The following is a 57,046-nucleotide window of genomic DNA, read 5'->3' on the forward strand; positions in this document are numbered from 1 at the left end:
CTCTCGATGACCAAACCTTCCTTTCATTACTGTGTGAGACTTGATACTTTCGCTTTATGTGAATCCGGAGATCCACCCGCGTCGCGCATCAAGCGCCCACACTTATCGGCTGTTAGTTTTTAAAGATCATTCGTGAAGAAGCTCTGCTTTCTTCGCGTCCGTCATCAAACGGGAGGCGAATTATGCGATGCAGCCCGCAGCCCGTCAACCCCTCATCTGCAATTATTTTCAAAAAGTTGGAAAACGGAACGAGCAGTACTTTTTCCGCGTACCCGCAAATAGTTAGGTATCCAACACAATTTTCCCGCCTGCCCCGACTACGAACACACGAAAGAACTGCCGCCGCCGTCTCGCACCAATTAAAGCTCTCTCGCCGGCCGCCGTTAAACTGGATATCCCGCCACTCAAACGATCGCTGCTCAATGGACGAATCAGCAGACCAGCAAGTCCCGAATCCCGCGCCAGCAGCGCCTTCGTCGGTCCTCAGCGCCGACGCGGTACCGGTAGGCACACCGCTCGAATGGCCGATCGTCGATGCAGACGGCTCGCTGCTTTTTGCAAGCGGCACAGTTCTCGCAACTGCCGACGAAAAAGCCTTTCTCTTCAAGCACTTCGAGCCCCGCCGCGGCGACCTGGCGGACGCGGCAGCACAGCCAGCAGCCGTAGCGGATACGCATGCCGAACCGCAAACACCGCTGACGCTCGCCGACATGCACGTCGAAATCGGTGCATTGGTTGGCGTACGCTTGCAAATGGGCAGCGGCGCGCCAATGCATCCATGCCGCATCATCGGTTTTGCGCCGAATCATTCGCTGTTCATCACTCCGCCGCTTCAGCAGGGGCGCATGCTTGCGCTCGGCCTCGGTGAAAACATCGACATCGTCGCGATTGCAAGTCAGGCGGTGTTCCGATTCGTATGCACCGTCGAAGCCGTCTGCCGCTCTCCGTTCGATTACGTGGTGCTGTCGCGCCCCGGCCCCATCCGGCGTCTGCGCGAACGCAAGTCGATACGCGTTCAAACGCATTTCGCGGTGCGCTTCGGCATCGGCGAAACCGGGGACACGTACGACGGTCTCGGCGTAGCGAAGAGCCTCAGCGCGCTTGGCATGTCGCTGATGGCGCCGTGGACCCTGGGTGCCGTCGGCGACCGGTTGCGCGTGGCTTTCCGGCTCGGATCGGCGGAGATGGACACAGAGATACAGACCACGGCCGTGATCCGAAACCTGCAGAAAAGCACTGGCGCCGATAGTTCTTCGGTACATGGACTCGAATTCGATCAACTCGAACCGGCCCAGCAGATAGCGTTGAAGGTCTTTGTGTTCGATCGTCAGGACGACGTGCAGCAGTGGTCGCACGGCTTCAAATGAACCCGCGGCAAGCAGTGCGCGAAGCGCGCTTGCCTATCAACCAATCAGTTCTTCCGGCGTGACGCGGCATGCGCCCCATGCGCTCGCCATCCGCTCGCAGCGGCCGAGCCGTATCGCGCCACGCTCGAAGTCGACGAATACGACTTCGTCTGCATCCAGGGGACGCGTCGCTTGATCAGTCGTGCGGCCGTCGGTCAGAACCCAAAGCCAGCGCTGTTGCGCCGGGTTGCGGCGCGCGCTGCGCCCGAGCAACTGCGTTGCCTGTCGAATGCCCGCTGCGAACGGCGTCCCGCCGCCACCGCCGACGGGCTCAAGCCAACGCTCGTTCCACCAGCGCGGCACTGCGGGGCCAAAGCGCAGGTCTGCGCCGGCGCCGCCGAAGCAGATCAGCGCAGCCTCGGCGCGCATTGCACTCGCGCGATCGAACAGCGCAATCAGCAGACCTTTCGCGAGTGCGAGGCGCTGACCGGCCAGCATCGAACCGGAGCAGTCGAGCACGAAGCAGTGCAGCACACCGCCGGGGGGCGTCTCGCGCACGAAACGCAGATCTTCGGCACGCAGCGCGGGTTGCCCGCGCTCTTCCCGCTGCTCTTTCGCTCGTCGCTGTCCACTCGCAGCAAACGTCTGCGGCCATGCGATACGGCGCGTTGGCTCGCCACGCGGATCTGCACGCACATTGCTGTGCGTCTGCGCCCGTCGCCGCCATCGGAAACCGCTGCGCGAGTCAGCGGCGGCGCCCTTCCGATGGCTCAGCGTTTTTTTACGTTAAGCGGTATGACGCCTTTGACGTGCGTCGTCGCGGATGGCTGCGGCGGCAGATAACCCCAATCGCCATCGCCGGCCTCGACATCGGAAGATGAGGGCGTAGTCGAACTGTGCGCCAAATCGCGTGACATTGCTTCGCCGCCAGTCGCATCGTTAGCGGTCGATGTGTCCCGCTGACGCCGCCTGTGCACGAGCACCGCTTCGGCGACGCTATCCACATGCTGCGACGTTACAGCGTCGCTCCGCTCCAGCGCCGCGAGCGCTCGCGCGGCGCGGAGCATCACCAGGTCGGCGCGCAAGCCGTCTACTGCGGCGTCGATACATAACGCGCTGACATGCGCATGCACGGCGTCGTCGAAAGAAAGCTGCGCGAGCTTGTTGCGTGCTGCACGGATCCGCTCGACGTAATCCGCCTGCTCACGAGCGTAACCGGCACGAAAGGCTACCGGATCGAGATCGTATGCGAGCCGCGCCTTCACGATCTCTTCACGCACGCGCGGCTCGAAACAGTTCTGCAACTCGACCATCAAGCCGAAGCGGTCGATCAATTGCGGCCGCAACTCGCCCTCTTCGGGATTCATGGTGCCGATCAGCACGAAGCTCGCCTCGTGACTATGCGATACGCCGTCGCGTTCCACGGTGTTTACACCGCTCGCTGCGACGTCGAGCAACGCGTCGACGAGCGCATCGGGCAACAGATTCACCTCATCCACATACAGCACGCCGCGATGCGCCTTGGCTAGCAGCCCCGGCGAAAAGCGCACGGAGCCGTCGCGCAGTACGGTTTCGATATCGAGCGTGCCGATCAGACGATCCTCGCTCGCGCCCAGCGGCAGATTAACCAGTTGCCCTTCGGGCAACAGCTCGGCGAGCGCGCGCGCGGCTGTCGATTTAGCCGTGCCTCGCGGCCCGCTCACCAGCACGCCACCCAGCCCCGGATCGATCGCGGCGAGCAACAGCGCTTGCTGCAACGGCGCCTGACCGATCAATGCGGAGAAAGGAAACGCCGGCCTTTGCGCGGGGTTTTGCGCAGGATTCGGCCGCGCATCTTGCGTGGCTGCATTCATGATTGCATTCCTTCAATCTGCTGTTCGCTCGCGAGCAGATGCTGTTCGACCTGCGCGCGATAGTCGCCGGGCGCCTGCCACAGACCGCGCTGCATCGCTTCCAGCAGGCGCTCGCAAATCGAATGTAACGCATGCGGATTGTGCCGTTGCAAGAACTCGCGCGTATCCGCATCGTTCAGATAAGCATCGGTGACGAGCGCATATTGATGGTCCGCGACCACACGCGCGGTCGCATCATAGCCATAGAGGTAATCGACCGTTGCTGCAATTTCAGAAGCGCCTTTATAACCATGGCGCTTTACACCGTCGATCCATTTCGGGTTGACCACGCGCGAGCGCACTACGCGCGCGATCTCCTCGTGAAGCGTGCGAACGCGCGGCGCGGCGGGGTTGCTATGGTCGGCGTGATAAACGCTCGGCTGATTGCCTGCAAGATGGCGTACGGCCGCGACCATACCGCCCTGAAACTGATAGTAGTCGTTCGAATCGAGCAGATCGTGTTCGCGGTTGTCCTGATTCTGCAATACGACATCCATCGCGGCGAGGCGTGTGCCGAATGCGTGACGCGCTTCTTCGCCGGCGCTTTTCTGCGTGTACGCATAACCGCCCCAAGCCTGATATGCATTCGCGAGATCGGCGTCGGTCTGCCATTGCTGCGAGTCGATCATGTCCTGCAAACCGGCGCCGTAAGCGCCCGGACGCGCACTGAATACGCGCCAGCCGGCGCGCTTGCGTGCCTCGGCCGCGTCCATGCCGTGTGCGATCAACGCATCGCGTTCCCGCAGCACACGCTCGCGAATCGGGTTCAGTTCTGCTGGTTCGTCCAGTTCGGCGACGGCTTGCACCGCAGCATCGAACAGATGCATAACGTTCGCGAACGCGTCGCGGAAAAAACCGGACACACGTAGCGTGACGTCGATGCGCGGCCGGTCGAACGCTTCGATCGGCATGATTTCGAAGTCAGTCACGCGATGGCTGCCCGGCGCCCACTTCGGTCGCACTCCAAGTAATGCGAGCGCTTGCGCAATGTCGTCGCCGCCCGTGCGCATTGTCGCGGTGCCCCACACGGACAGACCGATCGCACGCGGGTAATCGCCGTGTTCCTGCAAATGCCGCTCGATCAACTGCTGCGCCGACTTCAGCCCGAGCGACCAGGCCGCTTGCGTTGGGACCGCACGCGTGTCGACCGAATAGAAGTTTCGGCCGGTCGGCAGTACATCGGGTCTGCCACGCGATGGCGAACCGCTCGGACCCGGCGGCACGAATCGCCCTTCGAGACCGCGCCTGAGATGCGTCATCTCCTGCGTACCGCATGCGTCGAGCCGCGGCAGCACGTCGTTGCGCAAGCGCTCGATCACGCGTCCTGCCTGCGGCAGCGGCGCCTTCGCCAATGGGTTCGCCGTATCTGTATTCGTGTGCGCTTGCGGCTCGCATAGGCTTCGCAGCATTTCCGCTGCGAACAGTTCCAGACGCTCGCGCGTATCGCCGCAATGCCGCCAGGGCGCATCGCTGACCTGTTGCAGAATGACAGGACGCGGGCCTGTCCAGGCCGCGGACCAATCCACCGATAGCGGGTCGAAAAAGTGATCGATCTGCAGATCGCGCGCCAACGCATCGATCAACCCTGCGTTGCCACCTTGCCCATCGCCGACGGGAAAACGCGCTAACGCAAGCAGCGTATCGCGTCGTTGCACTGCTTGCGGCGATTGGCCGAACGTGTGCAAACCATCGCGAATCTGCGCTTCTTTCAATTCACACAGCCACGCATCGACGCGCGTGAGCAACACATCTTCGTCGTCTTCACCCTTCGGCTCGGACAGGCTTAATTCTTCATGCAGCTTATGTTCGACGATAGTCGCGAGAATCGTGCGCCGTAACAGCTTCGAGCGGCGCGGGTCGACCATCAACGCTTCATAGTATTCGTCGACCTGGCGCTCGAGGTCCTGCAACGGACCGTAACTTTCGGCGCGCGTGAGCGGCGGCATCAGATGATCGACGATCACGGCTTGCGCGCGGCGCTTGGCCTGACTGCCCTCGCCCGGATCGTTGACAATGAACGGATATAGATGCGGCATGGGCCCGAGAATCAGATCTGGCCAGCAGGTATCGCTCAACGCAACACTCTTGCCGGGCAGCCATTCGAGGTTGCCATGCTTGCCGACATGCACGACCGCGTCGATGCCGAACTGATGACGCAGCCAGAAATAGAACGCGAGATACGCATGCGGCGGCACGAGTTCGGCGTCGTGATAGCTCGCGTAATCGCCCTGCTCGCGCGAGCGCGACGGCTGAATGCCGACGAATACGTGGCCGCAACGCCAACCCGCAATCATGAAACGGCCGCGCCGCACGCTCGGGTCGTGCTCCGGCGGACCCCAACGCGCATTCAGCGCATTGCGCGCTTCGGCGGGCAGCGCGTTGAAATGGGTGAGGTAATCGGCCACCGCAAAGCTTTGCAAAGCGGGCCGCAGATCGCGCACCACCGGATCGTTCGTCACGCCCTCGGTCAGCTTCTGCAATAGCGCGTCGCCGTTATCGGGCACGGCTGCCACGCGATAACCTTCGTCGCGCAACATCGACAGAATGCCGACCACCGACGCCGGCGTATCCAGTCCGACGCCATTCCCAATGCGACCCTCGCTCATCGGATAGTTGGCGAGAATCAGCGCGAGTTTCTTGTCCGCGTTGTCGAGCGAGCGCAGGCGGCACCAGCGGCGGCTCAACTCGGCGATAAAGTCGACGCGTTCGCGATCGGGCTGATAACGCACCACGTCGACTTCCGTATGCGGACAGCGATACGCAAGTCCCTTGAAACTGATCGCGCGCGTGATGATGCGCCCATCCACTTCGGGCAGCGCGATATGCATGGCGATGTCGCGCGAATTCAGGCCCTGATTGTCCTTGAGCCAGTCCTCGCGGTTGCCGCCGCTCAGAATCACCTGAAGCACAGGCGCGTCGCCGGCGAGCGCGAGCGGTTCGGGATCATCGATCGCGGACGCGGCGAACGCAGTCGTGTTGAGTACGAGCGCCGCGTTATGTTGCGAGCACAACGACTGTACGACTTCGCGACTCACCGCGTCTTTCAACGACGTAATCGCGATTGGCAGTGGGTTCACGCCGTGTGCTTCGAGCGCTTCGATCAGCGCGTCGAACACCGCTGTGTTGGCCGCCTGAAGATGCGCCTTGTAGAACAGTATCGCCGCGACGGGCGCATCGTGCCGCCAGCGCGCTTGCCAGTCGGCGATTGTCGGCGTGTCGCGTTGTGGATGGTAAAGCGACGCGGCCGGCAACGCACGGGGCGGCGCAGGCTCGTGTCCCCAACCGAGCGCGCGATACGCGATGCAGCGCAGAAACGCCTCCGCATTCTGGGGACCGCCTTCCCGCAAATAACGCCACAACTGATGGCACAGATCCGTGTCCGCGGTGCTGCGCGCAAGCAGATTGGGATCTTCCTGCAGATCGCCCGAAAACATCGCGAGCGTTTGCTGTTTGCGCTCCGCTAGCGCGACGACCTGTTCGATACCGTACGGCCAATACGCTTCGCCGCCAAGATGATCGACTACGACGACGCGCGCGTGTTGCAGCACATCTTCGACGTAGAAATCGACCGACGCCGGTTGCCGCAGATACGTCACGTTCGCGAGCCGCACGCTCGGAAAACCATCGCCGAGACGAGGAAACACGCTTGCCAGCAGCGACAACGTGGTGTCCGCAGAACTGAGCACGACGATATCCGCAGGCCGCTGATCGATACGGATCACGCCTTGCGTATCGTCGACGAAACCGCCCGGCGTGGTGCGCAGAAGATGCATGTGCGCTTACGCCTGCTGCGCTGCGACGCCCGGCACCTGAGCGTTCGACACGCCCAGCGCCGCGTCGAACGCGCGCTGCAGCGCGGCTTGATCGAGGTCTTCACCGATCAGCACGAAGCGGCTTTCGCCCGCCTCGCCAGGTTGCCAGCGCCGGTCGAAATAGCTGTCGAAGCGCCGGCCCACGCCCTGAATCACGAGACGCATTGCTGCGCCCGGCAATGCCGCGAAACCCTTTACACGGTAGATCGTGTTGCTCTGGACAAGCGTTTGCAGTGCGGCGATTACCGCGTCACGCGACAGCACGTTTGCATGCACCACTACCGAATCGAATTCATCGTGGTGATGGTCCGCATCGTCTGCCGAACCGTGATGGTCGTGGCGCAAGTGAATCGTTTCTTCCGATGCGGCTTCGAGCCCGAACAACGTGTGTAGATCGAGCTGCCCCATCTGCGCGCGCACGACCTTCACTTGCGGCGGAATCTCCTCGCGGATCACGGCTTCGACCGCATTCTGACGAGCCTCATCGAGCAGATCTGTTTTGTTCAGAATCACCAGATCGGCTGAAGCCAACTGATCTTCGAACAATTCGTGCAGCGGCGATTCATGATCCAGATTCGGATCGGCTTTGCGCTGCGCATCGACAGCGAGCGGATTTTCCGCGAACTGGCCGCTCGCGGCAGCGGGACCGTCGACCACGGTAATCACCGCATCGACGGTGAAACTGTTTTTGATCTGCGGCCAGTTGAACGCCTGTACGAGAGGCTTCGGCAACGCGAGACCCGAGGTTTCGATCAGCACATGGTCGATCTGCTCACGGCGCTCGACGAGCTTTTCCATTACCGGAAAGAACTCCTCCTGCACCGTGCAGCAGAGGCAACCGTTCGCGAGTTCATACAATTGCCCTTCCGTTTCGACACCGTTCTCGTCGCAACCGATGCCGCAACCCTTCAGGATTTCGCCGTCGATACCGAGTTCGCCGAACTCGTTGACGATCACCGCGATGCGCTTGCCGCTCGCGTACTGAAGAATGTGCCGCAACAGAGTGGTTTTGCCGCTGCCGAGAAAGCCCGTGACGATGGTGACGGGGATCTTGCGCATTTGAGTTTGCATCGTGAGGTCCATCCCAGAGGTTGCAGGCGCCGGCCGGCGTAGTCCGCACGCATGAGGTCCAGCGCGTGCCTCGGGCATGAACGACGGCCTTGCTACAACAGGAAAAACGCAGAAAACGGGTGTGAGGGCATGAGCGCAGCGCCGCATCCCCGCGACGTTCGCCCTTCGTGTTCCGGCCGGTATCCGGGCTGGCGAAAGCGCCGCTTCCCCTTCCCGGACGAGTGATTTCTCGCCCAGTGGTGATATGCCCACGCGGCCTTGCGCGTGGACATCGAAGCCGGCACTGCGACGCCACGCGAACCGCCGTGACGCCACTTTTCGCTTACCGTTGCGGGGGCAGCACAGGTTGACCCAAACCGTGACAGGCGGGCGCCCTGTTTCCCGTTTAACTGCATGCGCACGAGCGCGCACACGAGCACCAGAAGTGCGTGCGAGTTTAGGCCGACCGTCTGGCGCCGTCAAGGAAACGCGGGCCCGGCGCGCTTATCGCACGGGCTTCTCGTGTGCTATCGTATGCGCGCGTTTGGTGCCCGCACATGCATTCGCGTGTGCAGTTAAACGGGAAACAGGCAGCGCTCCCGCGCTCAACCTGTGCTGTCCCCGCAACGGTAAGCGACCTGCGGTGCAATGTTCATGCTGCACCGCGCATGCGTTTTCGATGCCACTGTCCGATACATTCGAATGAATGCGGGCGGGAAGGCAAAGCGCGTGAGGCCGCCAGCCCGGATACCGGCCAGATGCGGAGGCGACCGTGCGTTTCTCGACGTCACGCCGCCGGCAGCCGGAATCCGCGAGGGACGGATGTGAAGGCGCTGAAGCACGATCTGGCAACCGGGTTCGCACCCGCGCGTGCCGTCGTCGTGCGTGAAGACACCGCTTGAATGACTTCGATCTCCAATCACCTGGGCCCGTTCGCGTGCCGCACTGCATGGCGTACGCCGGCGGGGCGCGCAACGTCGTTGCCGTGCACGGCTAGCGAGGCGCGATGACACGCGCGTGGCTGATCGGCGCAGGGCCCGGCGACGTCGAACTGATGACGTTGAAGGCAACGCGCGCCCTCGGACAAGCCGACGTGATACTCGTCGACGATCTCGTGAATCGCGACGTGCTGCAATTCGCTCGCGCTGACGCCTCCATTGTTTACGTCGGCAAACGCGGCGGTCATCCGTCGACGCCGCAAGAAGGCATCGTCGCGCAAATGCTCGATCATCTGCATGCTGGGCGCAGCGTCGCGCGACTCAAGGGCGGCGATCCGTTCGTATTCGGCAGAGGCGGCGAAGAGCAGCAGGCGCTGCATGCGGCCGGAATCGAGGTGGAGATCGTCAGCGGGATCACAGCCGGAATCGCGGCGCCCGCAGCTATCGGCATTCCGGTTACACACCGCGATCATGCGCAAGGCGTGATCTTCGTGACCGGCCACGGTGCGGGCAGCAGCGAGCCGGATTGGGGCGCGCTCGCCGCCACCCACATGACGCTCGTCATCTACATGGGCATGCGGCGGCTGAACGATATCGTCGGCGCATTGCTCGCAGCCGGCATGCGCGCCGACACGCCGTGTGCGGCGATCGAATCGGCCACGCGTCCGGAGCAACGCCATGCGCTTTCGAGGCTTGGCGAATTCGCCGATGCGGTCGCGCGCGCGGGACTCGGCTCGCCTGCGATCGTGGTGATAGGCGGCGTGGCGTCGCTCGCGCTCGCGCGTGCCGCCGCGGCAAGCTCATCAGATGCGGCATCTTCGCCGGACGCGAAATGAAAACGCTTAGCGTGGGCATCGGTTGCCGCCTGCACACATCGGCGGACGAGATCGAAACGGCGGTGCGCGCCGCGCTCGGTTCGCACACGTTCGAACAGATTGCAACGGTAGCCTCTATTGAAACGAAAGCCGACGAGCCGGGCCTGCTGGAGTTCTGCGCGCGTCACGGGTTCACGCTGCAAGTGTTCACCCGCGAGCAGATTCTCCCGATTGGCGTTCACGAACCGTCGGCTGCCGCGCGCGAGCATCTCGGCGTGGACGGCGTATGCGAACCGTGCGCGTTGCTTGGCGTGGCCGCCGGTTCCACCGCACATCTGATCGCTCGCAAAACCGTTTACGCTGGTGTCACCGTGGCGATCGCATCGACCGCACCAGCGCCAGCACACAGTGTCACCACCATCTCACAGGACCTTCCATGAAGACCGATCCCGAATCGCATCAACGCATGACCGAACGCCGGCGTGAAGGCCACGAAAAGAAGCAGGCCAACGCGACCGTCGAAAAGGGCCTGCTGATCGTCAACACCGGCACCGGCAAGGGCAAGACAACCGCCGCTTTCGGCATGGCCGTGCGTGTGCTCGGCCACGGCATGCGGCTTGGCGTCGTGCAGTTCATCAAGGGCGCCCTGCATACGTCGGAGCGCGACTTCCTCGGCGCAATTGCCAACTGCGACTTCGTGACGATGGGCGACGGCTACACCTGGAACACGCAGAACCGGGACGCCGACATGGCCACCGCACGCAAAGGCTGGGACGAAGCACGCAGGATGATTGAAAGCGGCGACTATCAGATGGTCATCCTCGACGAACTGAACACCGTGCTCAAGTACGAATATCTGCCGCTCGACGAAGTGCTGTCCGTCATCAACGCGCGTCCGGCGATGTTGCATGTGGTCGTGACCGGCCGCCACGCGCCCGATGCGCTGATCGAAGCCGCCGACCTCGTCACCGAAATGCGCATCGTCAAGCATCCGTACCGCGAGCAAGGCGTCAAGGCGCAGCGCGGCGTGGAGTTCTGAACGTGTCCGCCTGCCCTGCGCTCTTTGTCAGCGCGCCCGCGTCGGGTCAAGGCAAGACCACGATCACCGCGGGCCTCGCGCGCTACCATCGGCGACTGGGGCGGCGTGTGCGCGTGTTCAAGACCGGGCCCGACTTTCTTGATCCGATGATCCTTGCGCGCGCAAGCGGCGCGCCCGTGCTGTCGCTGGATCTGTGGATGGTCGGCAAAGATGCCTGCCGCAATCTTCTCGCGCAGGCGGCGGACGAAGCCGATCTGATCCTGATCGAAGGCGTGATGGGCCTCTTCGACGGCACGCCGAGCAGCGCCGATCTCGCGACCGAGTTCGGTGTGCCGGTACTCGCGGTGATTTCGGCGAAGGCGATGGCGCAAACCTTCGGCGCGGTCGCGTTCGGCCTCGCGAATTTCCGGCCTCAGGTGCCGTTTCATGGCGTGCTCGCGAACCGCGTCGGTTCCTCGCGTCACGCGCAGATGCTCGAAGAGGCGTTGCCGCCGGCGCTGCGCTGGTGCGGGCACATTACCGCCAGCGACGAAATCGAATTGCCCGATCGCCACCTCGGCTTGCATCAGGCCGCGGAAATCGACGATCTCGACGCGCGTCTGGATCGCGCCGCCGATGCGCTCAGTCATACGGCGCTGGCCGGGCTGCCGCCCGCGGTGGAGTTTGGCGCGGCTACGCCACAAGTGCTTCCCCGCCTTCTGCACAACAAAAAAATCGCCATCGCGCGCGATGCCGCGTTTTCGTTCATCTACCCGGCCAATGTCGCGCTGCTCGAAGCGCTCGGCGCCCACGTTCACTACTTTTCGCCGCTCGCCGACGAAGCGCCGCCCTCCGACACCGATGCGCTGTACCTGCCCGGCGGGTATCCCGAACTGCACGCCGCGGCGCTCGCCGCGAATGCCCGCAGCGCCGCGGCGATCCGCGCACATGCGGCGGCCGGCAAACCGCTTGTCGCCGAATGCGGCGGCATGCTTTATCTGCTCGATAAGCTCACTGACACACAAGGTGTCAGCACGTCGATGCTCGGCTTGCTGCCCGGTCACGCGACGATGCAAACACGCTTCACCGCGCTCGGTATGCAACAGATCGACAGCATGCATGGCGCCGTGACCGGCCACACGTTTCACTACTCGAAGCTCGGCACGCCGCTTTCGCCGTTACGCTCAGCCACGCGGCCTCAAGGCGATGCACCCGGCGAGGCTCTATATCGCGTCGGCTCGATTGTCGCGACTTACATGCACGCTTACTGGCCCTCCAACCCGGCCTTCACGGCCGCTCTGTTCAATGGCGAAGCCTTTTAACGAAGCCGACCGTGACGCGGTTTATCGCGCGATTTACGAGCGCCGCGACATGCGCCACTTCGTGCGCGATCCCGTCGATGCCGCGGTATTGCAGCGTCTGCTCGATGCTGCACATCATGCGCCGAGCGTGGGTTTCATGCAGCCGTGGCGCATCGCGCGCATCACCGATCCCGCCTTGCGTATTGCGTTGCATGCGAACGTCGAAAGCGAACGGCTGGCTACCGCCGACGCGCTCGGCAAGCGTCGCGAAGAGTTCATGAAGCTGAAAGTGGAAGGCATGCTGGAGTGCGGCGAGCTGCTCGTCATGGCGCTGATGGACGGCCGCGAGCGGCATATCTTCGGCCGCCGCACGCTGCCGGAAATGGACCTCGCATCGGTGGCCTGCGCGATCCAGAACATGTGGCTCGCCGCCCGCGCGGAAGGGCTCGGCATGGGTTGGGTGTCTCTCTTCGACGTCGATGCAGTGCGTCGGCTCCTGCGCATGCCGGAAGGCGCGCGGCCGGTCGCGATACTTTGCCTTGGCCACGTCGACCGCTTTTATAGCGAACCGATGCTGCAAACCGAACGATGGGCGGAGCGCACGCCGCTCGCCGATTGCGTATTTGAAAACCGCTGGCCCGAAGATCCGGTACCGAAGGAGCAGTCGCCGCGCGATCCGCTGTAGCCTTCGTTATCTTTGCAACGGCGTCACCGAGACCACGTCCGGCAGGCTGCCTTCTGGATTCGGGCGCAATTTCACGCGCCAGTCGGTTGGTGCGTCGAACGGGAACTGCACCAGCGCGCTTCTGATCAGCGCGGGCGTGGCGTGCAGCGGATCGGCGTCGCGGTCTGTACTGGCCGCACTGACCTTGTACACTTCGCGCCCGCTCACACGTTCGAAAAACCGCAGCGTGAGCGTATGACGGTAGACGCGTGCGCCGAATAGCGAGACCGATGCGTCGGTCAGCGGGCGGCAATTGCCAGATGCACAGTCGCTCACACCAACGCCGATTTGTGCTGGCCGCGTCTCGTATCCGACCGAGAGCACGTAATGCGCAGGCCGCTCCGTCGTATCGGCGAAACCCTGCTTGGCCAGTTCGTCGCGCAGCACGGTTTCGAACTGCGCATGGTCGACGCGCGCTTCCTGCGTCGGCAGGCGCGCGAACGTGTACGTCCGCTCGCCGGCTAGTGCGGCTGCGGGCGTCGCGGTGTGCACGTCGGCGTGCATGCCGGTACATCCGGCGAGCGTCGCCGCAGCGAGCGCCGTACACACCAGAGTCGCTTTCATTGCGTTCACCGCTTTCATCGCTCTCATCGCTTCCACCGTTTTCACAGTTCGCTCCCCGATTCGATAAGACGCGCGCTCAGGCGTCATGACGCCGGCTCGCAGGCCGATCCAGTTGCGCTTCTTCCAGTGCCGGCAGATAGATCGTGACTGCCGTGCCCCGCCCGGGCGCGCTCACCACGTTTACTTCACCGCCATGGCGCGTCACCACGGTCTTGACGAAGGCCATGCCGAGCCCGGCGCCGCCCACTTCTGGCCGCTCTGTTTCGTGAAAACGTCTGAAGCGTTCGAATAGCTGTGCCTGCTGGTCTTGCGGTATCCCATAGCCCTGGTCGCGGATCGTGCACGACACGCGTCGCGTCGCGCGATCCGATGCAACCGCCATAGTGAAACCGGCCGTCGCCGACGTGCGCGCGGGCGCCTCGTTCGATAGCTCACAGGTGATATGCGTATCGGGCGGACTGTATTTGACCGCGTTGTTCAGGATGTTGACGAGCGCACGCGTCAGGAGCGAACGATCGGCGCAGATCCAGTGGCCCTCGTCGGCGATATCGCCTATGTCGCGGCCTTCTGCCGATAGGTCCGTTTCCGTGTGCAACGCGATCCGCTTCGCGTGCGCTTGCGGCCAGACTTCATCGCTCGCGTCGATCATCAGCTCGGCGAGATTCACCGGCTCCAGCAGGTAGGTTTGCGACTCGGCACGCGCGAGTTGGACGAAGTCGTCGGCGAGTGTCAGCGCACGTTGCGCATAACGTTCGATGCGCTCGAGCAAGCCGCGCGCGAGCACCGGCTTCTCGCGGGCCCGCTCGATCTCGACGAGCGCCAGGATCGACGCCTGCGGCGAGCGCATATCGTGCGACAGCAGCCGAAGTGCGTCTTCGCGCTGGCGCTCGGCGGCGTGCAACGCAGAGACATCGACGAGACCGGCGATCCATCCAGTCGTCTCGCCCTGAGCATTCGTGCAGTTCGCGTAACGCAGCAGATGATCGCGCCCGTCAGCGTCGCGCACTTCGACGCCCTGCGCCATCAGCGCGGCAAACTCGCGGCTCGTGGGATCGAGCAGCGCGGGCCAGTGCGCGCGGGCCAACAGATCGTTTTCGGCATCCGATCCGGCTCCGCTGTCGATGGCCTTGACGAACGTCAGGCCACCGAGCACCGCCTGCATGGAACGTCCCTCGGGCATCGGCGCGCCAAGACGTGCAAAGTGCGCCCTCGCGGCATGGTTCGCGATCAGCACGATGCCCTGCATGTCACTCACGAGAATCGGCTCGGGCATGCTGTCCAGGCTGTCCCACATAAAGCGCTTCATGTCCTGCACGCGTTGTGCGGCTTGCGCCATCAGCGCCATGTGCTGTTCGAGCACGTCGCCGCCAAACTGGCGCCGCCGCTGCGGCGTTTGCGGCAGCAGATGCGGTTCGTCCGCGAGACGCTGCAACTCCTTGCGCAGATACGCCATCGTCATTTCGAGGCGGCGCCAGTTCCAGATCGGATAAACGGCCACCACGCCGAGAATCGCGGGCACGGGCGACAACCACAGCTGCGCGCCGTACAGCAGAATCGCACTGCCGGACATGGCAAGCAGGCACAGCGCGCCGGTCAGCAGCAGCGAGCGGCGCGGCGACAGTACGAGGAAACCGGCCAGCAACGCCGCGAGCGGAGCCAGTGAGACGACGAGCAGCAGCCATCGTGCGGCAGGCGCGACTTCGCGGCCGGTGAGCAGCGTATCGAGCACGTTCGCGTGGATATAGACGCCGGGCAGCGGCCCCAATGCACCGGAAACCGGCGTGGCAAACCGGTCGTAAAGACCCGATGCGGTCACGCCGATTACGACGATGCGCCCGCGCAATTTCTCGGGCGGGACCTGGCCCGCGAGCACGCTCGCGAAACTGAGCTTCTCGTAGCTCTGTGCATTCGGGCTGAACGGGATCAGGAAGCGGCCGTCGCTCGCAGCGTCGTTGCGCGCAACGGTGCCCCGATCGCTTGCATCGCTCGCCGATTCCAGAGACGCGCGCCTTGCCGGCTGCACATTCAGCCCTAGCGCGCCGCGTTCTGCCGCCCGCGCCACCGTGAGCATCAACTGCGGCCAGCGCGAGTCGGCGTCGCCCTCGAACTGGGCGACGCTGCGCACGATGCCGTCGCTGTCCACTTCGAGATTGATATGCCCGAGGCCGGCTGCTGCGCGCACGAGCGGCGCCACCGGTTCGACGACGGCAGCGGGCGCGCCTTGCCCGGCGTCCGTGAGGAGCACCGGCAGATAAGTCGGACTCAGCGCAATCGCGCGGGCAAGTTCGGCATCGTCGGGATTGGTTTCGGTGAAGAGCACGTCGTAGACGACCGCGGCGGGCTTTGCCTTCGCGACCTGCTCGAGCAATCGGGCGTGAACGCTGCGCGGCCACGGCCAGCGGCCGAGTTGCGCGATGCTTTCATTATCGATTTCTAGCACGACGATGTCCGGCAGCACCGCCTGAGCATGCAGACTCAGTAAGCGGTCGTACACCAGATGATCGACGCTCGCGCTCATGCGACCCAACGAACTGAGCGCGATCACGACGAGACCCAGGCATCCGATAGCCGCCCATTCGATCAGAAAACGACGGCCGGCGCGCCGTCCGAGACGGGCGCGCGGGTCGAGGCTCAAGCGCGTGGATGTGTTGGGCAAGGCGCGATGTCAGGAGGTAGAAAGCCAAAATCAGCAAGCGGACCGGGTCACTTCCGGGCCAGTGAATCTACCAGCGTCAGCGCGCAAGCGTGAACGTGCGAACTGCGCTGGCCGTCGCGTACAAGCGGCCGTTGTCGAACTGCTCGGCAACGATGGTCCAGTAATAGACGCCTGGCGGCAGATCGCTCACCACCAGTTGCCCGCCCGTCAGATCCGCGCGGTCGACAATCGGATGGCGCAGATCGGCCGTCGTCGCCATGACGAAGCGAAAACGCGTTTGCGCCGACGCCGGCGCGCGGCTCACGAACCAGCGGAATTCGTAATCGTGGCCGCCCACGCGCGGCGCGGCCGACGCGCCGATCGCGAATTGACGTCTCTCGAAGGCATACACCTGCGGCAAACCTTCCAGCCCGTTCGCGTCGATCGCCGCAATGCGCACGAAATACGTGCCGTCTGCCAGATCGCCGAAGTCCGCATGTGGCGCGCTCACGCGAAGGTCGCGGATAAGATCGAGCTGGTCGGCGTCGCGAGAGATCTGCACGCGGTACGTTGTTGCGGATGTTGCGGTTTCCGCGGCTCCGGCGGCGTCGGCCGGAATCAGATCGAAAGCCACCGTCTTGCCGTCCTGCACTCTCGCCGGCTCCTTGAGCGCAGGTGCTGGAAGCAGTGCAACTGCATCGCCTATCGCGGCGCCGGCTCGCGTCACGCTGCCGAAGCGTTCCGTGAGCAGTTGCGCCGACGCCTGCAGCGGCACGCCTGGCGGCGGTGCCGACTTGCGCGCGAGCGCCGCGACCGGATCGACGCCGACCGCGCCGTCCAGCACTTCGACAGCCGTGGTTTGCGCGTCGCCGTCGTAAGCGACCCTGAAGCGCGTCCCACGCACGCCCGCAACTACCGACGGCGAACGGATCTGGAAGCGGTCGTCTTTCTTCGTCGCGTGCGTGACCTGGCTCTCGACCTGCCCGCGGCGCAGTTCCAGTTGACGGTCGCCCGCGCCCGTCAGCGTGGTCCGCCGCAACCGGTCGATGTCGAGCGCGCCGTCCTGCGTCATCGTGAGATGAGAGCCATCCGACAACTCCAGTGTGACGAAACCGTTGGGTCCGGTGCGGATGCGGTCGCCTTCGCCAAGCGTCGCGCCCGTCGTCAGCGGCAGATAAGGGCTCGCACCCGACGCATGTTCAGCTGGACCGCTCGTCGCGATCACACGTGCCGTCTCCGGGTCCTGCTTCAGTTTGTCGGCTGGCAGACGCAGCGCAATGCCGGCCGGCATGCGACGAGGTGCGGGCACCTGATTCAGGCGACTGAGCACGGCCCAGTCGGCGGTGTCGCTGAGATACCGGCTCGCGATTTCATAGAGTGTGTCGCCTGCGTGCGTCACATAGGAAACATAGGCTGGAGGCGCGGCTTTCGCGCGCTGCTTTGGCGCCCGTGAGGGCTGCGCCTGTGCCGAAGCGGGCGCGAAGCAGGCGAAGGCGAAGAATCCCGCCGCGGCTAGTACGGCGCTCGCGCGGCGGCCAGCCGAGCCGGTCCTGCCGCGTATCGCTGAAGCGTCGTCGACGGAAACCGTCACGCCTGCCCCGCTTGCGAACGGTCCGCGGCTGGCGGTGTATCGCTCGCTGACTCCAGCCGCTCCAGTCTGTAGCCATAGCCGTAGATCGGCGTCAGACGGTAGCCGTGTTCCGGCCGCAGGCCGAGCTTGCTGCGCAGCATCGACACGTGCGTGTCCATCGTGCGCGACGGGATGTCCGTCGCCTGCTTCCAGACGACGTCGAGAATATGCGCGCGCGACAGCGGCCGGCTCAGATGCTGGAAGAGCAACAGCGCGAGTTCGAACTCCTTCTGGGTGAGCGCCACTTTGGTGCCGCGCACCACTACATGCTTTGCATGCAGATCGAACTCGAATTCGCCGAAGACTTCCGTCGCCGCCGACGGCTTCAGGTGATAAGCGCGGCGCAGCAGCGAACCGACGCGCGCGAGCAGGACGGCGGCCGGGACCGGCTTGACGACGTAGTCGTCGGCGCCGATGTTCAGGATCGACGTAATGTCGCTCTCCTGGCCGCGGTTCGTCATGAACAGCACGGGCAAGCGTTCTGACAGGCTTTCGCGCACCCAACGCAACACTTCTTCGCCCGACATGTCAGGCACATTCCAATCGAGCACGAGCAGATCGAATGTCTGGCGCCGCAACTGCCGCACCAGTTCGCGTCCCGCAACGTATGCATGACAGACGTGGCCCGCTGCCGACAGCGTTTGGCAAACCAGATCGGCTTGCGCCGAATCGTCATCCAGGACAGCAATTCTCATAAAAACCCCGCAACGCGACTTCGTCGTTTGTTCGTCGTTCGTTCGTCGTTTGCCGGTAATGGGCGCAGCGGCGTATCGGCGACCGCGGCCATTACCGGCAAGCCGGCGGATCGACCGGGATGCCGGTGCTCGCTGGCACCGGCGATCCGGCCTTTCATTCATCTTCGGTTCGAAGTTTGTTTGACTCTCTTTCGACTAATGGTCCTTCGCCTCGCGCCCCGTACAACCCTGCTGCCACCCCATCTCAAAATTAGCGCGCATTTTTCGATTTGGGAGCGGCGATTATCAAACCGCCGATAATCATAATCGAAAAGACGATCGATCTTTGCTGAATGCCATTAAACGGTTCAGCGGCGGCTGCCGGCTCGCATGCCGCTTTTGCCGGTTTTGCGCGCCGTTCCCGACGCCTCTCAGGTCCCGCCGGCTAGTTTCGGCCCGTATGGGCCTGCATATAAAAAGGTGGTCTCTCTCGCACACTTCAGGCCCCGCGCCTGTCTTTTTCAAACCGCGACAAGCTTTTCGGGAAACAGCGATTTGACAATTTGAGTGAGTATAGAAACGGTCCCAAAATAAATCGTTTAAGGATTGTCAAATCGGTGCTGCCGCTGTTGTAGATTTGCAATGAAGCTGTCGAGTCCGCACAAACCAGTCAAAAAACACTGGATCAGTGGATCGACACCTCTCACTGTGACAACGTGCAGTTAATCGCGGAGCAAAGCTTTCAGGTTATGTCTTGGGCAACCGCTCAATACACCGAGTCGCGCTCCGATTGCCCGGGTGCTCTGCGCGTTTCGCGGCATGGGTCGTTGCGCGCGGGCCGTCGAGAGCAAAAAAAACGGCGTCGTGCCTGGTCAGGACGACGCCGTAAAAACATCACACGCTCGCGGGGGCTACCTCACGAGTGCACAGAAAGTAACCGCTCAGAAATTCATTCTCAAGATGAAAGAACTACGTTTGTAACGAACAACGCGGTAGATATTACGCAGGCCATAACAACCATCCCGAAGTTGCAATGCCGCGCGACATCGAACCCTGGGGGATAAACAGTGCGGACATGTGAACATTTACAGACGGCGATGATTTGTTACAGACGGACGTGAAAGCGAAAAACTCGCACGCCAGTGCTGCATTCTCTCGAGCATGAGTCACGCGAATCCCGGCCGCATCGAAAGCCGCGAAAGCTTGCGGCCGACCCTCACGCTGCCCGCTCTGCCCGGTCAACACAGCGACGAGCGCCGTTCAGACCACGCGCGGGCGCAATGTGTTCGAGCTTGACGGGCAAGGTACCCGCGACGTTCACACCGATTGCCTCGGCAGCGGCATACGAGAGATCGATGATCCGTCCGTGCACGAACGGCCCACGGTCGTTGATCCGCACGACCACAGAACGTTCTCGCCCCACTGCCGTCACTCGCACACACGCGCCCAAGGGCAAAGTGCGGTGCGCCGCGGTCAATGCGTGCATGTTGTAGCGCTCGCCGCTCGCGGTGCGGCGACCATGGAATACCTTGCCGTACCACGACGCGAGGCCGGTCTGCAGAAAGCGCCTGCTGCAAGCGCAAGCCGACGCGGCCGGCGAATCGTCATCCGCGGATTGCGCGTCGGACTGCGGCTCGGATTGCGGGTCGGCAGCCGATAAGCTCGGCGCAAGGGCAGCGGCTCGTTCGTCATCATCGGTCGAGCTACCTTGCAATGCATGAGGCGCCGTTTGCCCGACTGTACGAATGGCCGGTTCGGCGCTGCTCAGGGCGGAGCGGTCAACGACCGACGGCGCGCAACCCGCCAACGCCAACACACAGCCAAGCGACGCGAGCGTGAGACCGAGACGGTTTGCAGCCGCGCGGAGAGAACCAATGAAACCGGTTGAGCCGGTGCAGTTGGTGAAGCGAAAAGTCATAGGGCATTACACTGCGCAGCGCGCTGCATCTAACAGCACGCCGCGTCGGTCCGGTTCGAGGAAAGCGGCAATGCCGCGTGGGCACCGGCTTAAGGGCGCTTCGGAAGATAGAGGAGCGGATCGACAGGCTTGCCGCCGTCGCGCACTTCGAAATGCAAAGACGCGTCGCCGTGGGAGTCCGACGAAAGCTCGGCAATCGCCTGCCCTTTCTTGACGAGCGCGCCGTCTTTAACCAGCAGCGCGCGGTTGTTGGCGTAGGCGGTCAGCAAATGCGAGTCGTGCTTGATGATGATCAGCAGACCGTAAGCCGCAATGCCGCCGCCCGCGTAGACGACCCTGCCGCTCGCCGCCGCTCTCACCTGTGCGCCGGCGGCCGCAGCGATCGCAATGCCCCTGGTTTTTCCTGCGACGAACGGCGCTTCAACCGGCCCGTTAACCGGCCATGCGAGTCGCGCTTTGCCGATGGGCGCGACGCTCTGCACTGCGTTCGCGCGGGGTTCTGGGCTTGCAGGCGTGCGCGAATTCAATCCGGCAGGCGCGCTGGCAACTCCCGGTGGCGGCGCGACACGCAGCAGTTGCCCGGCATCCAGTGCGCCATCCGCCGACAGATGATTCCACTGCGCAATCGCCGCTGCATCGCGGCCAAAAGCCCTAGCAATGCCGGTCAAGGTATCGCCCGAATTCACCCGATAGAACCCGGCCGGAACCATTGCCTCATTAGGCATTGCCGGCAATGCAGGCACTGCTGGCACTGCGGGCGCCCAGTTGGAGGGCCACGCCAACGGCGGACTCGCAGGCGCACCGCTCGGCGCGAGCAGGGAGCAACCGCTCAGCGCGCCGGCCAACGAGAAGACGAGCAGGATTGGGACAGCCGGTGTGGCGAAACGGGGCAAACAGATTTTCATTAGAGCAGTGGGCGAGATCGGGGTAGTGCAAGGCGGCGCATCGGGCTACCGTTGCTGCGGCGGCGCGGAGATCGGCGCGGCCGTCGGCGCGGCGATCGGCACGGGGGCCAGCACGGCGAGGTCCGCCTGTCGAACACGCTGCGCAGCCGGCGCGCGCGTTCATTGCGGGCGAGAACATCAGCAATCGTGTTTCTTTGCGTGGCCCGGCGGGCAATGAGTGCCGCGATTGAAGCGATAAGCATCGTCGTGACCTGCACGCGTGCGCCGTCCTTCCCACTCGTCGCGGCTCCACGAACGGTGACCGTCCCAATAACGTCCGTCGTGCCAGCCTTGTGTCGCTGGAGCATTCGCAGTCGTGCGTGTGGACGGGCTGAGTTCGAATCCAAAGCTCTTTGCCTGAGCGACGACGGACAGGCTCATCGCGCAGCCAAACGCGATCGAAAGACAGATACGTTTCATACAAGAGTCCTAACTAAATAGATGTGATTGCAAGTGGCAACGCGAACGACGCTCTGCGTCAGCCACCGGGCTGCCCGAAAGAAGACCGTGTTTTATGTTTCACGCAGGTTTTCGTCGATGAACTGCAGGCAGCAAACGGGCCGATGTCATGCACCGGCCCGCGTCTTCACAGGCTCGCTACGCGGCGTAACGGTTACGGCTTGGCGGGCGCTGCTTCGTCGGACACCGGTGCGGCATCCTGTTCGCCGCCTGCAGCCGATGCTGCATGGTGCGAATGCTTGTGCGAATGCTTATGCGCGTGCTTGTGTTGCTTCGTGGTGTGGTGTTGCTTGACTGCCGGCGTTGCTTCCTGCTGGGTAGCAGCAACAGCAGCTTGCGACGATGCCGCGACCGGTGCCGAAGCCTGCGCAAACGCTGCGATCGAGAAAAGGCCGGCAACAGCGGCGGCGACGAAATGCTTGTTCATAACGGTTATTTCCTTAACGTACTGCGTTGACTGACCTGATGATGGTCGCGTGTTCAACGAGTACGGCAAGCAACCGTTGACGGCAGGCAGACAAACTCCGCGTTTCTTGACGACTTGTGACGTCTTTGAACAATGCGGAGTCAAATCTGGGAATATTGGATACCGGAAAACGTCGGCATTCAGTGGTGGATGAGTGCGCGACTCGTGCGCACTGTCCCGAAAACGGGTCGCGTCACCTTCCGCCTTCGAGCTCGGGCATCGGCGCGAACAGCGCGTCGATATCGTCGTCGGAGAATTTGGCTGCGCCGGCGGCGTCTTCCGAAAGAATGCTGTCGGCAAGACCTGCCTTCTGCTCCTGCAATTCCACGATCTTTTCTTCGATGCTGCCCGCCGCGATCAGTTTGTAGACGAACACGGGCTTATCCTGTCCGAGTCGATGCGCACGGTCGGTGGCCTGATTCTCGGCGGCGGGATTCCACCACGGGTCGTAGTGGATCACGGTATCCGCAGCGGTGAGGTTCAGCCCCACGCCGCCCGCCTTCAGGCTGATCAGGAACAGTGGCACCTTGCCTTGCTGGAAGCGCTCGACGGGCGTGATCCGGTCCGTTGTGTCGCCGGTCAGGATCACATAGGGAATCGCCGCTTCGTCCAGCGCCTCGGCGATCAACGCGAGCATGCCGGTGAACTGCGAGAACAACAGCACGCGGCGTCCCTCATCGATCAACTCTGGGAGCATGGACAGCAGCAGGTCGAGTTTGGCGGAGCGCATACCTCGTGCGCCCTTTTCCGCCTTATCGGGGCTCGCCGGTTTCGCCGCTGCGTCCTCGCTGCGTTCGACGCCCTCGCCTGCGGTCCTGAGCGTGCGCACCAGTCGCGGATCGCAACACACTTGCCGCAGCTTCAGCAGCGCGTCGAGCACGATGATGTGACTGCGCGCGAGGCCTTGTGCGCTGACGGCCGCGCGCACCTTCTCCTGCATCGCCGTACGCACGGTTTCGTACAGATCGCGCTGCGCGCCTTCCAGATCGACGGAACACACAATCGTCGTCTTGGCCGGCAACTCCTTCGCCACCTCGTCCTTGCGACGCCGCAGCATGAACGGCCGGATGCGACGCGCAAGCAACGAACGGCGCACGCCGTCGTTATTCTTTTCGATCGGATTGCGCCAGCGGCGCGTGAAATCCTTCTGGCTGCCAAGAAAACCCGGCAGCAGAAAATCGAACTGCGACCACAGTTCGCCCAGGTGATTTTCGAGCGGCGTGCCGGTCAGACACAGCCGGTGCCGCGCGTTCAAGCCGCGGATTGCCTGCGCGGCTTTCGTCGTCGCGTTCTTTACGTACTGCGCCTCGTCGAGAATCAGCAGGTGATATTCGTATTCGGCGAGTACCTTCTGGTCACGCCATAGCAACGCGTACGTCGTCAGGATCAGTTCATGTTCGCCGATCTGATCGAAGCGCTGCTTGCGTTGCGGGCCGTTCAGCACCAACACCTTCAGTTCGGGCGCGAAGCGCCGTGCCTCCTCGCGCCAGTTGTGCACGAGCGTGGTCGGCACTACGATCAGCGCCGGCCGGTCGAGCCTGCCCGCTTCCTTCTCGGCGAGGATATTCGAAAGCGTCTGCACGGTTTTGCCAAGGCCCATGTCGTCGGCAAGGACACCGGCGAGACCCTGCTCGCGCAGATACTGCATCCAGTTCAGACCCTGCTGCTGATATGCGCGCAGTTCAGCGCGCAGACCGCGAGGCACCGGCACCTCGCGCAAGCCAGGACCGGCTTGCAGACGCTGCGCGAGTTCTCGGATGGAATCGTCGCCGCGAAATTGCCAGCGTCCCGTATCGCTCAATGCCTGGAGGCGGCCTGCGTCCACAGAAGGCACGCGCAGCGGCGCGCCCTCGGCGAGACTCGCACCGAGTGAATCGAACAGATCGACCAGCACGCGCACCACCGGCTTCAACCGGTCCGCGCGCAGCCGCAGGCGCTTGTTCTCTTCGGTCTTCAGTTCAATCGGCTCGTCGTCGGCGATCGCCTCCAGCGTACCGCCCAGCCAGCGCCGGTCGCGGCGGAACAGATCGGCGAGCAGCGGCTCGAGCCGCACATTGCGCTCGCCGATGCGGATACCCATTTCAAGATCGAACCAGCCGTCGCCCGCCTGATGCGCGGTGCCGTCGATCGCGTCGATCTCGATTACGTTGTAGCGGAACTCGGGCGCCATCGTCACACGCCAGCCTTTGCTGACGAGTTCCGGCACCGCGTCGCTCACAAACGAGGACCAGGCGTCCGCATCGGCCAGACCGAGCATCGTATCGGGCAGTTGCCGCGACGTGAACACGCGGCTCGTGGGCACCTTCTGCAACCCGCTCTTGCGAAGTTCCAGCAGGCGCTTCTTCTCGACCTCGTAACGGCGGCGGATGTGAATGACGTCGCCGCCCGGCATGGGCACGAGTGTCACGCTGCTGTCCACGTTGATGCTGACGCCGTCGTAGTCGAAGCTCACGCCGGCCAGTTCGACGGCCAGGCCTTTGGCCTTTCCGGCGGACGGCAACGCGTGGCTATTGAGCGTGAGCACCGGCACCGGCTCCACGTCGATCACCCGGATCGCCCGCGAGTCATGAGTGGGCGGCAACGGCAAGTCGGGCGCAACTTCGCGCAGCACCGACGCGACAAGGGGCGCTTCGGCGAGCGAGATCGGCGGCATTGCGAGGTAATCGGGCAATTGCTGGAACGGTAGCGACGAGCGGACCACACCGGCCTCGTTCGCCACGCCGTCCACATACCAGACGGGCTCGGTCGGCAACACCATACTCGCGCGCGGCTCGGTGCACAGAACCGGGCGCAGCCGCTGGTCGGCAAGCGGCTCCCATTCGATGCGCCCGGGCCGGTCGGCCGCACGCGCGAGCGGCGTGGGGCCGTCGTGACCTGGCGCAATCCCGAAGTCGACGAAGAGGCGCCCAGTGGCAATGAGCTTTTGCAGCATCTCCGCGCCGTTCGTGCCGCGCAGAATGAATTGCCCGAAGTCTTCGCGAGAACGGCCGAGCCATAGGCCGCGCAAGATGGACAGATCTTCGTCCGATACGAACCCCGGTTGCTTGACGAGCGCCGCTTCGACGTTGCCCCACGTTTCGCCGACGGAGACGATCCGACCGTCCGGATGGCAGCGCGCGCGGTGCAGCACGACCTCGTGCCGCATGTGGAAGTCGGACCAGTTCAGCCGGTAGGCGAGCGTCTCGGTGCGCGCGGCGCTTGCCTTCTGGACAGCGGCGTCGGCGGCTTCCGCGCGTGCCCGGAAGCGTTCGAGCCAGCTGACCAGTTCGGGACGCACGCCAGGTTGCAAAGCAGTAGGCTCCGCCGATGCGGATCGGGCAAAAACGGCGGCGCTGTCTTCGCGCTCATTGCCGTCCACGTCGATGATGCGGTCCATCTCGTCGTGGTATTCGAGCTCGGCCAGCAGCAGCGCGGCGACGTGCTTGCAATTGCGGCCGACCGGGCAGGTGCAGTCGCTCTGCGCCCATGGCAAGCCACCGTCGGTGCGAAACCGGACCCGCGTTCTGTAAGGCAGCGGCTGCGAACCCTGTACGTCGCCAGTCAGCGTGGCCCCGTGCCATGCGACTTTGCTGACGGGCCCAACCGCGCGCGCCTTGGCGACGGTGTTCTCACCGAGCCATTCTGCAATCCGTTCGCGATCAAAGAAAACTGACGACATCAGGGTGCATCCTCTTCAAGCCGGCGAAGGCAGGCGGCGCGGAAGGCAACTGCCGGCGGACGGCGCAGTCCACCGCTTCTTTCACCCGGAGCCAGGCTGCCAGCGATAACCGGCCATTTTACGCGTCGGAGCGAATTGGCTGTGCGAGGCGGCGCTCGCGTGGGGCGAGGCTGGTGTGGGGTCTGGTGCGCGTTGGCCGGTGTCCGCGTTCGAACCGCTCTCAGCGAGGCGGTTGCTAGCGCGGGCGCGCGCCGTTCCCGTCGTTTCCGTTCTTCGGGTCGTACCGGTCCTGCCCGCCCTTCTCGCCGCTTCTCGCCCCGCCGCCGGGCGGCGCCCCGACGAGCACCTCGACACCTGCGGCCGTCAAAACCTGCGCAAGCGCCGGAGCGGGGGCTTCGTCGGTAACGAGCAGGTCCACGCCATCCGCGGCGAACGCGTGGAGCAGCGCGCTATGTCCGAATTTGGCGTGGTCCGCCGCGACCACGCGACGCTCCGCCTGAGCAAACGCCGCGAGCGAATACGCGACGTCGGCGGGAAGCGCGTCCATGAAATGCCCGTGCATGTCGATCGCGGTCACCGAGACGATCGCGTAACGCACATGAAACTGGCGCAGAAAAGCCTGAACGCTGTCGCCGATCGCGGCGCTGTCGTCGGCACGCAGTTCGCCGCCCGCGATGAACACGCGGTTGCCGTTACGCGGCGCGAGCAGCCGGGCCACTTCGATGGAGTTGGTCACGACCGTGAGCCGCGAGCGCGCCGTCAGCGCCCGCGCAATATGCACGCAGGTGCTGCCGCCGTCGAGAATCAGAGAGTCGCCGTCGCTCACCAGTTCAGCGATGCGCGCGCCGATCGCCCGCTTGCCCGCGAGGCTGGCCGCCATGCGCCGCTCGAACGGCGGTTCGTCGAGGCGCTCGGGCAGCATGATGCCGCCGTGGACCTTTAGAAGCAGGCCCTGCGCAATCAACGGTTTGATATTGCGGCGAATAGTCTCGTCGGAAACCTCGAAGCGCGCCGCGAGACCGGTGATCGTACAGGTGCGTTGCTCGCGGACAAGCTGCAGGATTTCGCTCTGGCGTTGGGTAGAGAACATGGAGTGCGCGATTGTGGGCTTCGGTGAGTCTAGCAAAAACCACGCTTGGGCGTGTCATTTGACATCGATTCCCACACAAAGCCACATTTAAATCTGCAGTGATTGCAAAGCGGTTGCCTTAAGCTAAGCGCCGCGTATTTCGGCCTATACAACTTTTACAGCCAACAAATGACATCTGTGTGTCGAGATATCACCTCAGATCTTGCAACAACTCCCCGTTGCGTCATGTGCATTTATGGGGCAATCTTCGCTTGTCATTCCTCTAATTCAACACATGTCCACATCCACCCCTCAGCACGCGCGCGTCGTCATCATCGGCGGCGGCATCATTGGTTGCTCGGTTGCGTACCACTTGACCAAGCTCGGCTGGACCGACGTCGTCCTGATGGAACAAGGCCAGCTTTCCTGCGGGACGACGTGGCATGCGGCCGGTCTCGTCGGCCAGTTGCGGGCTCAGGAAAGCATGACGAAGCTGATCCGCTATTCGACCGCGCTCTACGCGGAACTCGAAGCCGAAACGGGTCTTGCAACGGGCTGGAAACAATGCGGCTCGCTGTCGGTGGCCCGCACTGCAGAGCGGATGACTCAACTCAAACGCACCGCCGCCGTCGCTCGCGCCTACGGCGTGGCCTGCGACGTGATCAGCGCGCGCGAGGCCGGCGATCTATGGCCTGTCATGCGCACCGACGACCTGCTGGGCGCGGTCTGGCTACCCGGCGACGGCAAGGCGAATCCCACCGATCTGACTCAGGCCCTGGCTCGCGGCGCCCGCATGCGCGGCGCGCGCATCGTCGAGAACACGCGCGTGACGGCTATCCACACACGCGACGTCCACGGCGCGCGGGAAGCGACTGGCGTTGCGTGGCGCAACAAGAACGGGGACGAGGGCACGATCGGCGCCGAAATCGTCGTAAATTGCGCCGGCCAGTGGGCCAAGGCCGTGGGCCGCCTGTGCGACGTGACGGTGCCGCTGCACTCGGCCGAGCACTATTACATCGTCACCGAACGCATTGCCGGCGTTCACCCCGACCTGCCCGTCATGCGCGACCCGGACGGCTTCATCTATTTCAAGGAAGAAGTGGGCGGCCTCGTCATGGGCGGTTTCGAGCCCAACGCGAAACCGTGGGGCATGCAAGGCATTCCCGAACACTTCGAATTCCAGTTGCTGCCCGACGATTGGGATCAATTCGAAATCCTGATGACGAACGCGCTGCAACGCGTACCCGCGCTCGAAACGGCGCAGGTACGCCAGTTCTACAACGGTCCCGAATCGTTCACTCCCGACAACAACTTCATGCTCGGCGAGGCGCCCGAGTTGCGACACTTTTTTGTCGGCGCGGGCTTCAACTCGATGGGCATCGCCTCGGCGGGCGGCGCCGGCATGGCGCTGGCCGAATGGATTGTGGCGGGCGAGCCGACCATGGATCTGTGGCCCGTCGACATTCGCCGCTTTGCGCGCTTTAACGGTAACGACACATGGCTGCACGATCGCGTGAAGGAAACGCTAGGCCTGCACTATGCGATGCCGTGGCCTAATCGCGAACTCGACAGCGCCCGTCCGTTTCGACGCTCGCCGCTGTACGCTCTCCTGCGCGAGGACGGCGCGTGTTTCGGCAGCAAGATGGGCTGGGAGCGCGCGAATTTCTTCGCACCGACGCGCGACGAAGCACGCATCGACTATGCGTTCGGCCAGCAGAACTGGCTGCCGTTAAGCGGCGCCGAACACCGTGCGTGCCGTGAAAGCGTTGCGCTCTTCGACATGACGTCGTTTTCCAAATTTCTTGTCAAAGGCCGCGACGCGCAAAGCGTCCTGCAAAACCTGGTTGCGAACGACGTCGACGTGCCGCCGGGTACGACGGTCTACACCGGCATGCTCAACGAACGCGGCAATTACGAATCGGACTTCACACTCACGCGCCTTGCCGCAGATCAATACCTGCTCGTTACCGGCACGGCCCAAACCACGCGCGACTTCGACATGATCGACAAGGCAATTCCGCGCGATAAGCACTGCGTGCTCGTGGACGTGACGAGCCAGTATGCGGTGCTCGCTGTGATGGGGCCACGCTCGCGCGAACTTCTGCAAAGCGTGTCAAAAGCAGACTGGCGCAACGAGTCGTTCGCGTTCGGCCAAAGCCGCGAAGTCGATATCGGCTATGCAACCGTGCGCGCGACCCGCCTGACCTATGTCGGTGAACTGGGCTGGGAGCTATACGTGCCGGTCGAATTCGCAGTGGGCGTGTACGAGATCCTGCATGAAGCCGGCAAGGCGTTCGGCGTCGTCAATGCGGGCTACTACGCGATCGACTCGCTGCGCATCGAAAAAGGTTACCGCGCATGGGGCCGCGAACTCACACCGGACACGAATCCATTCGAGGCGGGCCTTGCATTCGCATGCAAACTCGACACCGACATTCCGTTCCGCGGCCGCGACGCACTGCTCGAACTACGCGGCAAACCGCTGCGCCGCCGCATGGTGGTGCTGACCGCGGACGGCGCAGCAGATCGCATGCTCTGGGGCGGCGAAGCGATTCTGCGCGACGGCAAACCGGTCGGCTTCGTGAGTTCGGCGGCATTCGGCCATACACTCGGCTGCCCGGTCGCGATGGGCTACGTCAACAACTCCGACGGCGAGGCAGACTCCGCGTATCTGACGAGCGGCGCATATGCGATCGACGTAGCCGGCGAATTGCTGCCGGCTACGCTTCACCTGAAGTCGCCTTACGATCCCCGCTCCGAGCGAATCCGCAACTAGCAAACGGCGTCTAGCGTCCGCCGCGCGCCATGCTCGAAAACACGCCGTCGCGGCGGATCAGGCCATGAAACAGCGCCGCCGCAAGATGCAGCAGCACCGTGCCGAACAACGCAAAAGCAAGCCACGTGTGCAACGCGCGCAGCACCGCGAAAAGTTCGACGTTATGCGGCGCGATCGGTGGCAAATGAAACGGACCCCATAGCGTGAGCGGATAGCCCGCCGCGGACAGCATCGCCCAGCCGATCAGCGGCATCGCAAACATCAGCGCATAGAGCACCGCGTGCGAGCCCTTCGCCGCCATCTTTTGCGATGCGGGCATGTCGTGAGGCAATGGCGGACTGCCGCGCCGTAAGCGCACGCTTGCGCGTATCACCACGAGCAGCAGCAAAGCGATGCCAAGCGGCTTGTGAATCGCAATCAGCGTGTCATGCGCGCGCGACACGGTTGCGACCATGCCGACGCCGATAAACAGCATCGCGACGATGAGCGGCGCCATCGTCCAGTGCAAAAACCGCGCTAGCGGACTGAAGTGCGTGCGGGTCCGCGTCATGAGCGCTCTCCATGTGTCGTCGGGGTTTGATGAACTTCCGGATGCAGCGTTTCCTCGCGCGTGCGTCGCTTGAACGACAGCGCATAGGCCGCCGAGCGCGCGGCGAGTAAAGGATCGTCGGACGGCGCGATGCCCGCCGGCACGATCGTCGGATCAAAGTTGATGTCGCGGCAAGCACCGTTTTCCTGCGACGTGCTGCGCTCGATCACGAGCGTCCCCGCGTCGATATTCTCCCGATCGGACGGCCATTGAAGCGTGGCGTCGTCGGTAGGGTCGCCAGGATGAGCAACGGTCAGGATCAGATGCCAGCGCAACGGCCCGCTCTGCAGACGCTCGTCCAGGTCCGCCGCGAGGAAATTCTTCTCGGCCTTTTGCGCGTCCGTAATCGGCGCGTACGGCGTCTCGGGCACCATCGCCCAGCGCACCGCGCGCGTGTCGCCGGCCTGGTTGGTGAAGCGGAACGCGTTGATGCCGTAGTACGCGGCGTTCGCGAGGCTCGACGAAGGCGGATGCGCCTTCACCCACGTCTGGAAGGGTTGGGTCTCCGGATTGGCCGCATAAAAGGCCTTGAGCCGGGCCGGGTCCGGCTTGCCGGTCGCCGGATCGGGCGTTGCGGCAAGCAGTTGCTGATAGAACTGCTCCGGCGTATGCACGGCGAAGACCGGCGTCGAGTTCATTCCGGTGCGCCACTGCTCGCCGTCCTTCAATTGAAAGAGCAGCCCGAGGCTGCGCACCGGGGAACTCGTATCGGGCGCCGACGGATTGCCGCCGGGCACCGCAAAGCGTCCGGTGACCGGCGTTCGTCCGGGGGCAAATACGACCGCGCGCGAGACGCGCTCGCCCTGGCCGTTACTGTCGAAATAACCTTCGACGCACAGGCCCTTCGCATGATTGCGCCGATAGCCCGGATGCGGTTGACCCGCCACGGCCTGAAGCGTATTCACGATGCGCGGCGCGCTCAGGCGTTGCGGCGTCAACCACCCCGCCGTATAAGCAAAGCCGCCTGCGGAAAGAAGCACGACGGCGCCTATCGCGGCAAGCCGGCACGGCACACAGCGAGGTAACTGATCGGGAACGGTGTTTTTTGTCACGGAGACTCCTTGCTGAATCGAGGCGTTGATTGGCTAACACGCGCGGCGCAAGTCTATTCCGTTCGATTTCCGGCGCGCCCGTTCGCCACGCGCGCCGGCCGTCGGCATTTCAACGCCCTCAATTCATGCTGTCCGTCGGCCTGGCGTCGCTCGCGACGCGGTTCGCGGCCGCCTCGGCAGCAAGCGCCTGCTTGTGCTGTTCGACCATATGCGCGAAAACCGGGCTGACGTCCGGATATGATGCGTCGGTCACGTAATCGAGACCGTTCTGTTGTGCCTGGATCAGTTCCTGGTAGACCTCGGCACGGGTTTTTCCCTGCGCGAAAACATTCGACGAAGCGGCCAGAACGACGACGGACAATGCGGCAAAAGCAATCTTCTTCATGATGAACTCCGGTGAGTTGGTTGCGGGTTTGCATCAGGGAGAACCACGCCTCACCGGCTTTTATTCCTGCGTAAGCCACGTGGAAAAAACATTTCCGTTGCGCGGAATAAAGCACTTCGCGAACGGGTTTGCTAGCTTCCGCGACGCTGCGATGGCACAGTAAAAGATGTTGCGCAAACCCGGTGACGAGAACGGAATAAACCGGAGCGCGGCGGTGTTTGCACCTCAATAGCCGGATTTTGCCCGGAGACCTTTTCCCATGAACCCGACCGACGCCCCCAACGATTCGCCGCTTTCCGAAGCCGACATTCAGGCCTACGCCGACGGCACGTTGTCGCCGGCGCGCGCCGCGTTTCTGCGCGACTATCTCGGCCGCGATCCGGCGGAAGCCCGCCGGGTCGCCTTTTACGGCAAGCTCAACGAACAGATGCAACGCTCCTTTCAGACCGCCGACGAACCCGAGGCCAGCGCATTCAACGGGCGGCGCAACGCCGGCAGCCGCTGGCGCAGCGCTGTAACGCTGCGCTTGCGCAAGCCGCTCAGGGTGCTGGTTGCGATCGTCATCGCGTGCGTCGCCGTGAGCGGCTGGTTCGCGGCCACCGAGGTCACGCGCCAGGCGCTTAACAACGCGGCCATCATGGCGTTGGCCGAAACCGCCGCCGCCCCGTTTCCCGCCGGCTCGCCGACTCGTCGAGATCCGTCCGCCCCCAACCTCGAAGCGATCGGGCTGCGGCTCGTGGATCAGCGCGTCGTGTCGCTCGGCCTGCTGCAGCGCGCCACCGAATTCATCTATTTGAATGGCGATAACGAGCCGGTCGTGGTGCTGTCGACGCTCGCACTGCTCGCGCCTTCTCAGCCGCAATGGTCGGCGCGCCGCATCGGCGATGTACGTCTGTTGACATGGGCGGCACAGCGGCAGCGCTTCGTGGTCGCCGGCAATGCACGCACACACGGTCTGATGCGCGCCGCCGACGTCATGACCATGCAATGAAACCGCACGATCTTGCGGCGAGTCGCTTAATCAACGGAATAAAATGCGTTCACGCGTGTTTGCACTACAAACGCGTGCGACGCCCGACGAAGCGCCGCCGCTCCGTGTCCACGAGAGGCCCCATGACCGGGATGAATAATGGATGTTCGTGACGAGTTGATGGAACACGTGCCGCGCTTGCGGCGCTATGCGCGGGCGCTGATCAACAATCGCGACCTCGCGGACGATCTGGTGCAGGACACGCTCGAACGCGCGCTCGGCCGCACCGAAATGTTTCAGGCCGGCACCGATCTGCGCGCCTGGCTATTTACGATCATGCACAACGTGTTCGCAAATCAGGCGCGCAAGGCGTCGTCGCGCGCGGTACACGTGGCGGTCGACGACGAAAGCGTGCATGAAAGCGAGTTCGCCGTGCCGGCGCAACAATCCCGTTCGCTGGAAATGCGCGATCTCGACTACGCGCTGCAGCGTTTGCCCGTCGAGCAGCGTGAAGTCGTGCTGCTGGTCGGGCTGGAGGAAATGAGCTATGCCGACGTCGCGCTCGCGCTGAACGTGCCCATCGGCACGGTCATGTCGCGGCTTTCGCGCGGACGCGAACGGCTTCGGGCATTGATGGCGGGCAGCCAGCCCGGTGCGAAATTACAGGTGGTGCGATGAGCGAGCAAATTACGCCAGTTAGCGAAGAAGAACTGCACGCCTATGTGGACGGCACGCTGTCCGAGGAACGACGTGCGGAGGTCGAGCGCGCGCTCGAACAGAATCCGGATCTGGCCACGCGCATCAGCGATTATTTCTCGCTGAACAGCATGTTCCATGAGCGCTACGACCGCGTGCTGAACGAACCCGTGCCGAAGCGTTTACAGCCGGGCGCGCCGCGCCGCTCGCGCGTCGCTGCCAACTGGCCGCAGTTCGCGGGCATGGCGGCGGCGCTGGTAATGGGCATTGGCATCGGCGTCGGCACGCATATGGGACGCGACACGTTGCCTTCGGTGGCGGGTTCGTCCGACACGCGCCCCGTCAGTGCGGACAGCACCGAAGTACTCGCGCGTCAGGCTGCGGTTGCGCATGTCGTCTATATGCCGGCGGTCGACCGGCCCACCGACATGAACGCGGATCACGAGCAGGACTTCGTGAAGTGGCTGGCGAGTCGCCTCGGCACGAATGTGCATCCGCCCATGTTGTCGAAGGCAGGCTTCGCGCTCTCGGGCGGCCGCCTGCTGCCTGGTCCGGACGGCGACACCGCGCAGTTCATGTATCGCGGCCAGAATGGCGAACGGGTGACGCTGTGCATCTCGCGCCGCAAGGTGAACGCGAACACGACAGCGTTCAAGCTGTATCAGGACGGGCCGGTCAACGTGTTCTATTGGGTTGACGGCGATTTCGGCTACGCGGTGTCAGGCGGTATCGATCGCAAGCAGTTGCTGCAGCTGTCGCATGACGTGTACTCGCAATTGACGGCAGCGGCGCCGCCGTCGAGCTGATGCCGGCACGGTCTATCGTGTTCGTCAGCGCGAGCTCGACTTCACGAGTTCGCGCGGCGTGATGCCGAGGAGCCGCCCCATCCAGTGCGCCATATGGCTCTGGTGTGCGAAGCCCGCGTCGAGCGCGACCTGGCTGGCGCTCAGCCGGCCTTGCAGCAACAACGTTCGCGCGCGTTCTACGCGCCGCTGCACCACATATTGATGCACAGGCACGCCGAGCGTCGCGCGAAATAGCACCTTGAAGTGCGGCACGCTGAGGTCGGCAAGCGCGGCAAGCTCGCTCAACGTGAGACGCCGGTCGAGATGTGCTTCGATAAACTCCGTTACGCGCGCCGCTGTCCGCGGTGCGAGCGTGCGCCGCTTGTTGTCTAGCGACGCAGCGCCGCCAATCAGCCGTACCACCATTGCCGTACACAGACTTTCGGCATAGAGCGGGTCAGACGCGACGTCTGCTTCCAGTTCCGCACGCAACGCCCACGCCAGGTGCTGAAAACGCGGATCGCGCATCTGGAATTGCGGGCGAATCTGCGCGCCGTCTGGTTTGCGCGCCAATTGTTCAGCGGTCCTGCGCGCGAAATCTTCGCCGATCCAGATACTGAAAATCGTGCAGGCCGATTCATCGCTCCACTGCCCGTCGAGTCCTGCCGGAATCACGTCGGCGTCGCCGTGCGCCTGAATGCGCGAGTGCGGTTTCTCGTTGCAACGACAGTGCGCGCGGACAGGCGCGCCCACATGTACGCCGATTCGATGATGCTTGAACGCAGGTATCCGGTGCACGCCAGCTGACACGTTCACCAGCTCCGCGCCGAAACCCTGCCAGCCGAGCAGTCGGCTAGAGCGCAGCGCAATACGGGAGCCGGTATGCGCGGGTGGGATCTGCATGCGGGTCTCTGGGACGGCATTCATCGTTTGTCTCGCGGATGGCAGTCGGTCTGCGGGCATTGTGCATGGTTTTTCGCGCCTACGCTCAGTACGCCTCCTGACTTCCCGTGCGCAGCGCCGACGAGCAACGAGTCATCCGAATCTGCTCACGGGCATCCTTGCATGCGCGTTTTGCGCTTGGCGCGTCCTTATGATCCTCTCATGACGATCCGGTAAGGAGCACCTGATGTTCGTGATTTTTGGAGCCGGCGGCAATGTCGGCAAAGTGAGCGTAGCCGCGTTGCGACGCGCCGGCCGCGACGTGCGCGCCGTGGTTCATAGCGTGGCGCAGGCGGATGCGTTCGAGCGAATCGGCTGCGATGTCGTGGTCGCGGATTTGCACGACCGGGCAGCGGTGGCGCGCGCATTGGAAGACGCGCACGCGGTGCAGATTGTGTGTCCGCTGCCGCGCCATGACGTCGACCCGGCGAACGCGATGCGCAACATGATCGATGTGAGCGTCGAAGCATTGCGTGCGAATCCGCCACCGCACGTACTCGCGCTTTCGGACTATGGCGCCGAGCACCCGAGCGGAACGGGCATCACGACGCTTTTCCACTACCTCGAAACGCAACTCGGCACCGTCGACACCCGGTTGACGTTCCTGCGCGCGGCTGAGCATATGCACAACTGGGCGCGTGTGCTGCCGCTCGCATTGTCCAAGGGCGTGTTGCCGAGCCTGCATCATCCGCTCGAAAAGCGCTTTCCTACTGTGGCTGCGCAAGATGTCGGCGCACTGGCGGCTCAATTGCTGCTCGACGGCGAGCCGCGTGAGCGTTCGCCTCGCGTGGTGAGCATAGAAAGTGAAGTACGCGTCAGTGTGAACGACGTTGCCCGCACTATCGGCGAACTGTCGGGCCGGCCTGTCGTGCCGCACGCGGTGCCGCGGGAGCAATGGGCCGCGATGCTGGAAGGCGCGGGCTTGAGCGAGAAACACGCGCGGCTCATTGCGGATCTGTACGACGCGCACAACGCGGGACGCATCGACCTGCAAGCGGGTGTTAGTGAACGGCGATTCGGTCCCACTACGTTGGCGCAGGCGTTAGCGGCGATCATGCCGCAGGACGTTTGATCGAGGAGCATGGAGATGTCGACCTGCCCCTTGAGATGCGAGGCGAGAAGAATACCCACGCATGCGAGCGGCTTGCTCGCGCTCGTGCTGACGTTCTCGGCACTGGTGGGCTGGCGTGCGCTTCGGGATCTGCTCAATGCGATTCCCGATAGCAACGATGATTTTGGTTTGTTTTAAGCGGTGTTAATGCGCTGATATGACGGCCGCAGCGGCAGGCCAAGAACATCAGGTACCGCGTCAACTAACTGACGAGTCCCCGTCATTCGAACGAATCAATGCGCTTGAATGGGCAGCCGTTCACTCAAGGCAGACACTGAGCCGAAACGTGTTTGCTATCCCACGACACCTTTTGCTGCCTCGCGCCCCGCAACCGCATGAAAAACCTCGCGGGAGATTTTATTTTTCCATTTAGATTCAGCAACTTATGTGATGGTTGCCAGCTTGTCTGGTTCACGTTGGCACACCCTATGCAAATACCCCTGTGAGCGCGACAAATAGTGCTCTTCCATCCAGACCGAAGACCTTCACAGGAGATTTACCATGAGCTCGCTGACCATCAAAGACATCGCCCACACCGAAGAACTGTCCGCCAAGGCTCTGTCCGCCGTACGCGGCGGCAGCAACTACAACGCCGGAAACCTCAACCTTGCCTACGGTGGCGGCTTCGCCAGCCCGGGCGTCGTGGTCGCACCGGTCACGCAGACGGACACGTACACGAAAGTCGAGATCCCGACGATCCAGAACTTCGGCGGCCTGCAGTTTGCCAAGGCGTAAGTTAAGCGCCGCGGAGAGTCGCGCTAACAGCGGATGCCGTTCGATCCCGTCGAGGTGCGCTCTCCCCGCTTGCACGTCGAACCACACTCGTTAAACCGAACTGAAACAGATCCAGGAGACCTACCATGACCTCACTGACCATCAAAGATATCGCCCATACCGAAGAACTGTCCGCCAAGGCCTTGTCCGCTGTACGCGGCGGCAGCAACTACAACTTCGGCAACGGCAATGTTGCCTATGGCGGCGGCTTCGCCAGCCCGGGCGTCGTAGTGGCACCCGTCACGCAGACTGACACGTACACGAAAGTCGAGATCCCCACGATCCAGAATTTCGGCGGCCTGCAGCTTGCCAAGGCGTGAGTTAAGCGCCGCGGAGAGTCGCACCGGCATCGGATGCCGTTTCATCCCATCAAGGTGCGCTCTCCCCGCTTGCACGTCGAACCACACTCTTTAAACCGAAACAGAGAAACAGCTCCAGGAGACCTACCATGACCTCGCTGACCATCAGAGATATCGCCCACACCGAAGAACTGTCCGCCAAGGCTCTGTCTGCTGTACGCGGCGGCAGCAACTTCAACTTCGGGAACTTCAATGCTGCTTATGGTGGCGGCTTCGCCAGCCCGAGTATCGTGGTCGCACCGGTTACCCAGATCAGCACGTACACGAAAGTCGACATTCCCACGATCCAGAATTTCGGCGGCCTGCAATTTGCCAAGGCGTGAGTCCACGGATCGGGAGTCGCAAGACCGGACCCGCATGATGGATGCTTTGCAGGTCTGACGGCTTTATTCCTGGGGAGCGCAGTGGGATGGCCACGCGGTTGGTCCAGCCATCGCAGTTCGTTCTCCTTCCGAACCCTCCGGACCTGTCACCGAGGTTCGGATCTCGGGGCCCGCCGGCCAGTCCGCCCGGCGGGATTTTTTGCGCGCTGTAGCTCAAGAGCCAGGTGATCGCGAACATGCGGGCTTGACATTCTCTCCATCGAGAATGCGCACGACGACACATGGTGGAGCATGCACGGGTACAGGCCAATGCCCTTACGGTTCTTCGCCCACGGCGGTCGTCGACGGGCTCATTGACGCCAGAATCTGGTCACGGCAAGCCGCAAGGATTTCGTCGGCCAACGGCGAATCGTCCGGGCAGGCGCGCGACATGACAATGGCACCGACCGCATGCGCCAGCATGTCGAGGGACCTGGCTCGCGCCTGGCCCGTGTCCGCACCGTCCCCCGCACCGCCTTCGGGGCAGAGCACAGTCAACAGGTTCTCAATACCGGCCGCAAACTCGGCCCGAACTGCGTCTGACTGACGTGCGGCATCCCCACCCAGCGCAGCCATCGTGCAGCCGGTCGCGCGGGCGTCGCGGTGCTCGCGGGAAAGGTAGTACCGCACGAACTCAGGTGCGTCGGCACCCGCGCTCAGCGCCACGGTCTGCGCAATACCGCAGGCCGCCGACTCCGCCATCAGATCGGACTTGGAGCCGAACTGCTTATAAAAGCCGCCGTGCGTGAAGCCGGCGGCTGCCATCAGATCGGCAACGCCCACCCCATCGTAGCCGCGCTCCCGAAACAGCTTTGACGCCGTCTCGACGACGCGTTCCCGGTTGGCCTGCGCCTGTGCCTTGGTGATCTTCATTTCGTGACCACAGTGGTTCATGTGTTCGAAGGTTCGATTATACATTGATGTCGATCATCATCAAAACCTTGACACGTTAGATTACGACCATCATCATTGCGTCCATTGCCAACCCAGAAACTGACCGACATGACCGGAACGACGCTTTTCGAGCCTTACGCCCTTGGCCGCCTGACGCTTGCCAATCGCTTTGTCATGGCACCGCTAACCCGTAATCGCGCGGGCGCGGGGCTAGTGCCCAGCGAACTGGCCGCGACCTATTACGCCCAGCGCGCTTCGGCGGGTCTCATCATCACGGAAGCCACCCAGGTGTCGGCCCAGGCACAGGGCTATCAGGACACGCCGGGCCTATACACGCCTGAGCAAATTGCCAGCTGGCGCAAGGTCACCGAGGCCGTGCACGCCAAGGGCGGGCACATCTTCGCGCAGCTCTGGCACGTCGGACGCGTTTCGCACGCCGATGTCCAGCCCGGCGGCGCTGCGCCAGTCGCGCCTTCGGCGATTCGCGCGGAGACGAAAACCTTCGTCAACAACGGATTTGTCGAGGTATCCCAGCCACGTGCGCTGGCGCTTGTCGAATTGCCGGGCATCGTGAACGATTTCCGTCAGGCTGCGGCCAACGCAATTGCGGCCGGCTTCGACGGCGTGGAAATTCACGGTGCGAACGGCTATTTGCTGGAGCAGTTCATCAAGGACGGGGCCAACCAGCGCGCTGACGCCTACGGCGGCTCTGTCGAGAACCGTGCGCGCCTGTTGCTGGAAGTCGTCGCGGCCGTGGTGAAAGAAATTGGTGCCGATCGCACCGGCGTGCGCATTTCTCCTGTGTCGCCGGCAAACGGCATTTCGTGCAGCGATCCTCAGCCGCAGTACGACTACATCGCCGCGCAACTCAGCGCGCTGGGCATCGTCTACCTGCACGTGGTCGAGGGTGCGACGGGCGGCCCGCGCGATTTCGCACCGTTTGACTACGACGCACTGCGACAGCGGTTCAGGCAGACCTATCTCGCCAACAATGGCTATGACCTGGAGCTCGCCACCGCCAGGCTCAACGAGGGCACCGCAGACCTGTTCGCGTTCGGTCGTGCCTTCATCAGCAATCCCGATCTGGTCGAACGCCTGAAGACCGGCGCCCCGCTGGCTCAGCCCGATTTCGCCACGCTCTATGGTGGCGGCGCCGCGGGCTACACCGATTACCCAGCCATCACCGCTTGAGGCGCGGCGCTTGTTCCCGCACCCAAACCGCTTATTCGAAGGAAACTACTTATGACCACGCTTCCGACCGTTCTCGTCACCGGTGCATCCTCCGGCATCGGTTCAATCTACGCCGAGCGCTTCGCACGCCGCGGCCACGACCTCGTGCTCGTTGCACGCGACAAGGCGCGCCTCGATACGCTGGCCGCACGCCTGCGTGAAGAAAGCGGTGTTGCCGTCGAAGTGCTGCAGGCTGACCTGACCCAACCGGGGGACTTGACCGCAGTCGAGACCCGACTGCGCGACGACGCTAGCATAGGTATCCTGATCAATAACGCGGGGATGGCTCAGTCGGGCGGGTTCCTGCAGCAGACCAGCGAGGGCATCGAACGCCTGATCACGCTCAACACCACGGCGCTGACGCGGCTGGCAGCCGCGGTCGCTCCGCGCTTCGTCGAGTCGGGCACAGGCGCGATCGTCAACATCGGCTCGGTGGTGGGCCTCGCGCCCGAGTTTGGTATGTCGATCTACGGCGCCACCAAGGCGTTCGTGCTGTTTCTGTCGCAGGGATTGCACCTCGAGTTGTCGCCCAGCGGCGTTTATGTGCAGGCGGTGCTGCCGGCAGCGACCCGTACGGAAATCTGGGAGCGCGCCGGCATCGACGTCAATTCGCTTACCGAGGTGATGGAGGTCGGCGAACTGGTTGACGCGGCGCTCGTCGGTTTCGACCGTCGCGAACTGGTCACCATCCCGCCGTTGCATGTGGCCGACCGCTGGGACGCGCTGGATGGCGCCCGTCAAGGGCTCCTGTCGGACATTCGACAAGCGCACGCGGCCGATCGCTACCGGTCGGAAGCCTGAACACTGCGGCTCCCGTCTACGTGGAAGCCAGCCATGCCTTATCGACCGATTCCCCGGCTCAGTTCTTGAGATGTAGCTCGATGACCATCACGCACACACAACGCTCACGCGCGTTGCAGACGATCGATTCGACCGGCAGGGTTAGCCAGTCGGCAATGTCCTATGCCCGCGCACAGAACAGCCATGTCACGGCGGCCGGAGCCACTTTCGCTTACCGCGAGCTTGGCCCGCACGGCGGCATTCCGCTGATCCTGCTCAACCACTGGGGCGCCGTGCTGGACAACTTCGATCCGCGCATCGTCGATGGCCTCGCTCGCGAACATCGCATCATCGCGATCGACTATCGTGGAATCGGGCTGTCTGGCGGCCTCGCGCCCGTGACCGTGGACGAGATGGCGCGCGACACCATCGCGTTGATCCACGCGATGGGTTTCAGTCAGGTCGATCTGCTCGGCTTTTCGCTCGGCGGTTTCGTCGCGCAGGACGTGGCGCTAAAGGCGCCGGACCTGGTGCGCAGGCTCATCCTCACAGGTACGGGGCCCGCGGGCGGTCGTGGCATCGACCGCGTGGGAACCAAGTCCTGGCCATTGATGCTCAAGGGCCTGTTGACGATGCGCGATCCCAAGACCTATCTGTTCTTCACCTCCACCGCTAATGGCCGCGAGGCAGCGAGCGCGTTCCTGAAGAGGCTGAAGGAACGCACGGCGGAGCGCGACAGAGGGCCGACACCCCGCGCATTGCTTCGTCAGCTCAAGGCGATCAAGGCTTGGGGCCGGCAGGCGCCGCAGGATCTCGGCCGCGTGCACATGCCTGTCCTGATCGCCAATGGAGACAACGACATCATGGTGCCTACCGCCTTGAGCCACGATATGGCGCGCCGCATTCCCAACGCGCAGTTCGTCATTTACGAGGACGCAGGACACGGAGGCATCTTTCAGTATCACGCCGACTTCGTGATCAAAGCGCTGGAATTTCTGGCGCATTGAAAACATCGCGGCCGGCGACAGGTACCCAAAACTGGATTTAGAACACCATGAAAGCGCTCACCTTCAAACGCTACGGCAAGACACCCGAAATCGGGTTCGCCGAAGTGCCCCGCCCCACGCTCAAGCCTGATGAACTGTTGGTCCAGGTCCACGCGGCGGGGTTGAACCCGATCGACAACATGATTCCGTCGGGGACCTTCAAGCCCGTCCTCAAATTCGAGTTGCCCGCTACGCTGGGCAGCGATATTGCCGGCGTGGTGACCGAGGTCGGCAGTAACGTGACGCGTTTCAAGCCGGGCGATGCAATCTTTGCCAGCCTTTTCGATCTCGGCAGGGGCTCGATCGCTGAATTCGCGGCGGTGCCGGAGAGCGTTGCTGCGTCGAAGCCGGTCAACCTCGACTTTGTGCAGGCCGCGGCCGTTCCGATGGTCGGGCTCACCTCGTGGCAGGCGTTGAAAGAGCGCGCCCACCTTCAAGCCGGCCAGAAAGTTTTCATTCCTGCCGGGTCGGGCGGCATTGGCACGTTTGCGATCCAGCTCGCAAAGCACTTCGGCGCCCGCGTGGGAACGACAACCAGTACGGGCAACGTGCAACTGGTAACCAGTCTGGGTGCAGACGAGGTTGTCGACTATAAGAAGCAGGAGTTCGAGAAAGTTCTGGACGGCTACGACGTTGTGGTTGGCACCATCAGAGGGGATGCGATTGAGAAATCCATAGGCATTCTCAGACCGGGGAGCAAGATCGTGTCGCTCATCGGGCCGCTGGACGCAGCGTTCGCCCGCGCCCGCAGGCTGAACTTTATTTTGAGGTTGGTATTCGGGCTAATGAGCCGCAAGATCAAGCGGCTCGCGAAGAAGCGGGATGTGGCGTATTCGTTTCTCTTCATGCGCCCCGACGGAGCCCAACTCTCTGAAATTGGCGAACTCCTCAAGTCGGAACAGCTTCGTCCAGTGATCGACAAGGTGTTTCCGTTTGAGCAGGCGAAGGAAGCGCTCGAATACCTGGCCCAAGGACGTGCCAAGGGCAAGGTCGTCGTGAGAATGAAGTGAGTTGCGCAGGGGCGTAGCTTTGGGGCGCAGGTGCAGACGGCCTCGATTGCGACCGAAGCGTTAGCCTGTCTCGCGGCCGATGACCGCGCTAACGCGCGACGCATATGAGGGTCACTGGAAACCGGATCGTTCGACCGATGTGGCGGTGCTTCGACGGGGCGCTCGCGCTCGGAAAACGCCCCGACATTCCACATGAGGCCGCAGTCTCTCCGCGAGATGCAATTCGCCCGTTATAGCGGTCCGAGCCGCTTTCCTGCCTCGTCATTCGAACGGGTTTTGCTTACGGCCAGCGATAGGCCAGCACGCGTTCGAGCGGATAAGCCAATTCCCTCACCTCTCCGAGTTGGTTGCCTCCGAACAGGTAGACGTTGTCGGCGTCCGATCGGATAAAGAACCCGACATGCCCTTTCCATTCGACAGCGTCGTCGGCAGTCAACACAGCAACACAACCATATCTGGGCGCATCGAGCGGATTGCCCCATGAGAGCCACGAGCGAGCCAAGGCCGATCCCGTTCCGGGAATGCCTGACTGCTTCATACACCAGTTGAGGAATGACGAGCACCACGAAATCTTGTCGTCATAACCGGCGAGTTGAGTCGTGTTGTTGTATTCGGCAATCCTCGGGTTGGATTCTCCTGGTCCGTAACGGCTGACGCCCCGTTCCTTGAACGCAATATCCAGCCAGGCAGGCGTGAATCCGGTCGCTGCTGGCTCGTAACGAAACCCTTCACGCATAAATGTGCTCCTTACGGATGATCCTGTTCGAGTGGGCCGTAGATTGCATGTGGCTGTCCGGAATTGCGGTCCAATAACGGTCGCCGTATGACCGGTGTCGCCATTTTCAGGGGTAATTGACAAAGCCGGCTCCTGTCATTGCATTGGATCGCAGTTGCTGCTTCTCTTGCGCCCGTCGGCTAATAAACCGACATGTAACACGCGCCAGAGGACACCGCGACTTGTTTGTTCCATCAAGATCGCTTCCAACACCAAAGGGTATTCAATTCGGAGCTTCGATAGACGACGCTCAAAGTACCTTTGCTGAGGGAGAGCGGCCAATACCCTCTGTAACTTGCAGACGCAGGCCTTAACCCGAAAGAGTCCGAGCTGCGACGTTGCCAGCGTGTTTGCAGACGATCAAGGGCTGCCTTTCTTGTCCGCGCTCTCATATCGAATGAACTGCCTTGAATCCTATGTCAGTATGGTCACTTCAAGCACGATTTAATATCCGTTGGAGTCATTGATCGTTTGCACGACACTGCGAAGGGGCCGTCCGAGTTCGCGTCGTTATGCAGGGTTAATAGTTGACGCAGCACTCTGGATTTAACTTTTCCGTTACACTTTCCAACAAAAGTTGTCTTGCGGTGGTTTTTAGGAATTTGGTGTTGGGGTATTATTCGGCCAGCGCAAAAGCGCCAAAGAAAAAATCGGCTGTTTGCCACGCTGGGGGCTTCAATGAGTTTTAATAACGCTAGTGACGGAATCTCCGCGTCAGGAGGTTCTATTGCGGGACTATTGAGTGGCGCGGAGTCATTTGCCGGAGTCGCAAGTAGTTTAGGCGGACCGGTTGGCAGCTCATATGCAGCGGGAGTCGTTAATCAGGCGGCACGCGCGGTTCAACTGGCCCAGACGGCGTCGAACCTGATCGGCAAGACGCCCTCAGCCGTCGCAGACGCCATCAATTCGCTTGCAACCAAGCCCCAGCTCACCCAGCAGAATCGCTTCATGTCGATTCGGACGCCGCTCGGCCCGGATGTGCTTCTGGTCACCGCGTTGGTGGCAGACGAGTATCTGAACCAGCTGCCAGAGATTCATCTCGATCTCATATCACAGCGACGCGATATCCAGATTGACTCTCTCGTCGGCCAAGTCGTTTCTGTCTCGCTTAAGCCTGAACAGGGCGGCCTGCTTTCCGCAGTGCCAAAGAACCCTAACCAGTCCGAGCGCTTCTTTCACGGCTTTGTCATTTCCTTTTCGCGCGTTGGTAATTCTGGCACTGTTACGCGCTACCAGATGACGGTCGTGCCCTGGCTTTGGTTTCTCAGCCGCTCGACAGACTGCAGAATTTTCCAGAATAAAACGCCTTCGGATATATTGGCGGAAATATTTTCCGAGTTCGGATTTAGTGATTATGAGTTGAACCTGCAAGGCCAATATAAACCGTTCGAATACATCGTGATGTATCGCGAGTCGTACTTCAACTTCGCGGCACGCCTGATGGAGCAGGAAGGGCTTATCTGGTGGATTCGTCACGAGAAGGACAAACACGTCCTCGTGATCAGCGACAGCAATGCGGGCTTCAGGGCGATCGACGGCCTCGCCGAAATTCCGTTCTACGCGGACAGCGCGGCGAGTGAGAAAAACGGCATCTCGCAGTGGAACGAAGCGTTCAGCTTCCGCGTCGGCAAGATCACTTATCGGGACTTCAACCATCGCACACCGTCGACGCCCCTCCTCCATGTGGAGGTTCCGTCGACCTTGTCGAATCCGAATATCCAGAACACTGAGCGGTACGAATATCACTCGCTCTACGACCACGGCGACGACGGGGAGCGTTATGCGCGCATTGCAATGGAGGCTGAAGAGGCACAGGCCCATCATTTCAATGGTGCATCGTACGTTCAGAAGCTTGACCCGGGCCTGAAATTCAAACTGGTCAATCATCCGGTATCGGCCTTCAACAACAAGGACTTTGCCCTTCTGCACGTACGGCACGAAGCTGCCAACGACTACACACACGAGTCGCACGAACTTCCGTATCGCAACTCGTTTTCGTGCCTGCCGGTGGATATTCCCTATCGGGCCGAACGGCGCACGCCGAAGCCTTACATGTACGGTACGCAGTCGGCGGTGGTGGTCGGGCCGGAAGGCGAGGAAGTCCACACCGACGGCAGTTCCGTGAAGGTCCATTTCTTCTGGGACCGCCGTGGCAAGCAGGATGGTAGCGACTCGATGTGGGTGCGTGTGGCCCAGTCGTGGGCGGGCGGGGGCTGGGGCGGGTCGGCAATGCCGCGCACGGGACAGGAAGTGCTCGTCGCGTTTAACGAGGGCGACCCTGACAACCCGATCATCGTCGGTCGCGTCTTCAATGGAGAGAAAACCAACCCCTACCACCACACCGCGGGCCGGACGATGGGGTTGCGCAGCAAGACCATCAACGGCGACGGGTTCAACGAACTGAAGTTTTCGGATGTCGCCGGATCGGAAGAGGTCTTCATCCACGCCCAGAAGAATCTGAACACCGTCGTCAAGGATAGCGAGACGCGCTCGATCGAAGCCGGAAATCGGCTCGTGAGACTGCACGCAGGCGATGAAACGAAAGACATCGCCAAGGGTAGCTTGACGGAGACGATCGCGAAGGCGCGCGCGACGACGGCCAATACGATCGATACGAAAGCGGTCGGCGGTGAAGCTGGGCCTGGCAACCAGATGCATCAGGCGACGGACAAGATCGAGCATCGCGTCGGCGCGAGCATCATCACGATGAAGCCCGACAGCATCAAGCTGTCGCACGGTGCGTCGAGCATCCTGATCAACCAGAGCGGAATTTTCCTGGACGGGCCGGTAATTCACCTGAACCAAGGCCTGTTTGTGACGCCGGAGCAGGCGCTGGCCATCCAGTGGGCGCAGCAGCAGGCGATCATCGCGGCGGGTCTCGCGAGTCCGGATCCGAAGGTGCGTGACGCGGCGAAGCGGCTGCAGGCATCTGTCAAGGCGCAGCAGATGGCGAAGCTGGCGGACGCAGTTTATTCGCCCGGTACGGCGCCGCCCGGATGGTCGAACATCAGCAATGACCCTGAGGCTCTGAAGAAACTCGGTCTAAGGCCCGAGGATCTTAAAATTCCCGGTAGCAACTTCGGCTCACAGGCATATGCGCCCGATCCCGCAGTGTTCGGCGACAGCATGAAGCCGACAGTCGCCTTCAAGGGTACCGAGCAGTTGACGGGCGAAGACATGGCGAACAATCTCGCACAGGGCCAAGGCAAGCTGTCGCCATACTATGCTCAGGCTGTGAAGATCGGCAGTCTCGTGGATGAAAAAGACATGGCGTCAGGCGTTGAGATGACCGGACACTCGCTCGGAGGAGGGCTGGCCGCAGCGGCGTCCGAAGCCAGCGGATCAACCGCCACGACATTCAACGCAGCAGGTTTGAACTCAGCGACGCTTCCGTTGTACGGCGCATCGCAGGTCAATTCATCTATCACGAACTATCGGGTAGACGGCGACATTCTGACCGGGATGCAGGAAGGCAAACTCGGTCCGATTAGCGACGCCACTGCGGCTGTAATGCCCAAGGCAGTCGGTGAACAGATTGACATTCCAGGCAACGCGATGACCACGTTATCGCGTCACAAGATGGCGGAGGTCAACGCGGGCATGGAGTCGACAGTCGCGGACCAGCAGTCGTCGCTGCTTCAACTACTTGGAACGCATTAGATGAAATATCGAAAACTCGCAATTGCTGGGGCATTCGCCGCAGCGGTGTGCGTCGCTACCCCGCTCTGGTGGCCAACTCAGGCACAGGAAACGCATATGTCCGGATTCAAACGCTATCCTCCCGAGGACTTTTTCTCAGGCCCAGAACTGGAGTTGGCCCACGCGATCCGGGACGGTGACCTTGCACGCACGAAGGCACTGATTTCAAAGGCCAACCTTGATCTGGTAGGCAACAAGGAGATGACCTTGCTTGCGTTCGCCGTGCAGGAAACAGTTCCCGTCAAGAACGACGCAGGAAATGTTCGCTATCAGATCGTGAGCGAACTGGTGCGGCATGGTGCGAAACCACAACAATCGTTTGGTCTCACCAAAGACAATGTTGCGTATCTCGCGGCGCGCGCCGACTCGCCAAACCTCCTCAAGGCACTGCTAGCCGGCGGCATGAGTCCTGATCTCAGGTACGACGGCAACACGCCCCTTCTCTTTGCTACAGCCGATGATAATCTTCTGCCGCAATTGCGCGTGCTGGTGGAGAACAACGCGAACGTGAACATCAAGGATTCGCTCGGCAATACGGCGATCTTTGACGCTACGCGGATCCGGCAATGGGACGCTGTCGATTACCTGCTTGCACACAAGGCAGACCCAACGATCACCAACGATGTCGGAGTTTCCTACGCAAAATCGTTGAGCAAACAGCTACAGAAAACGCCCAAAGACTCCCCTCAGATGGAGCGCATCGAAGCGATCCGGAAAAAAATCATCGACGCAGGCGCAAAGTGGCCGACAGCTTAACGCATGGTCTTGCAGCGGATGGGGGGTGGATGTCGCGCTGGAAAACCATGGCCGTTATGTTGATAGTCATAGCGGCTGCGACGATCGTCGCTTTCCGGTGGGTTAATCAGGACGAGAAGCCCGGGCAATCGGACTTTCGAAGATACCCACCGACGCGCTTCTTCACTGGCGCATCGCTCGAGCTTGCGATCGCGATTCGGGATGGCGATCTCGCCCGTACAAGGGAACTGATACCGAAGGTCGACTTGAGCCTGGTAGGCAGGAAAGAAATGACGATGCTCGCGTTCGCCGTCCAGGAAACGGTCCCCGTCAAAACGGACGCAGGCAACGTGCGCTATCAGATCGTTAGCGAACTGGTCCGCCATGGTGCCAAACCGGAGCAGCCATTTGGTCAAACCAAAGGCAACGTTGCGTATATCGCCGCCCGGGCTGACTCACCCGCCCTGCTCAAGGCGCTCCTAGCAGGAGGCATGAGCCCTGACCTGAGATACGACGGGGACACTCCCCTGCTTTTCGCAGTTGCCGAAGACAATCTTCTACCTCAATTGCGCGTGCTCGTAGAAAACAATGCAAATGTGAACCTCAAGGATTCGCTTGGCAACACCGCGATTTTCGGAGCGACCCAAATCCGCCAGTGGGACTCCGTCGACTATTTGTTATCGCACAAAGCCGACCCTACCGTCGTCAATGACGGTGGTGTGACATACGCCAATGTGCTCAAGATCGAGCTTGACAGTACGCCGAAAGGCTCCCCCCAGCTTGAGCGTATCGAGGCGATACGCAAGAAATTGATCAGCGCAGGCGGGAAGTGGCCGACGGCATGAGAAGTACCCGAGATGAAAAACGCAGGGTTGCCGGCATGAGACGACATCCCTGGGTAGCGCGATGACCACGTTATCGCGTTGCAAGATGGCGAAGGTTAATGCAGGGTTAGACGACAGTGTTAGACGGCCCTGCTCGCGATCGCAAAGCGAATCGTGGCGGCCGGGGATACATGCCGCCGAGGAAAGTCAGCGGTGGCGCGGCACGCAGTCGCAGGACGCAGGCAACAGGTATGCAAACCAGAAGCAGCAGATAGAACACAACCATGTCCAGTTATCAGATGAACGATGCCTCCATCGATCTGCCCGAGCAGTTCAAGGACGGCACCATGCACCTGTTCACCGTAGAGCGCAACGGCATCAACGCGTTCACCTTTGTCGTGTCACGCGCTGATATGGACGAAAGCGATACGGTAGATACGTTCGCGCATAAGCTCGTCCAGCAAATGCGCAAAACACTGCCCCGCTTCGAACTGAAAAACCTGCGAGCAAGGGAAGTCGACAGTGAGACGGCGAGAGAAATCGACTATAGCTGGGTCTCTCAGGGCACGCCGTTACACCAGCGACAGACCGTTGTGATGGCGCGGGGAGCCTCAGGCACGACACCCCGTGCAATCAGTTTCATAGGGACGTGCCCGAACGGCTTTACGCCGGAGTGGGCAGAGGAATACCAGAAGCTGGTCGGGAGCGTGAAACTTGCCAAGCGGGGAGCTGGACCGTTCGCGAGCCGTATGCTGCCTGCTGACGCAGACGGGCTGGTCTTCGTTCTGCGAGAGGCCGACGGGTCGCTGGTAGTCGTGCCGAGGTTGTCGCAACTCTTCGGTTATAACATCGCGGACGCGCTCGACCCGAAGGTCGCGTTCTTCGATCACACGGGGGCAGCGATCGGGCTCGAGCGGACAACGGAACCGGGAGAAGGCTGGGCGCATCCGGATGGCGAGCGCTATATGTTTTGGACTCTCGACCCGGCGACTCACCCTCGCCTTGCCCATCGGCTCGACGCTGTACGCAGCGTCAGTGGCATCAGCAGTCTGTCTAGCGTCGACGCCGTGCGCCGATATCTGGCTGATGTGTCCGTCTCTGTACTCACGAAACCGGCGGTTAGCTGATGGATTCGCTACTCGCCGCAGCCCGACTCGGAGACCCGGTCGCGCACACAGCTTCCAAAGGCTGGATGCTCGCCGGTCTGATCGGTGGCGCATTGCTTGGTGCAGCAGTCGTAGCGCTTACGGGCGGCACAGCATTGATCGCGCTGGCCGCAGTGGCAGCGGGAGCTGCTGCCGGTGGTGGTATCGGCGAAGTACTGGGCACGATGTCCTGGGCGCCCCGACACGTCACGGGCAGTCTCATATCCGGATCACCAAACGTCTTCATCAATAGCCGCTCAGCTATCCGAGCGCACATCAGCAACGGGCTTTGTAGCGACCACTCAGGTGCTCCACAGGTCGTCGCGCAGGGTTCGAGCACCGTCTTCATCAACGGCCAGCCCGCAAGCCGCAAGGAGGACATGCTTGCGTGCAGCGCGGTCATCAGCGACGGCTCGCCCAATGTATTCATTGGCGGTGCACGCCAGACGACCGATGACATCAGCCCGGAGGTTCCGGCCTGGATGAACTGGGCGATGCTCGGCGTGGGAATTGCCGCGGCGGTCGTGCTCGCGGGGCCCGTTGTCGGTCTGATCGGCGCAGCGGGCGGATTCGCTGGCGGGGAACTCGGCTCTGCGGTCGGCGGCGCTGTTTTCGGTGAGGGTTCGGATGGCCAGAAGTGGTCGATGCTGGGTGGATCGCTCGTTGGCGGTGGACTCGCCGGCAAGGGCGCAGGCATGCTCGAGGCGCCCAAAGAGCCTGTTCCCATCGCTTTGCTCGAATCGCCAAAAGAGCCTGTCGCCGCGCCGGTTTCGCGCTTTGACTATACGGTCGATAAGGTGCCCGCTGACCTCGAACCCAACTCGGCTGGCGTCTACGGGTACATGCCCAAGGAAGGGACCGAGTTTCACCAGTCAAAGTGGGGTGTAGACTGGACCGACCCCGAAGCAACAGCGGGTGCGACCGCGAAGCGGATCGACTATCACGAGGGTATGGAACAGAAAGAGGCCTGGATCGCGGACCAGAGAAGCGCGGGCGTGCCGGACGAAGAGATAGCCCAGCAGATAACCAATAGTCGCAACGCAGACCGCCTTTCCTACTACACGGAAGAGCAGTTGCCGGGCGTATACGCGCGCAACCTGGCCAAGTATGGTGACAAGATGGGCCCGAGCTACGATTATCTGATCGAGAGCGGCAAGACACCTCAACAGATCATTGAAAGTGCAACACGCACGAACCCGACCATGGACATCCTCACGGGCATCGCGAAAGTCAAATGAACGAAACACAGATCATCGTCCGTACCCTGCCGAACCGTCCGAGACTTGTGCTGGACAAGCCGACGGGCAGCCTTACTCCCGTCACCGGATCAGAGTCTTTGCCCGTGCGCGGTTTCGCTTTTCCCGTGGAGGGCAAGACATTTGTGCAATACGCTGAAGACGGAAGGTTGTACCTTCAACTCGGCGAGCCGCGCTGGGAGGTTGGGCCGTCGAGTGACGTGAGCTATGGCCATAACTTCGACAGCAAGACGACGACGTTCACCATCAACGGATTCAGCGTCGAATATGAGGCATGGTGGGCGCACGATCCCACATTCAACAAGTTTGCGCCGGAACGTGATCAGGACGAAGACCCCCTTGCCTACGTGTATCACCTGTACAGGAATGACGAGGAACGGGAGGACTACATTCGCCGCATGATGCAAGGCTGAAGGCTCCGCGATTCTCGTAATGAAGCCCCTCGGTCTCGCGCTTGGAATTTGCCACCAAAGACCATCGCTTACACCCGGATCCTGGGGCTTACTCACCGCACACAGCTACGCACAGATACCGCTTCCCGTCTACTCATTCTCATCGAAGTAATGCCCAAACTTGAGCTGCTTCGTACGGATATAGCGCTCGTTTTCCTCGCGCATCGGAATGGCGAGTGCGACGCGTTCGCAGACCGGAATCCCGTGTTTGGACAGCGTGTCGAACTTTTCGGGATTGTTGCTCATCAAGCGGACCGAGGTCACTTTCAGCGTGCGCAAGATGCCCGCCGCCGAGTCGTATTCGCGTGAATCGTCCGGCAGACCGAGATCGAGATTGGCCTCGACGGTATCGCGGCCCTGCTCCTGCAGCGCATAAGCGCGGATCTTGTTCGACAGACCGATGCCTCGGCCTTCGTGCCCACGCAGATACAGAAGCACGCCGCAGCCTTCGGCCGCGATATAGCGCAGCGCCAGATCGAGTTGCTCGCCGCAATCGCAGCGGTAGGAGCCGAGCACGTCGCCCGTCAGGCATTCGGAGTGCAAACGTGTCAGCACCGAAGACCGGTTCGCGACGTCGCCCATCACGAGAGCAAGATGTTCGGCGCCGCTTTCGACCACGCGAAACACGTAAGAGGTGAACGTGCCGTAGCGCGTGGGAAGCGTGGCGGTGGCGTCGAGAACGACGCATTCGCCGTTGATGGCGCCGTCTACTACGGGCGACGGATCGTGAGACGTGAGCATGGCGTTAGACAAAGGTGCTGAACATGAACCCGATGAAACCGGGGATAAGGTACGGACAGGAGTTTACCGCTAATCGGCCGACCTCACCGTATGCCCATGCATGGCGCACGGATCTTGCACCAGCGAAGCGCCCATCGCACCGCGAGTGCAATAGTTTGAGGCCGCACTACCCGAAGTAAACGCTTCGCGCGCTCCAGGTATTCCCGAACACACTCGCTGGCGTCTCGCGCCTATACTGGAATTGCTTGGTCCTCGACAGCCGCCGCGCCGGCGTGCTGCACCGCGAAACGGAGCCGCTCCATGACAACCGTTGCACAGCTTCTTAAAACCAAACCGAACAACACGACCGTCTACACGATACGGGCCGACGACTCCGTGTACGAAGCGATCAAGCTGATGGCTGAGAAAGGCATTGGCGCGCTCGTCGTTACGGACGGCGACAGCATCGCGGGGATCGTCACCGAGCGCGATTACGCGCGCAAGGTCGTGTTGATGGACCGGTCATCGAAGGCCACGCCGGTGCGCGAGATCATGAGCAAGGCCGTGCGCTTCGTGCGCCCCGAGCAGACCACCGACGACTGCATGGCGCTCATGACCGAGCGGCGTATGCGCCACTTGCCGGTGATCGAAAACGACAGGCTCGTGGGAATGGTGTCGATCGGCGACCTCGTGAAGAACATCATCGCCGAACAGCAGTTCACCATTCAGCAACTCGAGTTCTATATTCACGGCGAGCGTCCCTGACGCGCCGCGCCCGCCGCATTCACAAGCCGCAAAAAAAGCCCAATCGCTGAACGGTTGGGCCAAGCTACCTTGCGGCAGCGGAGGTTCCTGTGAATTCCTGGGCGGTATGTGACACCGCGCAACGCTTTGCCTGCGTATGAGGCTACGGCGCTGTGTGACGCGGTGTCGGCCATGGACCTGAGTCTTTGCGTTGGCCCGCCCAACGTGTCAGAACCACGTGATTCGGTATTTCAATCCCGGCTGGAAGACCGCGCGCCGCCTGATCTAGCAACACGCTGTCCGGCTCATATCCAGAATTGCAATGCTTGCGGCAGCGGCCGTATCACGCTTGATGAATCCAACGCTCTGCGGCCTTAAGAAACTGGCCGGCCGGTTGCAGACTCGACTAGCGGAGACTGCCGACGCGGCCAAGCTGCAGAATCTTAGTTGCCGAAATAAACCGCCTTCGCGCCAGTCATGGGCTCACGCACGCCGCCCGATTGCGACGAGCCATTCGCGACGCCGCCGTAACCGCTGGTGTCGGCAACCGGCAATTGCGTTTGCGCAACTGCGGGATTTTGCGCTTGGACGCGACGCTCGGCGGCCTGGACGTCGGCCGGATAGTTCGGGTCATTGCTGACTGCCGGGTTGTAACCTGCCTGTTCCAACTGGATCAGCTCGTTGCGGACTTCCGCACGCGTCACGGGTTGCTGGCTTGATTGAGCGAACGATGCGACCGGAGCGGCGAGAACGGCTGCAATGGCGACTGCCTTGATAAGCGATTTCATGATTATTACCTCCAGACTTGGTTTTATTTGCTGCTTGCCACACCGTGTGGAAGCGAGTGATTCCAGTCTAGTCACCGGCGCACCGAGGGAAAACCCCTAATTGTGAGATACATAATTGTCGTAATCGAAAAAGTCAGCCGGAATTGCCGCCAGGCAAAATGCCGCTTGCATCGTTGCCGTAATAATTTCGCCGATGTGCCACCCCTGCCTTCCCGTGGTCCGAAGCTGCGGTATGTATCCGCGAGATCGGCGTCCGCAAGACGGTCAATTTTGCGAATTGCCGCCGAGGTCGGCGTGAGGTGCAAGAAGCAGCTTGCGCGGACCACTGACGAACGCGCTGCCCGGCTCGAAGAAGCGCAGCGGCCGATGCGTTTCCCGGGACAAGCCAATGCGCGTCGTCACACCGACCGGCATATCGCCTTTTTCGATGACACCGATCCACAGGTCGCGCCCGCTGCAAAGATCCTGGCCGTCGAATGATTGGCCGATGCCCAACGCCATCGTGAGGCGGCCGGGTCCGTGCGCCAGGTCGCGCAGCGGCACGCCGGGGCGGCGCGCTTCCATCAGCGGCAGGCCCTCGAGCGGCTCTATCGCGCGAATCAGAATGCCCGCGCCGATGTTCTCCGCTTCGGCAGACATATTGAGCATGTACGATAGGCCGTAGGTGAGCCGCACGTAAGCGTAGCCGGGCGCGAGAAACATCGAGCCGTTGTACGGACGACGTCCGATGAACGCATGGCTGGTCGAATCGCCTACCGGATATGCCTCGGTCTCGACGATGCGCCCGCTCATACGCCCTTCGGGCACGTCGTGCACGAGGTATTTGCCGATCATGAAACGCGCGAGGTCAGCGGCCCCCACGGGCAAATCGTTACGCGACAACGGGATGATGGGAAGCAAAGATTTGCTCATGCAGCGTGCCTTTTTTGAATGCGTTGGTGGTTGCAGTGACTGGTGCGTGGGTTAGTCCGCGGGCTGATGCATTGGGTAGTTCACGGTAAGTCCACGTTAGTCCACCGTTAGTCCACTCTTTGGGAACACGGAACGCCACGGCCTACACCAGCCCGCCCGGATATGCAGCAAAGCTTTGCTCATCATGGCTTCACCGTCGTAGCAAAGCCTCATTCCGGGCACCGCCGCATTCACCCTGGAACCAATTGGAGTATCGTTTGCTTCCGGCCCCAAGCAAGCCTGCACCGGCTCACGCAGGCTTCGGCCCGTCGAAGCAGCCAAAACGAGCTCGTCAGACTCAAGCATTTGCAAGACCCGCAGTGATGTCCTTCCGATTTGATTCCGCTGTACCCGTAGTGCAACACATGGTCTCCGCCAGGGGACGAGCATATTCACGACAAGGAGAAACTCGCATGAAAGCATCCACGGCAATGAAGATGGTCGGCGGCGCGCTGATCGTATTGGCATCGCTCAACGCATCCGCACAAAGCAGCGACGCTGCGGCGTCCGCACCGGCAACCGCGGCGTCGTCGGCGGCAACGGGCAAGCAGGCCAAGGCTGCCAACCGTGCGCTCGGACGCAAGGTCCGTAGCGCGCTCGCCAAGACCAAGGGCTTGAGCGTCGCGAACATCAACGTGCGCGCACGCGGAGGCGCTGTGACGCTGGCCGGCACGGTGCCTGACCAGTCGCAAGTCGACATCGCAACGCAAGCGGCGCAAGGCGTGGCCGGCGTGACGTCGGTGAAGAACGCATTGACGGTTCGCCCGGTCGGCCAGTAACGACCAGAAGCCGGCGCTCGCGTGGCGCCGGCAGCAACCTCGGCAAGTGCCGGCGTCGAGTTGCCTGACGTTTGCACACTGCCGGGCGTAACAGGCTCGAGCAACTCTTTCGCAGTGTCGTTGCATTTTGACGCGTAGCGGTTCGCAGTTCGCAGTTCGCTGTCTGCAGTCCACAGTCGGCAATCCCGGCCAGACCATTCCAGCGCGGCCTCCAGCGTGGCAATTCCCTGCCCAATCTCGTGCTGCCAGGACCCGCAGCGCCATCAACAAACCTTCCCCGCGCCTGATAAAAAGCTCTACCATCCAAACCGTTGCACCATCCTCCTAACGCACCGGTTTAATTCGTCGCTCCCGTTTCCATAGCCCGCCTCGTCGCACGATTCACGAACAAGTACCAGACAAAAGGATGCCCGATGGCCAAGCCGCCGACCGTCTTGCCCCGCTGGACTCTCGCCGTGCCGCTGGTTGCGTGGATCGTACTGGGCGCGGCCTACGCGTTGCCGGGCAACCAGTTACTGCTCGTGCTAGTGGGTATCGCGCTCTGCGCCGCGGTCTTCACGGCAGTTCATCACGCTGAAGTGGTCGCGCACCGCGTCGGCGAGCCGTTTGGCACGCTAGTTCTCGCTGTGGCCGTGACCGTGATCGAGGTCGCGCTGATCGTCTCCGTCATGCTGACGTCCGGCCCCGAGAAAGCGGGCCTCGCACGCGATACCGTGTTCGCCGCGGTCATGATCGTCTGCAATGGGATCGTCGGACTGTGCGTGCTCGTGGGCGGCATCCGCCACCGCGAGCAGGATTTTCAGAGCCGCGGCGCGGCTGCGGCTCTCGCCGTGCTGGCGTCCCTATCGGTGCTGACCCTCGTCATGCCGAACTACACGACGACGAGCGTCGGCCCGATGCTGTCGCCGTCGCAACTCGCTTTCGCCGGCGTGTCGTCGCTAGTGCTGTACGGCGTGTTCGTATTCGTCCAGACGGTTCGCCATCGCGATTACTTTCTCGCCGACGTGCCCGACGAAGACGTGCACGCCGCGCCGCCCAGCGCCGGACTCGCGCTTACGAGCGGCGGCTTGCTGGTGGTGTGCCTCGTCGCGGTGGTGCTGCTCGCGAAAGTGTTGTCGCCGGTCGTGGAGACAGCGGTTCAGAATGCCGGCGCGCCGCCGGCGGTGGTAGGCATCATCATCGCCGCGCTGGTGTTGCTGCCGGAAGGTCTCGCCGCCGTGCGCGCGGCGCGCGCCGACCGCTTGCAGAACAGCCTGAATCTGGCGCTCGGCTCCGCGCTCGCGAGTATCGGCTTGACTATTCCAACCGTGGCGGCCGTGTTCCTGACGACGGGGCAACCGCTCGTGCTCGGCCTGGACGGCAAGGAGACCGTGCTGCTCGTGCTTACGCTGATTGTCGGCACGCTGACGCTGAGCACAGGACGCACGACGATCCTTCAAGGCGCGGTGCACCTGTCGCTCTTCGCCGCATATCTGTTCCTGTCGTTCGCGCCGTAGCTTTGCGC

At 62.3% G+C, this 57,046-nt stretch carries 51 protein-coding genes and 2 riboswitches; of the genes, 28 read left to right on the top strand and 23 right to left on the bottom strand.

The window, feature by feature from the left end:
- Positions 1-422 precede the first annotated feature (422 nt).
- The gene (locus SB753_RS24980; RefSeq protein ID WP_410802372.1) at positions 423-1,367 is read left to right on the top strand and encodes a flagellar brake protein; all 945 of its coding nucleotides are present in this window, start codon (positions 423-425) and stop codon (positions 1,365-1,367) included.
- A gap of 36 nt (positions 1,368-1,403) precedes the next feature.
- Here SB753_RS24980 and SB753_RS24985 read toward each other — a convergent pair whose 3' ends face one another.
- The 4 genes from SB753_RS24985 to cobW all read right to left on the bottom strand — a co-directional run bounded on the left by SB753_RS24985 (position 1,404) and on the right by cobW (position 8,121).
- The gene (locus tag SB753_RS24985; protein ID WP_410802374.1) at positions 1,404-2,042 is read right to left on the bottom strand and encodes a vWA domain-containing protein; all 639 of its coding nucleotides are present in this window, start codon (positions 2,040-2,042) and stop codon (positions 1,404-1,406) included.
- A gap of 74 nt (positions 2,043-2,116) precedes the next feature.
- Positions 2,117-3,199: an ATP-binding protein gene (locus SB753_RS24990; protein WP_410802376.1), complete on the bottom strand. Its 1,083-nt coding sequence runs from the start codon at positions 3,197-3,199 to the stop codon at positions 2,117-2,119.
- Positions 3,196-7,011, bottom strand: a complete 3,816-nt coding sequence (gene cobN / locus SB753_RS24995) for a cobaltochelatase subunit CobN (RefSeq protein WP_410802378.1) — start codon at positions 7,009-7,011, stop codon at positions 3,196-3,198. Before cobN ends, SB753_RS24990 begins: the two co-directional genes overlap by 4 nt.
- A gap of 6 nt (positions 7,012-7,017) precedes the next feature.
- On the bottom strand, positions 7,018-8,121 hold the full coding sequence (gene cobW, locus SB753_RS25000) for a cobalamin biosynthesis protein CobW (RefSeq protein WP_410802380.1): 1,104 nt from the start codon (positions 8,119-8,121) through the stop codon (positions 7,018-7,020).
- 156 nt (positions 8,122-8,277) lie between these two features.
- Positions 8,278-8,559, bottom strand: a riboswitch (cobalamin riboswitch).
- A gap of 69 nt (positions 8,560-8,628) precedes the next feature.
- Positions 8,629-8,874, top strand: a riboswitch (cobalamin riboswitch).
- A 232-nt stretch (positions 8,875-9,106) separates the two neighbouring features.
- Between cobW and cobA the strand changes: the two genes are divergently transcribed.
- The 5 genes from cobA to bluB are packed head-to-tail and all read left to right on the top strand — an operon-like array spanning position 9,107 to position 12,857.
- Entirely contained in the window at positions 9,107-9,874 is a 768-nt protein-coding gene (cobA, locus tag SB753_RS25005; RefSeq protein WP_410802382.1) for a uroporphyrinogen-III C-methyltransferase, read from the top strand.
- On the top strand, positions 9,871-10,293 hold the full coding sequence (locus SB753_RS25010) for a cobalamin biosynthesis protein (RefSeq protein ID WP_410802384.1): 423 nt from the start codon (positions 9,871-9,873) through the stop codon (positions 10,291-10,293). The genes cobA and SB753_RS25010 overlap by 4 nt, the downstream gene beginning before the upstream one ends.
- Positions 10,290-10,892: a cob(I)yrinic acid a,c-diamide adenosyltransferase gene (gene cobO / locus SB753_RS25015; protein WP_020071504.1), complete on the top strand. Its 603-nt coding sequence runs from the start codon at positions 10,290-10,292 to the stop codon at positions 10,890-10,892. Before SB753_RS25010 ends, cobO begins: the two co-directional genes overlap by 4 nt.
- 2 nt (positions 10,893-10,894) lie before the next feature.
- Complete coding sequence (locus SB753_RS25020; RefSeq protein WP_410802386.1) at positions 10,895-12,193, top strand: cobyrinate a,c-diamide synthase; 1,299 nt, start codon at positions 10,895-10,897, stop codon at positions 12,191-12,193.
- Positions 12,177-12,857, top strand: coding sequence for a 5,6-dimethylbenzimidazole synthase (gene bluB / locus SB753_RS25025; RefSeq protein WP_410802388.1), 681 nt, complete (start codon positions 12,177-12,179; stop codon positions 12,855-12,857). The genes SB753_RS25020 and bluB overlap by 17 nt, the downstream gene beginning before the upstream one ends.
- 6 nt (positions 12,858-12,863) lie before the next feature.
- Here the strand turns inward: bluB and SB753_RS25030 are convergent, their stop codons facing one another.
- From SB753_RS25030 to SB753_RS25075, 10 genes are all read right to left on the bottom strand, one after another.
- The gene (locus tag SB753_RS25030; RefSeq protein WP_410802390.1) at positions 12,864-13,460 is read right to left on the bottom strand and encodes a DUF4136 domain-containing protein; all 597 of its coding nucleotides are present in this window, start codon (positions 13,458-13,460) and stop codon (positions 12,864-12,866) included.
- A 76-nt stretch (positions 13,461-13,536) separates the two neighbouring features.
- Positions 13,537-16,116, bottom strand: a complete 2,580-nt coding sequence (locus tag SB753_RS25035; RefSeq protein ID WP_410802392.1) for a CHASE2 domain-containing protein — start codon at positions 16,114-16,116, stop codon at positions 13,537-13,539.
- A gap of 76 nt (positions 16,117-16,192) precedes the next feature.
- Positions 16,193-17,686 (bottom strand): FecR domain-containing protein, encoded by a 1,494-nt coding sequence (locus SB753_RS25040; protein ID WP_410802394.1) that lies wholly within the window; start codon positions 17,684-17,686, stop codon positions 16,193-16,195.
- Positions 17,683-18,420 carry a response regulator transcription factor gene (locus SB753_RS25045; RefSeq protein WP_410802396.1) on the bottom strand — a complete coding sequence of 246 codons (738 nt, stop codon included), beginning with the start codon at positions 18,418-18,420 and terminating at the stop codon, positions 17,683-17,685. The genes SB753_RS25040 and SB753_RS25045 overlap by 4 nt, the downstream gene beginning before the upstream one ends.
- Before the next feature lie 1,195 nt (positions 18,421-19,615).
- Positions 19,616-20,317, bottom strand: coding sequence for a septal ring lytic transglycosylase RlpA family protein (locus SB753_RS25050; protein WP_020071511.1), 702 nt, complete (start codon positions 20,315-20,317; stop codon positions 19,616-19,618).
- Between the two features lie 89 nt (positions 20,318-20,406).
- Positions 20,407-21,222 (bottom strand): peptidoglycan DD-metalloendopeptidase family protein, encoded by an 816-nt coding sequence (locus SB753_RS25055; RefSeq protein WP_410802398.1) that lies wholly within the window; start codon positions 21,220-21,222, stop codon positions 20,407-20,409.
- 177 nt (positions 21,223-21,399) lie between these two features.
- On the bottom strand, positions 21,400-21,681 hold the full coding sequence (locus SB753_RS25060) for a hypothetical protein (RefSeq protein ID WP_310357905.1): 282 nt from the start codon (positions 21,679-21,681) through the stop codon (positions 21,400-21,402).
- Between the two features lie 193 nt (positions 21,682-21,874).
- The gene (locus SB753_RS25065; RefSeq protein ID WP_204523511.1) at positions 21,875-22,147 is read right to left on the bottom strand and encodes a hypothetical protein; all 273 of its coding nucleotides are present in this window, start codon (positions 22,145-22,147) and stop codon (positions 21,875-21,877) included.
- 232 nt (positions 22,148-22,379) lie between these two features.
- Positions 22,380-25,844, bottom strand: coding sequence for an SNF2-related protein (locus tag SB753_RS25070; RefSeq protein ID WP_410802400.1), 3,465 nt, complete (start codon positions 25,842-25,844; stop codon positions 22,380-22,382).
- A gap of 235 nt (positions 25,845-26,079) precedes the next feature.
- Positions 26,080-26,934 (bottom strand): DeoR/GlpR family DNA-binding transcription regulator, encoded by an 855-nt coding sequence (locus SB753_RS25075; RefSeq protein ID WP_410802402.1) that lies wholly within the window; start codon positions 26,932-26,934, stop codon positions 26,080-26,082.
- A 274-nt stretch (positions 26,935-27,208) separates the two neighbouring features.
- On the opposite strand from SB753_RS25075, the gene SB753_RS25080 reads away from it, so the two are divergent.
- Positions 27,209-29,689, top strand: a complete 2,481-nt coding sequence (locus tag SB753_RS25080) for a GcvT family protein (RefSeq protein WP_410802404.1) — start codon at positions 27,209-27,211, stop codon at positions 29,687-29,689.
- 10 nt (positions 29,690-29,699) lie between these two features.
- Here the strand turns inward: SB753_RS25080 and SB753_RS25085 are convergent, their stop codons facing one another.
- From SB753_RS25085 to SB753_RS25095, 3 genes are all read right to left on the bottom strand, one after another.
- Entirely contained in the window at positions 29,700-30,239 is a 540-nt protein-coding gene (locus SB753_RS25085; RefSeq protein WP_408422026.1) for a cytochrome b, read from the bottom strand.
- Positions 30,236-31,330: a catalase family peroxidase gene (locus SB753_RS25090; protein ID WP_410802406.1), complete on the bottom strand. Its 1,095-nt coding sequence runs from the start codon at positions 31,328-31,330 to the stop codon at positions 30,236-30,238. The genes SB753_RS25085 and SB753_RS25090 overlap by 4 nt, the downstream gene beginning before the upstream one ends.
- Positions 31,331-31,448: 118 nt before the next feature.
- On the bottom strand, positions 31,449-31,715 hold the full coding sequence (locus SB753_RS25095; protein ID WP_020071520.1) for a DUF4148 domain-containing protein: 267 nt from the start codon (positions 31,713-31,715) through the stop codon (positions 31,449-31,451).
- 259 nt (positions 31,716-31,974) lie between these two features.
- Here SB753_RS25095 and SB753_RS25100 point away from each other — a divergent pair, with 259 nt between their 5' ends.
- The 3 genes from SB753_RS25100 (at position 31,975) to SB753_RS25110 (ending at position 34,187) form a co-directional block, all read left to right on the top strand.
- Complete coding sequence (locus SB753_RS25100) at positions 31,975-32,706, top strand: anti-sigma factor family protein (RefSeq protein WP_410802408.1); 732 nt, start codon at positions 31,975-31,977, stop codon at positions 32,704-32,706.
- A gap of 138 nt (positions 32,707-32,844) precedes the next feature.
- On the top strand, positions 32,845-33,363 hold the full coding sequence (locus SB753_RS25105) for a sigma-70 family RNA polymerase sigma factor (protein WP_020071522.1): 519 nt from the start codon (positions 32,845-32,847) through the stop codon (positions 33,361-33,363).
- The gene (locus SB753_RS25110; RefSeq protein WP_020071523.1) at positions 33,360-34,187 is read left to right on the top strand and encodes an anti-sigma factor family protein; all 828 of its coding nucleotides are present in this window, start codon (positions 33,360-33,362) and stop codon (positions 34,185-34,187) included. Before SB753_RS25105 ends, SB753_RS25110 begins: the two co-directional genes overlap by 4 nt.
- A gap of 24 nt (positions 34,188-34,211) precedes the next feature.
- On the opposite strand, the gene SB753_RS25115 is transcribed toward SB753_RS25110, so the two are convergent.
- Positions 34,212-35,093 (bottom strand): helix-turn-helix domain-containing protein, encoded by an 882-nt coding sequence (locus SB753_RS25115; RefSeq protein ID WP_410802410.1) that lies wholly within the window; start codon positions 35,091-35,093, stop codon positions 34,212-34,214.
- A gap of 202 nt (positions 35,094-35,295) precedes the next feature.
- On the opposite strand from SB753_RS25115, the gene SB753_RS25120 reads away from it, so the two are divergent.
- The 5 genes from SB753_RS25120 to SB753_RS25140 all read left to right on the top strand — a co-directional run bounded on the left by SB753_RS25120 (position 35,296) and on the right by SB753_RS25140 (position 37,675).
- Positions 35,296-36,180 (top strand): NmrA family NAD(P)-binding protein, encoded by an 885-nt coding sequence (locus SB753_RS25120; RefSeq protein WP_410802412.1) that lies wholly within the window; start codon positions 35,296-35,298, stop codon positions 36,178-36,180.
- A gap of 15 nt (positions 36,181-36,195) precedes the next feature.
- Positions 36,196-36,357 (top strand): hypothetical protein, encoded by a 162-nt coding sequence (locus SB753_RS25125; RefSeq protein WP_204523503.1) that lies wholly within the window; start codon positions 36,196-36,198, stop codon positions 36,355-36,357.
- Positions 36,358-36,720: 363 nt separating this feature from the next.
- Positions 36,721-36,954: a hypothetical protein gene (locus SB753_RS25130; RefSeq protein WP_087754404.1), complete on the top strand. Its 234-nt coding sequence runs from the start codon at positions 36,721-36,723 to the stop codon at positions 36,952-36,954.
- Between the two features lie 125 nt (positions 36,955-37,079).
- Positions 37,080-37,313 carry a hypothetical protein gene (locus SB753_RS25135; RefSeq protein WP_088173780.1) on the top strand — a complete coding sequence of 78 codons (234 nt, stop codon included), beginning with the start codon at positions 37,080-37,082 and terminating at the stop codon, positions 37,311-37,313.
- A 128-nt stretch (positions 37,314-37,441) separates the two neighbouring features.
- The gene (locus tag SB753_RS25140; RefSeq protein ID WP_020070438.1) at positions 37,442-37,675 is read left to right on the top strand and encodes a hypothetical protein; all 234 of its coding nucleotides are present in this window, start codon (positions 37,442-37,444) and stop codon (positions 37,673-37,675) included.
- 315 nt (positions 37,676-37,990) lie between these two features.
- Here the strand turns inward: SB753_RS25140 and SB753_RS25145 are convergent, their stop codons facing one another.
- Positions 37,991-38,587 carry a TetR/AcrR family transcriptional regulator gene (locus tag SB753_RS25145; RefSeq protein WP_410802414.1) on the bottom strand — a complete coding sequence of 199 codons (597 nt, stop codon included), beginning with the start codon at positions 38,585-38,587 and terminating at the stop codon, positions 37,991-37,993.
- A 129-nt stretch (positions 38,588-38,716) separates the two neighbouring features.
- Here SB753_RS25145 and SB753_RS25150 point away from each other — a divergent pair, with 129 nt between their 5' ends.
- From SB753_RS25150 to SB753_RS25165, 4 genes are all read left to right on the top strand, one after another.
- Positions 38,717-39,799 (top strand): alkene reductase, encoded by a 1,083-nt coding sequence (locus SB753_RS25150; protein ID WP_410802416.1) that lies wholly within the window; start codon positions 38,717-38,719, stop codon positions 39,797-39,799.
- A 51-nt stretch (positions 39,800-39,850) separates the two neighbouring features.
- A complete protein-coding gene (locus tag SB753_RS25155; RefSeq protein ID WP_410802418.1) occupies positions 39,851-40,639 on the top strand; it encodes an SDR family NAD(P)-dependent oxidoreductase in 789 nt (262 codons plus the stop codon).
- Between the two features lie 155 nt (positions 40,640-40,794).
- The gene (locus SB753_RS25160) at positions 40,795-41,625 is read left to right on the top strand and encodes an alpha/beta fold hydrolase (RefSeq protein ID WP_410802547.1); all 831 of its coding nucleotides are present in this window, start codon (positions 40,795-40,797) and stop codon (positions 41,623-41,625) included.
- Positions 41,626-41,672: 47 nt separating this feature from the next.
- Positions 41,673-42,674, top strand: coding sequence for an NADP-dependent oxidoreductase (locus SB753_RS25165; RefSeq protein WP_410802420.1), 1,002 nt, complete (start codon positions 41,673-41,675; stop codon positions 42,672-42,674).
- Positions 42,675-42,954: 280 nt separating this feature from the next.
- On the opposite strand, the gene SB753_RS25170 is transcribed toward SB753_RS25165, so the two are convergent.
- Positions 42,955-43,410 carry a TIGR02594 family protein gene (locus tag SB753_RS25170; RefSeq protein WP_410802422.1) on the bottom strand — a complete coding sequence of 152 codons (456 nt, stop codon included), beginning with the start codon at positions 43,408-43,410 and terminating at the stop codon, positions 42,955-42,957.
- 717 nt (positions 43,411-44,127) lie between these two features.
- Here SB753_RS25170 and SB753_RS25175 point away from each other — a divergent pair.
- The 6 genes from SB753_RS25175 (at position 44,128) to SB753_RS25200 (ending at position 51,521) form a co-directional block, all read left to right on the top strand.
- Positions 44,128-47,109: a type VI secretion system Vgr family protein gene (locus tag SB753_RS25175; RefSeq protein ID WP_410802549.1), complete on the top strand. Its 2,982-nt coding sequence runs from the start codon at positions 44,128-44,130 to the stop codon at positions 47,107-47,109.
- The gene (locus SB753_RS25180) at positions 47,110-47,904 is read left to right on the top strand and encodes an ankyrin repeat domain-containing protein (protein ID WP_087754434.1); all 795 of its coding nucleotides are present in this window, start codon (positions 47,110-47,112) and stop codon (positions 47,902-47,904) included. It begins immediately after the preceding gene.
- Positions 47,905-47,933: 29 nt separating this feature from the next.
- A complete protein-coding gene (locus SB753_RS25185) occupies positions 47,934-48,728 on the top strand; it encodes an ankyrin repeat domain-containing protein (protein ID WP_410802424.1) in 795 nt (264 codons plus the stop codon).
- A gap of 263 nt (positions 48,729-48,991) precedes the next feature.
- Positions 48,992-49,834, top strand: coding sequence for a DcrB-related protein (locus SB753_RS25190; protein WP_410802426.1), 843 nt, complete (start codon positions 48,992-48,994; stop codon positions 49,832-49,834).
- A complete protein-coding gene (locus tag SB753_RS25195) occupies positions 49,834-51,090 on the top strand; it encodes a PAAR domain-containing protein (protein WP_410802428.1) in 1,257 nt (418 codons plus the stop codon). Before SB753_RS25190 ends, SB753_RS25195 begins: the two co-directional genes overlap by 1 nt.
- Positions 51,087-51,521: a hypothetical protein gene (locus SB753_RS25200; protein WP_410802430.1), complete on the top strand. Its 435-nt coding sequence runs from the start codon at positions 51,087-51,089 to the stop codon at positions 51,519-51,521. Before SB753_RS25195 ends, SB753_RS25200 begins: the two co-directional genes overlap by 4 nt.
- Positions 51,522-51,650: 129 nt before the next feature.
- Here the strand turns inward: SB753_RS25200 and ribA are convergent, their stop codons facing one another.
- Positions 51,651-52,301, bottom strand: coding sequence for a GTP cyclohydrolase II (ribA, locus tag SB753_RS25205; protein ID WP_020070431.1), 651 nt, complete (start codon positions 52,299-52,301; stop codon positions 51,651-51,653).
- A gap of 300 nt (positions 52,302-52,601) precedes the next feature.
- Here ribA and SB753_RS25210 point away from each other — a divergent pair, with 300 nt between their 5' ends.
- The gene (locus SB753_RS25210) at positions 52,602-53,045 is read left to right on the top strand and encodes a CBS domain-containing protein (RefSeq protein WP_020070430.1); all 444 of its coding nucleotides are present in this window, start codon (positions 52,602-52,604) and stop codon (positions 53,043-53,045) included.
- 422 nt (positions 53,046-53,467) lie between these two features.
- On the opposite strand, the gene SB753_RS25215 is transcribed toward SB753_RS25210, so the two are convergent.
- On the bottom strand, positions 53,468-53,812 hold the full coding sequence (locus SB753_RS25215; protein WP_410802432.1) for a DUF4148 domain-containing protein: 345 nt from the start codon (positions 53,810-53,812) through the stop codon (positions 53,468-53,470).
- A 264-nt stretch (positions 53,813-54,076) separates the two neighbouring features.
- Positions 54,077-54,724 (bottom strand): DNA-3-methyladenine glycosylase, encoded by a 648-nt coding sequence (locus SB753_RS25220; protein WP_410802434.1) that lies wholly within the window; start codon positions 54,722-54,724, stop codon positions 54,077-54,079.
- Positions 54,725-55,176: 452 nt separating this feature from the next.
- Here SB753_RS25220 and SB753_RS25225 point away from each other — a divergent pair, with 452 nt between their 5' ends.
- Together SB753_RS25225 and SB753_RS25230 are read left to right on the top strand one after the other, a co-directional pair.
- Positions 55,177-55,542 (top strand): BON domain-containing protein, encoded by a 366-nt coding sequence (locus tag SB753_RS25225; RefSeq protein WP_020070427.1) that lies wholly within the window; start codon positions 55,177-55,179, stop codon positions 55,540-55,542.
- A gap of 413 nt (positions 55,543-55,955) precedes the next feature.
- Positions 55,956-57,038 carry a calcium:proton antiporter gene (locus SB753_RS25230; RefSeq protein WP_087754439.1) on the top strand — a complete coding sequence of 361 codons (1,083 nt, stop codon included), beginning with the start codon at positions 55,956-55,958 and terminating at the stop codon, positions 57,036-57,038.
- Positions 57,039-57,046 lie beyond the last annotated feature (8 nt).

Origin of the sequence: Paraburkholderia sp. SIMBA_053, assembly GCF_046534895.1 — a bacterium.
In the GTDB taxonomy this organism is placed as follows: domain Bacteria; phylum Pseudomonadota; class Gammaproteobacteria; order Burkholderiales; family Burkholderiaceae; genus Paraburkholderia; species Paraburkholderia caledonica.

Excerpts from the sequence above, each read along its gene's own strand:
- SB753_RS24980 (WP_410802372.1), top strand. The coding sequence starts at position 423 with ATGGACGAATCAGCAGACCAGCAAGTCCCGAATCCCGCGCCAGCAGCG.
- SB753_RS24990 (WP_410802376.1), bottom strand. The coding sequence starts at position 3,199 with ATGAATGCAGCCACGCAAGATGCGCGGCCGAATCCTGCGCAAAACCCC.
- cobN (WP_410802378.1), bottom strand. The coding sequence starts at position 7,011 with ATGCATCTTCTGCGCACCACGCCGGGCGGTTTCGTCGACGATACGCAA.
- cobW (WP_410802380.1), bottom strand. The coding sequence starts at position 8,121 with ATGCAAACTCAAATGCGCAAGATCCCCGTCACCATCGTCACGGGCTTT.
- cobA (WP_410802382.1), top strand. The coding sequence starts at position 9,107 with ATGACACGCGCGTGGCTGATCGGCGCAGGGCCCGGCGACGTCGAACTG.
- SB753_RS25010 (WP_410802384.1), top strand. The coding sequence starts at position 9,871 with ATGAAAACGCTTAGCGTGGGCATCGGTTGCCGCCTGCACACATCGGCG.
- cobO (WP_020071504.1), top strand. The coding sequence starts at position 10,290 with ATGAAGACCGATCCCGAATCGCATCAACGCATGACCGAACGCCGGCGT.
- bluB (WP_410802388.1), top strand. The coding sequence starts at position 12,177 with ATGGCGAAGCCTTTTAACGAAGCCGACCGTGACGCGGTTTATCGCGCG.
- SB753_RS25030 (WP_410802390.1), bottom strand. The coding sequence starts at position 13,460 with ATGAAAGCGACTCTGGTGTGTACGGCGCTCGCTGCGGCGACGCTCGCC.
- SB753_RS25045 (WP_410802396.1), bottom strand. The coding sequence starts at position 18,420 with ATGAGAATTGCTGTCCTGGATGACGATTCGGCGCAAGCCGATCTGGTT.
- SB753_RS25050 (WP_020071511.1), bottom strand. The coding sequence starts at position 20,317 with ATGACTTTTCGCTTCACCAACTGCACCGGCTCAACCGGTTTCATTGGT.
- SB753_RS25055 (WP_410802398.1), bottom strand. The coding sequence starts at position 21,222 with ATGAAAATCTGTTTGCCCCGTTTCGCCACACCGGCTGTCCCAATCCTG.
- SB753_RS25060 (WP_310357905.1), bottom strand. The coding sequence starts at position 21,681 with ATGAAACGTATCTGTCTTTCGATCGCGTTTGGCTGCGCGATGAGCCTG.
- SB753_RS25065 (WP_204523511.1), bottom strand. The coding sequence starts at position 22,147 with ATGAACAAGCATTTCGTCGCCGCCGCTGTTGCCGGCCTTTTCTCGATC.
- SB753_RS25070 (WP_410802400.1), bottom strand. The coding sequence starts at position 25,844 with ATGTCGTCAGTTTTCTTTGATCGCGAACGGATTGCAGAATGGCTCGGT.
- SB753_RS25075 (WP_410802402.1), bottom strand. The coding sequence starts at position 26,934 with ATGTTCTCTACCCAACGCCAGAGCGAAATCCTGCAGCTTGTCCGCGAG.
- SB753_RS25080 (WP_410802404.1), top strand. The coding sequence starts at position 27,209 with ATGTCCACATCCACCCCTCAGCACGCGCGCGTCGTCATCATCGGCGGC.
- SB753_RS25085 (WP_408422026.1), bottom strand. The coding sequence starts at position 30,239 with ATGACGCGGACCCGCACGCACTTCAGTCCGCTAGCGCGGTTTTTGCAC.
- SB753_RS25095 (WP_020071520.1), bottom strand. The coding sequence starts at position 31,715 with ATGAAGAAGATTGCTTTTGCCGCATTGTCCGTCGTCGTTCTGGCCGCT.
- SB753_RS25100 (WP_410802408.1), top strand. The coding sequence starts at position 31,975 with ATGAACCCGACCGACGCCCCCAACGATTCGCCGCTTTCCGAAGCCGAC.
- SB753_RS25105 (WP_020071522.1), top strand. The coding sequence starts at position 32,845 with ATGGATGTTCGTGACGAGTTGATGGAACACGTGCCGCGCTTGCGGCGC.
- SB753_RS25110 (WP_020071523.1), top strand. The coding sequence starts at position 33,360 with ATGAGCGAGCAAATTACGCCAGTTAGCGAAGAAGAACTGCACGCCTAT.
- SB753_RS25115 (WP_410802410.1), bottom strand. The coding sequence starts at position 35,093 with ATGAATGCCGTCCCAGAGACCCGCATGCAGATCCCACCCGCGCATACC.
- SB753_RS25120 (WP_410802412.1), top strand. The coding sequence starts at position 35,296 with ATGTTCGTGATTTTTGGAGCCGGCGGCAATGTCGGCAAAGTGAGCGTA.
- SB753_RS25125 (WP_204523503.1), top strand. The coding sequence starts at position 36,196 with ATGTCGACCTGCCCCTTGAGATGCGAGGCGAGAAGAATACCCACGCAT.
- SB753_RS25130 (WP_087754404.1), top strand. The coding sequence starts at position 36,721 with ATGAGCTCGCTGACCATCAAAGACATCGCCCACACCGAAGAACTGTCC.
- SB753_RS25135 (WP_088173780.1), top strand. The coding sequence starts at position 37,080 with ATGACCTCACTGACCATCAAAGATATCGCCCATACCGAAGAACTGTCC.
- SB753_RS25140 (WP_020070438.1), top strand. The coding sequence starts at position 37,442 with ATGACCTCGCTGACCATCAGAGATATCGCCCACACCGAAGAACTGTCC.
- SB753_RS25145 (WP_410802414.1), bottom strand. The coding sequence starts at position 38,587 with ATGAAGATCACCAAGGCACAGGCGCAGGCCAACCGGGAACGCGTCGTC.
- SB753_RS25150 (WP_410802416.1), top strand. The coding sequence starts at position 38,717 with ATGACCGGAACGACGCTTTTCGAGCCTTACGCCCTTGGCCGCCTGACG.
- SB753_RS25155 (WP_410802418.1), top strand. The coding sequence starts at position 39,851 with ATGACCACGCTTCCGACCGTTCTCGTCACCGGTGCATCCTCCGGCATC.
- SB753_RS25160 (WP_410802547.1), top strand. The coding sequence starts at position 40,795 with ATGTCCTATGCCCGCGCACAGAACAGCCATGTCACGGCGGCCGGAGCC.
- SB753_RS25165 (WP_410802420.1), top strand. The coding sequence starts at position 41,673 with ATGAAAGCGCTCACCTTCAAACGCTACGGCAAGACACCCGAAATCGGG.
- SB753_RS25170 (WP_410802422.1), bottom strand. The coding sequence starts at position 43,410 with ATGCGTGAAGGGTTTCGTTACGAGCCAGCAGCGACCGGATTCACGCCT.
- SB753_RS25175 (WP_410802549.1), top strand. The coding sequence starts at position 44,128 with ATGAGTTTTAATAACGCTAGTGACGGAATCTCCGCGTCAGGAGGTTCT.
- SB753_RS25180 (WP_087754434.1), top strand. The coding sequence starts at position 47,110 with ATGAAATATCGAAAACTCGCAATTGCTGGGGCATTCGCCGCAGCGGTG.
- SB753_RS25185 (WP_410802424.1), top strand. The coding sequence starts at position 47,934 with ATGTCGCGCTGGAAAACCATGGCCGTTATGTTGATAGTCATAGCGGCT.
- SB753_RS25190 (WP_410802426.1), top strand. The coding sequence starts at position 48,992 with ATGTCCAGTTATCAGATGAACGATGCCTCCATCGATCTGCCCGAGCAG.
- SB753_RS25195 (WP_410802428.1), top strand. The coding sequence starts at position 49,834 with ATGGATTCGCTACTCGCCGCAGCCCGACTCGGAGACCCGGTCGCGCAC.
- SB753_RS25200 (WP_410802430.1), top strand. The coding sequence starts at position 51,087 with ATGAACGAAACACAGATCATCGTCCGTACCCTGCCGAACCGTCCGAGA.
- ribA (WP_020070431.1), bottom strand. The coding sequence starts at position 52,301 with ATGCTCACGTCTCACGATCCGTCGCCCGTAGTAGACGGCGCCATCAAC.
- SB753_RS25210 (WP_020070430.1), top strand. The coding sequence starts at position 52,602 with ATGACAACCGTTGCACAGCTTCTTAAAACCAAACCGAACAACACGACC.
- SB753_RS25215 (WP_410802432.1), bottom strand. The coding sequence starts at position 53,812 with ATGAAATCGCTTATCAAGGCAGTCGCCATTGCAGCCGTTCTCGCCGCT.
- SB753_RS25220 (WP_410802434.1), bottom strand. The coding sequence starts at position 54,724 with ATGAGCAAATCTTTGCTTCCCATCATCCCGTTGTCGCGTAACGATTTG.
- SB753_RS25225 (WP_020070427.1), top strand. The coding sequence starts at position 55,177 with ATGAAAGCATCCACGGCAATGAAGATGGTCGGCGGCGCGCTGATCGTA.
- SB753_RS25230 (WP_087754439.1), top strand. The coding sequence starts at position 55,956 with ATGGCCAAGCCGCCGACCGTCTTGCCCCGCTGGACTCTCGCCGTGCCG.